At 42.3% G+C, this 57671-nt stretch carries 61 protein-coding genes (2 of these 61 cut by a window edge); 3 read left to right on the top strand and 58 right to left on the bottom strand.

Features of this window, described 5'->3' with window-relative positions; genetic code table 11:
• The 14 genes from D8877_RS06090 to udk form a co-directional block, all read right to left on the bottom strand.
• On the bottom strand, positions 1-551 hold the start of the coding sequence (locus D8877_RS06090) for an AAA family ATPase (RefSeq protein ID WP_125352729.1). 1123 nt of this gene lie to the left of the window's left edge; the window shows 551 of its 1674 coding nt (coding positions 1-551); its start codon is at positions 549-551; the stop codon falls past the left edge of the window.
• A 250-nt stretch (positions 552-801) separates the two neighbouring features.
• Positions 802-1581 carry an L-threonylcarbamoyladenylate synthase gene (locus D8877_RS06095; protein ID WP_002897734.1) on the bottom strand — a complete coding sequence of 260 codons (780 nt, stop codon included), beginning with the start codon at positions 1579-1581 and terminating at the stop codon, positions 802-804.
• A 99-nt stretch (positions 1582-1680) separates the two neighbouring features.
• Positions 1681-2271, bottom strand: coding sequence for a 3-isopropylmalate dehydratase small subunit (gene leuD, locus D8877_RS06100; protein ID WP_125352731.1), 591 nt, complete (start codon positions 2269-2271; stop codon positions 1681-1683).
• A 9-nt stretch (positions 2272-2280) separates the two neighbouring features.
• A complete protein-coding gene (leuC, locus tag D8877_RS06105) occupies positions 2281-3663 on the bottom strand; it encodes a 3-isopropylmalate dehydratase large subunit (RefSeq protein WP_125352733.1) in 1383 nt (460 codons plus the stop codon).
• A 1-nt stretch (position 3664) separates the two neighbouring features.
• On the bottom strand, positions 3665-3931 hold the full coding sequence (locus D8877_RS06110; RefSeq protein WP_002913655.1) for a DUF1294 domain-containing protein: 267 nt from the start codon (positions 3929-3931) through the stop codon (positions 3665-3667).
• The gene (gene leuB / locus D8877_RS06115; protein WP_009660482.1) at positions 3928-4965 is read right to left on the bottom strand and encodes a 3-isopropylmalate dehydrogenase; all 1038 of its coding nucleotides are present in this window, start codon (positions 4963-4965) and stop codon (positions 3928-3930) included. Before leuB ends, D8877_RS06110 begins: the two co-directional genes overlap by 4 nt.
• A gap of 12 nt (positions 4966-4977) precedes the next feature.
• The gene (locus D8877_RS06120) at positions 4978-6546 is read right to left on the bottom strand and encodes a 2-isopropylmalate synthase (protein ID WP_032905798.1); all 1569 of its coding nucleotides are present in this window, start codon (positions 6544-6546) and stop codon (positions 4978-4980) included.
• A 519-nt stretch (positions 6547-7065) separates the two neighbouring features.
• On the bottom strand, positions 7066-7377 hold the full coding sequence (locus tag D8877_RS06125) for a hypothetical protein (protein ID WP_009660319.1): 312 nt from the start codon (positions 7375-7377) through the stop codon (positions 7066-7068).
• A gap of 11 nt (positions 7378-7388) precedes the next feature.
• Complete coding sequence (locus tag D8877_RS06130; protein WP_009660286.1) at positions 7389-7703, bottom strand: hypothetical protein; 315 nt, start codon at positions 7701-7703, stop codon at positions 7389-7391.
• Positions 7684-9399: a cutinase family protein gene (locus D8877_RS06135; protein WP_032905769.1), complete on the bottom strand. Its 1716-nt coding sequence runs from the start codon at positions 9397-9399 to the stop codon at positions 7684-7686. The genes D8877_RS06130 and D8877_RS06135 overlap by 20 nt, the downstream gene beginning before the upstream one ends.
• Positions 9392-9826, bottom strand: a complete 435-nt coding sequence (locus tag D8877_RS06140; protein ID WP_002909948.1) for a hypothetical protein — start codon at positions 9824-9826, stop codon at positions 9392-9394. Before D8877_RS06140 ends, D8877_RS06135 begins: the two co-directional genes overlap by 8 nt.
• Before the next feature lie 139 nt (positions 9827-9965).
• Positions 9966-10406: a hypothetical protein gene (locus D8877_RS06145; protein WP_009660452.1), complete on the bottom strand. Its 441-nt coding sequence runs from the start codon at positions 10404-10406 to the stop codon at positions 9966-9968.
• An 85-nt stretch (positions 10407-10491) separates the two neighbouring features.
• Complete coding sequence (locus tag D8877_RS06150) at positions 10492-11160, bottom strand: YoaK family protein (RefSeq protein ID WP_009660317.1); 669 nt, start codon at positions 11158-11160, stop codon at positions 10492-10494.
• A gap of 164 nt (positions 11161-11324) precedes the next feature.
• Positions 11325-11960 carry a uridine kinase gene (udk, locus tag D8877_RS06155; RefSeq protein ID WP_032909529.1) on the bottom strand — a complete coding sequence of 212 codons (636 nt, stop codon included), beginning with the start codon at positions 11958-11960 and terminating at the stop codon, positions 11325-11327.
• A gap of 79 nt (positions 11961-12039) precedes the next feature.
• Here udk and D8877_RS06160 point away from each other — a divergent pair, with 79 nt between their 5' ends.
• Together D8877_RS06160 and D8877_RS06165 are read left to right on the top strand one after the other, a co-directional pair.
• Positions 12040-13050, top strand: coding sequence for a Gfo/Idh/MocA family protein (locus D8877_RS06160; protein WP_125341319.1), 1011 nt, complete (start codon positions 12040-12042; stop codon positions 13048-13050).
• Entirely contained in the window at positions 13040-14131 is a 1092-nt protein-coding gene (locus D8877_RS06165; protein WP_185760179.1) for a DEAD/DEAH box helicase, read from the top strand. Before D8877_RS06160 ends, D8877_RS06165 begins: the two co-directional genes overlap by 11 nt.
• Positions 14132-14223: 92 nt before the next feature.
• On the opposite strand, the gene D8877_RS06170 is transcribed toward D8877_RS06165, so the two are convergent.
• The 43 genes from D8877_RS06170 to D8877_RS06385 form a co-directional block, all read right to left on the bottom strand.
• On the bottom strand, positions 14224-15621 hold the full coding sequence (locus D8877_RS06170; RefSeq protein WP_125352735.1) for a polysaccharide deacetylase family protein: 1398 nt from the start codon (positions 15619-15621) through the stop codon (positions 14224-14226).
• Between the two features lie 61 nt (positions 15622-15682).
• Positions 15683-16069, bottom strand: a complete 387-nt coding sequence (gene gloA / locus D8877_RS06175; protein WP_002895748.1) for a lactoylglutathione lyase — start codon at positions 16067-16069, stop codon at positions 15683-15685.
• Positions 16070-16228: 159 nt separating this feature from the next.
• Positions 16229-17620 (bottom strand): sensor histidine kinase, encoded by a 1392-nt coding sequence (locus D8877_RS06180; protein ID WP_125351426.1) that lies wholly within the window; start codon positions 17618-17620, stop codon positions 16229-16231.
• The gene (locus D8877_RS06185) at positions 17610-18284 is read right to left on the bottom strand and encodes a response regulator transcription factor (protein ID WP_002897753.1); all 675 of its coding nucleotides are present in this window, start codon (positions 18282-18284) and stop codon (positions 17610-17612) included. The genes D8877_RS06180 and D8877_RS06185 overlap by 11 nt, the downstream gene beginning before the upstream one ends.
• Before the next feature lie 104 nt (positions 18285-18388).
• Positions 18389-18862: a hypothetical protein gene (locus D8877_RS06190; RefSeq protein ID WP_125352737.1), complete on the bottom strand. Its 474-nt coding sequence runs from the start codon at positions 18860-18862 to the stop codon at positions 18389-18391.
• Positions 18863-19043: 181 nt separating this feature from the next.
• On the bottom strand, positions 19044-19859 hold the full coding sequence (locus tag D8877_RS06195; RefSeq protein WP_125352739.1) for an SDR family NAD(P)-dependent oxidoreductase: 816 nt from the start codon (positions 19857-19859) through the stop codon (positions 19044-19046).
• A gap of 3 nt (positions 19860-19862) precedes the next feature.
• Positions 19863-20189 carry a DMT family transporter gene (locus tag D8877_RS06200; RefSeq protein ID WP_049553074.1) on the bottom strand — a complete coding sequence of 109 codons (327 nt, stop codon included), beginning with the start codon at positions 20187-20189 and terminating at the stop codon, positions 19863-19865.
• A 55-nt stretch (positions 20190-20244) separates the two neighbouring features.
• Positions 20245-20529, bottom strand: a complete 285-nt coding sequence (locus D8877_RS06205; protein WP_125341321.1) for a helix-turn-helix domain-containing protein — start codon at positions 20527-20529, stop codon at positions 20245-20247.
• A 267-nt stretch (positions 20530-20796) separates the two neighbouring features.
• Positions 20797-24999, bottom strand: a complete 4203-nt coding sequence (locus tag D8877_RS06210; RefSeq protein ID WP_185760180.1) for an LPXTG cell wall anchor domain-containing protein — start codon at positions 24997-24999, stop codon at positions 20797-20799.
• 151 nt (positions 25000-25150) lie between these two features.
• On the bottom strand, positions 25151-27691 hold the full coding sequence (locus tag D8877_RS06215; RefSeq protein WP_125341323.1) for a M1 family metallopeptidase: 2541 nt from the start codon (positions 27689-27691) through the stop codon (positions 25151-25153).
• Between the two features lie 168 nt (positions 27692-27859).
• Entirely contained in the window at positions 27860-28186 is a 327-nt protein-coding gene (locus D8877_RS06220) for a hypothetical protein (protein ID WP_061588963.1), read from the bottom strand.
• 8 nt (positions 28187-28194) lie between these two features.
• Positions 28195-28491 carry a hypothetical protein gene (locus tag D8877_RS06225; protein ID WP_061588962.1) on the bottom strand — a complete coding sequence of 99 codons (297 nt, stop codon included), beginning with the start codon at positions 28489-28491 and terminating at the stop codon, positions 28195-28197.
• Between the two features lie 10 nt (positions 28492-28501).
• Complete coding sequence (locus D8877_RS06230; RefSeq protein WP_125341324.1) at positions 28502-29821, bottom strand: hypothetical protein; 1320 nt, start codon at positions 29819-29821, stop codon at positions 28502-28504.
• The gene (locus D8877_RS06235) at positions 29812-30444 is read right to left on the bottom strand and encodes a hypothetical protein (protein WP_185760181.1); all 633 of its coding nucleotides are present in this window, start codon (positions 30442-30444) and stop codon (positions 29812-29814) included. The genes D8877_RS06230 and D8877_RS06235 overlap by 10 nt, the downstream gene beginning before the upstream one ends.
• 256 nt (positions 30445-30700) lie before the next feature.
• Positions 30701-31294 carry a hypothetical protein gene (locus D8877_RS06240; protein WP_125341326.1) on the bottom strand — a complete coding sequence of 198 codons (594 nt, stop codon included), beginning with the start codon at positions 31292-31294 and terminating at the stop codon, positions 30701-30703.
• A 148-nt stretch (positions 31295-31442) separates the two neighbouring features.
• Positions 31443-32072 carry a hypothetical protein gene (locus D8877_RS06245; protein WP_185760182.1) on the bottom strand — a complete coding sequence of 210 codons (630 nt, stop codon included), beginning with the start codon at positions 32070-32072 and terminating at the stop codon, positions 31443-31445.
• 158 nt (positions 32073-32230) lie between these two features.
• Positions 32231-32884, bottom strand: coding sequence for a phosphate signaling complex protein PhoU (gene phoU / locus D8877_RS06250; RefSeq protein WP_002900571.1), 654 nt, complete (start codon positions 32882-32884; stop codon positions 32231-32233).
• Positions 32885-32898: 14 nt separating this feature from the next.
• Positions 32899-33657 carry a phosphate ABC transporter ATP-binding protein PstB gene (pstB, locus tag D8877_RS06255; RefSeq protein WP_125341328.1) on the bottom strand — a complete coding sequence of 253 codons (759 nt, stop codon included), beginning with the start codon at positions 33655-33657 and terminating at the stop codon, positions 32899-32901.
• A gap of 75 nt (positions 33658-33732) precedes the next feature.
• On the bottom strand, positions 33733-34536 hold the full coding sequence (gene pstB / locus D8877_RS06260; RefSeq protein WP_002895769.1) for a phosphate ABC transporter ATP-binding protein PstB: 804 nt from the start codon (positions 34534-34536) through the stop codon (positions 33733-33735).
• A gap of 10 nt (positions 34537-34546) precedes the next feature.
• Positions 34547-35431, bottom strand: coding sequence for a phosphate ABC transporter permease PstA (gene pstA, locus D8877_RS06265; protein WP_002895770.1), 885 nt, complete (start codon positions 35429-35431; stop codon positions 34547-34549).
• Positions 35421-36338: a phosphate ABC transporter permease subunit PstC gene (gene pstC, locus D8877_RS06270; RefSeq protein WP_002895771.1), complete on the bottom strand. Its 918-nt coding sequence runs from the start codon at positions 36336-36338 to the stop codon at positions 35421-35423. The genes pstA and pstC overlap by 11 nt, the downstream gene beginning before the upstream one ends.
• A complete protein-coding gene (locus D8877_RS06275) occupies positions 36335-37216 on the bottom strand; it encodes a phosphate ABC transporter substrate-binding protein PstS family protein (RefSeq protein WP_125341329.1) in 882 nt (293 codons plus the stop codon). The genes pstC and D8877_RS06275 overlap by 4 nt, the downstream gene beginning before the upstream one ends.
• Before the next feature lie 130 nt (positions 37217-37346).
• The gene (locus D8877_RS06280; protein ID WP_061588959.1) at positions 37347-38651 is read right to left on the bottom strand and encodes an RsmF rRNA methyltransferase first C-terminal domain-containing protein; all 1305 of its coding nucleotides are present in this window, start codon (positions 38649-38651) and stop codon (positions 37347-37349) included.
• Positions 38652-39422 carry an inositol monophosphatase family protein gene (locus D8877_RS06285; RefSeq protein ID WP_185760183.1) on the bottom strand — a complete coding sequence of 257 codons (771 nt, stop codon included), beginning with the start codon at positions 39420-39422 and terminating at the stop codon, positions 38652-38654.
• Positions 39412-39690 carry a UPF0223 family protein gene (locus tag D8877_RS06290; protein ID WP_125341331.1) on the bottom strand — a complete coding sequence of 93 codons (279 nt, stop codon included), beginning with the start codon at positions 39688-39690 and terminating at the stop codon, positions 39412-39414. The genes D8877_RS06285 and D8877_RS06290 overlap by 11 nt, the downstream gene beginning before the upstream one ends.
• Before the next feature lie 2 nt (positions 39691-39692).
• Positions 39693-40094: a Spx/MgsR family RNA polymerase-binding regulatory protein gene (locus D8877_RS06295; RefSeq protein ID WP_002906786.1), complete on the bottom strand. Its 402-nt coding sequence runs from the start codon at positions 40092-40094 to the stop codon at positions 39693-39695.
• Between the two features lie 111 nt (positions 40095-40205).
• Positions 40206-41135, bottom strand: a complete 930-nt coding sequence (locus D8877_RS06300; protein WP_312023225.1) for a bifunctional riboflavin kinase/FAD synthetase — start codon at positions 41133-41135, stop codon at positions 40206-40208.
• Between the two features lie 247 nt (positions 41136-41382).
• Entirely contained in the window at positions 41383-42261 is an 879-nt protein-coding gene (truB, locus tag D8877_RS06305; protein WP_125341333.1) for a tRNA pseudouridine(55) synthase TruB, read from the bottom strand.
• A gap of 3 nt (positions 42262-42264) precedes the next feature.
• Complete coding sequence (locus D8877_RS06310) at positions 42265-43068, bottom strand: alpha/beta fold hydrolase (protein ID WP_125341334.1); 804 nt, start codon at positions 43066-43068, stop codon at positions 42265-42267.
• A 30-nt stretch (positions 43069-43098) separates the two neighbouring features.
• Complete coding sequence (locus tag D8877_RS06315; RefSeq protein ID WP_004187301.1) at positions 43099-43542, bottom strand: GNAT family N-acetyltransferase; 444 nt, start codon at positions 43540-43542, stop codon at positions 43099-43101.
• A gap of 9 nt (positions 43543-43551) precedes the next feature.
• Positions 43552-44823, bottom strand: coding sequence for a DUF2130 domain-containing protein (locus D8877_RS06320; RefSeq protein ID WP_125341335.1), 1272 nt, complete (start codon positions 44821-44823; stop codon positions 43552-43554).
• 30 nt (positions 44824-44853) lie between these two features.
• Entirely contained in the window at positions 44854-45276 is a 423-nt protein-coding gene (locus D8877_RS06325) for a hypothetical protein (protein WP_125341336.1), read from the bottom strand.
• Positions 45277-45372: 96 nt separating this feature from the next.
• On the bottom strand, positions 45373-47118 hold the full coding sequence (locus tag D8877_RS06330) for an ABC transporter ATP-binding protein (RefSeq protein ID WP_125352745.1): 1746 nt from the start codon (positions 47116-47118) through the stop codon (positions 45373-45375).
• Positions 47111-48877 (bottom strand): ABC transporter ATP-binding protein, encoded by a 1767-nt coding sequence (locus D8877_RS06335; RefSeq protein ID WP_125352747.1) that lies wholly within the window; start codon positions 48875-48877, stop codon positions 47111-47113. Before D8877_RS06335 ends, D8877_RS06330 begins: the two co-directional genes overlap by 8 nt.
• A gap of 18 nt (positions 48878-48895) precedes the next feature.
• Complete coding sequence (locus D8877_RS06340) at positions 48896-49507, bottom strand: TetR/AcrR family transcriptional regulator (RefSeq protein ID WP_002906803.1); 612 nt, start codon at positions 49505-49507, stop codon at positions 48896-48898.
• 330 nt (positions 49508-49837) lie between these two features.
• Positions 49838-50257: a GNAT family N-acetyltransferase gene (locus D8877_RS06350; RefSeq protein WP_125341339.1), complete on the bottom strand. Its 420-nt coding sequence runs from the start codon at positions 50255-50257 to the stop codon at positions 49838-49840.
• Between the two features lie 468 nt (positions 50258-50725).
• Positions 50726-51325, bottom strand: coding sequence for a hypothetical protein (locus tag D8877_RS06355; protein ID WP_142999424.1), 600 nt, complete (start codon positions 51323-51325; stop codon positions 50726-50728).
• Entirely contained in the window at positions 51303-52991 is a 1689-nt protein-coding gene (locus tag D8877_RS06360) for a polymorphic toxin type 44 domain-containing protein (protein WP_125341341.1), read from the bottom strand. Before D8877_RS06360 ends, D8877_RS06355 begins: the two co-directional genes overlap by 23 nt.
• A gap of 28 nt (positions 52992-53019) precedes the next feature.
• Positions 53020-53361, bottom strand: coding sequence for a hypothetical protein (locus tag D8877_RS06365; RefSeq protein ID WP_125352749.1), 342 nt, complete (start codon positions 53359-53361; stop codon positions 53020-53022).
• A 5-nt stretch (positions 53362-53366) separates the two neighbouring features.
• Positions 53367-53645 carry a TIGR04197 family type VII secretion effector gene (locus D8877_RS06370; protein WP_185760184.1) on the bottom strand — a complete coding sequence of 93 codons (279 nt, stop codon included), beginning with the start codon at positions 53643-53645 and terminating at the stop codon, positions 53367-53369.
• A 124-nt stretch (positions 53646-53769) separates the two neighbouring features.
• Positions 53770-54435: an ABC transporter ATP-binding protein gene (locus D8877_RS06375; protein WP_125341344.1), complete on the bottom strand. Its 666-nt coding sequence runs from the start codon at positions 54433-54435 to the stop codon at positions 53770-53772.
• The gene (locus D8877_RS06380) at positions 54436-55497 is read right to left on the bottom strand and encodes an ABC transporter permease (protein ID WP_002900595.1); all 1062 of its coding nucleotides are present in this window, start codon (positions 55495-55497) and stop codon (positions 54436-54438) included.
• Positions 55498-55565: 68 nt separating this feature from the next.
• Positions 55566-56174, bottom strand: coding sequence for a TetR/AcrR family transcriptional regulator (locus D8877_RS06385; protein WP_125341345.1), 609 nt, complete (start codon positions 56172-56174; stop codon positions 55566-55568).
• Between the two features lie 109 nt (positions 56175-56283).
• On the opposite strand from D8877_RS06385, the gene D8877_RS06390 reads away from it, so the two are divergent.
• Positions 56284-57009, top strand: coding sequence for a hypothetical protein (locus D8877_RS06390; RefSeq protein WP_125341346.1), 726 nt, complete (start codon positions 56284-56286; stop codon positions 57007-57009).
• A gap of 90 nt (positions 57010-57099) precedes the next feature.
• On the opposite strand, the gene D8877_RS06395 is transcribed toward D8877_RS06390, so the two are convergent.
• Positions 57100-57671, bottom strand: partial view of a zinc-binding dehydrogenase gene (locus D8877_RS06395; protein ID WP_125352753.1) — the 3' portion only. 466 nt of this gene lie beyond the right edge of the window; 572 of the gene's 1038 nt are visible here — the last part of the coding sequence; its start codon lies beyond the right edge, outside the window; the stop codon is at positions 57100-57102.

Consider the following 57671-nt stretch of genomic DNA (forward strand, 5'->3'; position numbering starts at 1 on the left):
TAGGTTTTTCCCGTACCAGGAGCACCACGGAGGATGAGGTTTTTGGATTTTTCTAGTTTTTCTATGTAATTATTTATATTTTTATTCATAACAGATGTTTCTTTCTTTTTTTCATACGTGCCATTCAAAATAGATTTATATAAATTAATACGCTCGGTAGATCTATCCCAATTTACAGTCTGCCTAGCTCCTTTTTTATTTTGATATCTCCACTCACCATCTGCTTTTAACCAATCAACTCCAATACAATGTCTAAATTTTTGCTTTCTATCATCATAATAATAAGTTTCTACACATCGCCCAATACCAAAAATTCTATCAAATCCAGAAGTTGCAATAATATAATCATTTACCTTTATATCATGAGCAAATTGCCAGATGAACTGATTTTGTCTAGTTCCTTGATTTAAATCTTCTGGACTCGTATAGTCTAAAAGATTTCCTAGATCTGAACTAAAATCAATGCACGCAATCTTCTCTTTTTTAAAAAGCTCCCATAAGCTTCCACCACTTCCGGCTACTATCATCCAGTAATCTACTTTATTTTCCATAAAAAATCCTCCAACTTTTTAACCTAACCTTTAAAATCTTATATTCATTTTCTAATCCTTTGAGTTGCTGCGAAAACAATACAGATAGCGCTCTACATTATGATATAAGAATTAAAAAAACCTAATTTTAAAAGGATAATATAGCTTTTCTTTATCATAGCATAATTATAGGAAAAAGAAAAGAATTTATAAACAAAAAGCGCTCAGTGCGGAAGAAGATCTTCTCTCCTACACTGAGCTTCTTTTTATCTTAGTAATATTCACCCTGACGGTAATCCCATGAGTTGAAAGTATCAGACAAGTGCATCATGATTTTGTCAATGTCTAAGCCTTTGCGGATGACCACTGGTGCTGGTGAGATGGAACGTTGCCCACCTTGTTCTGGAATCAGTTTTCCATCCTTGTCTACCATAGAGACCATAACACCTTGCTCGTAGCGAGTTTCAATGGTCTTATCTGGCTGGATAGAAGCTACATAATCATCTGCTTCAATGACGAGGTCAACAGCATTTTCGATGCGCTCGCCAATTCCTTCGACCTTGCCGCGGTTTCCTTTACCGGATGGGTTGGCTGAGGATGCATAAACCATCTTGCCTTCTTCCCAAAGCTTAGCTGCCAGCTGCTCGCCCGCCTTACCAAACTTAATAACAAAACAGCTAGTGCCACGAACATCTGTCATCAGCTCTTCCCGACCGTCGCCAAATGCCTTGAGCTTTTCAAAAGCTTCTGGCTTCCATGGTAGGATACAGCCCAAGAGGATGTCTTCATCCCAATGCTTTTGATAAAAAGCTTCAATTTCCGGATTCAGCTGAGCCAAAGCACGGAGCTCATCCATACTGCCACAGAGGACAACACCTGGCTTATTACGGTTACGAGCCTTAGCTTCGAACTTACGCTCCAAGCCAGCTTTATCGCTGGTCATGATGATGTAACCCACCTTGGTCGGGCAAACGATACAGCCGCCGTCGCCTTTCAAGATGTCATAACCTTCTTGTGAAAGCTGTCCGTTCCATTGAATGTGTTTTGTCATAAGTTTCTTCCTTTTCTATTAAATTAAGATTTATTTTACCATATATTTTTATCGGATACAAGGTTTTTTCAGAATTTTCTCAATATATCAAAAATAAGGTTACTGCCAATAAGATGGACGATTCTTTTCATATTCTGTAATCAAATCCTCATACTGGAGTGTAATACCGATATCATCCAGACCGTTGAGGAGCTTGTGCTTCCATTCACCATCAATGTCGAAGGAGAATTCTCCCACCGGCGAAAAAATCTTCTGCTGCTCCAAATCCACCGTCACTTGATCCGTCGGCTTCAGATTCGCCAAGGCTTGCCGGACTTCCAGTGGCTGGACGATAGGCAGCATACCGTTATTAAGCTCGTTATTGTAGTGAATATCCCCGAAAGATCCGGCAATAACTACCTTAAAGCCATAGTCAGCCAAGGCCCAGGCAGCGTGCTCCCGAGAGGAACCAGCTCCGAAATTGTCCCCTGTAATCAGAATAGTCGCCTTGCGGTACTCTGGTCTGTTAAAGACGAAATCAGGATCTTCGGTGTACTGATTGTCCAGATAGCGCCAAGCGTACATGAGGTACCTGCCAAAGCCTTTTTTATCAATCAACTTGAGAAACTGCTTGGGTAAAATTTGGTCCGTATCAATATTATCGTTCATGAGGGGCACTGTTGTCCCCGTGTAGATTGTAAATTTTTCCATAAACCTTCCTTACTGGACCTCCGGTAGCTGGCGGACGTCTACAAAGTGCCCGGCAATGGCTGCCGCTGCTGCCATGGCTGGACTACAAAGATGTGTCTTAGCTCCAAATCCCTGCCGATCCTCAAAGTTCCGATTACTAGTAGAGGCACAGTGAACTCCGTCTGGCACCTTGTCTGGATTCATTCCCAGACACATGGAACAGCCCGGATCGCGCCACTCAAAGCCTGCATCCATGAAAATTTTATCCAGTCCCATCTTTTCAGCAGCCCGCTTGACTGGGCGAGAACCTGGCACGACGATAGCTGTTAGATTGGGAGCAATATGCTTGCCAGCGACAAACTTAGCTGCCAGCTGCAAATCGCTGAGTCTGGCATTGGTGCAAGAGCCGATAAAGATATAACCCAGCTCAATATCTTCTGCTTTCTTACCAGGGGAGAGGTCCATGTAATTGTAGGCCCGCTCATCGTTCATATCACGGATTTCAGGGAAAGCCGAGCCGAACTCTACTCCCATAGAAGGATTGGTTCCCCAAGTCACCATAGGTGCCAACTGGGAAACATCAATCTCAATGACTTTATCATAGACAGCATCAGAATCACTGACTAGAGTCTTCCAATCAGCCACCGCCGCCTCAAAGTCCTTAGGAGCGCCCGGCCGCCCTTGAACGTAATCATAGGTCTTCTGGTCGGGATTCATAATGCCCATCTTAGAGCCAAACTCTATGGACATATTGCAGATGGTCATACGCTCTTCCATGGTCAGATGGTCAATCGCATCACCAACATACTCGACCACATGACCGACACCTGCAGCCACACCATATCGGGCAATCAGAGCGAGGATAAAGTCCTTGGAATAGACACCTTTAGGTGGCACTCCGGTAAATTTGACCAGCATTTTCTTAGGCTTGACCTGCCAAATGGTCTGCGTGGCAAAGACGTGCTCTACTTCTGAAGTACCGATTCCAAAAGCAATAGCTCCAAAGGCTCCGTGAGTAGCCGTGTGACTGTCGCCACAGACGATGAATTTGCCCGGCTGCGTCTTGCCCGTTTCGGGTCCAACCATATGAACAATCCCCTGCAGTTCCGATCCGTGAGCTGCATGCTCAATACCAAAATCCTTGACATTCTCAGAAAGTTTATCAATCTGAGCCTTGGAAATCACATCCCGAATATCATAGATATTGACCGTAGGAACATTATGGTCAAAGGTTCCAAAGGTTAAATCCGGCCGTCTAACTTTGCGACCTGCATCTCGAAGGCCCTGAAAAGCCTGAGGGCTGGTCACTTCATGAATATAATGCTGATCCACATACATAAGCTGGGGCTGGCCTTCTTCACCAGTTATCAGATGCCTTTCCCACAGCTTATCAAAAATCGATTTTCCAGCCATACTAGCTTCTCCATATGTAATATAAAATTCCGATTTCCACTATTATTCCGCAAATCCAAGCCAGCCAGAAATACCATTTTCTGGTCTTGTGGTGAAAGAGTCGACCGCCTAATAAAGCGCCCAAACCTCCGGCTGCCAATGCTGACAAGAGCAAAGTCTTCTCTGGAATGCGGTAGTGATTTTTCTTAGCCTTACGCTTATCCCAGCCATAAAGCAGGAAAACGATAAGGTTCCAAAGTAGGCAAATACCTGTTAATATCCATTTCATAAATTATTAATAATTGACTCCGTCATTTGAGCTGTCCCTGACTGACCACCCAAATCTCGGGTTAAGATACCCTGAGCCAAAGTCTTCTCCACCGCTGCTTCAATCGCTTCTGCAGCTTCAACCTCTGCAAAACTATCCCGCAGCATCATGGATACAGAAAGTATCATGCTGATAGGGTTGGCAATGCCCTGCCCCGCAATATCTGGAGCCGAACCATGGATGGGCTCGTAAAGACTTGGTCCAGATGCCGAATGACTGGCCGATGGCATAACTCCCAGCGTCCCTGACAAGACACTGGACTCGTCGGATAGAATATCTCCAAAAAGATTTTCCGTTACCACAACATCAAACTTAGCAGGATTGGTAATCATGAGCATCGCAGCGCTGTCCACCAGCTGGTGCTCCAAGGTCACATCTGGATAATCCTTGGCCACCTCATCTGCTACTCTGCGCCAGAGTTTGGATGTTGCTAGTACATTTTGCTTGTCAATACTGGTCACGCGCTTTCTGCGACCACGCGCAATGTCAAAAGCCTTACGGACAATTCGCTCCACCTCTTCGTAGCTGTAGTCATTGATATCACGCGCAGATCTGTCCTCCAAAATATGCTCGCCAAAGTAAATCCCACCAGTCAGCTCACGCACGACCACGAAATCCACACCAGCAATTCTTTCAGCTTTCAAAGGCGACAAATGCTTAAGAGCATCGAAAATCTTAACTGGACGGATATTGGCATAGAGTTCAAGCTCCTTCCGCAGAGCAAGCAATCCTTGCTCCGGTCGAACTGGGGCATTATCATACTGGGGACTGCCGATAGCTGCTAGGAGAATAGCATCCGCCTCCTTGGCCGCTTCTAGAGTTGACTGAGGGAGAGGATGACCTTCCGCATCAATACCAGCACCCCCAAAAGCTTTCTCCGTGATATGATAAGCAAAACCGAACTTGTCCGCAACAGCAGCCAGTACTTGGAGACCAGCTTCCATGATTTCTGGACCGATACCGTCACCCGCCAGAGCTACAATTTCTTTTGTCATAGTCGCTTCCTTCTAATTACTTGCAGGCAGATCGCGGTAGGATACCTGGTGGCCGATTTCACCCGCATTTTCCTTTTGCACAAAGGTGTTGGCATGGATATAGGCAATGGCGCTGGCCTTAAGAACATCAAAGTCAATACCAGAGGAGTTGAAAATTGTATCTGTATCCGTATTTTCAACAGCTACCAAGACGCGAGCCTGAGAGTCAATACCATCCGTCACCGCCTCGATGTTATAAGATAAAAGCTGAACAGACTGGTTAAAGAATTGGTCAATGGCATTAAAGATAGCTTCAACGCTTCCTTTACCTTCTGCCACACAGCTAACCGTCTCGCCGTCACCATTAACCAGCTGCACATCCGCTGTGATGGTATGGTCGTCATTGGTCGTCAACTGCAGATCATCAAAGTGGAAGCCTTCAGGATTTTCGACAGTCGTTCCGGCAATCAGAGCCCGAATGTCAGCGTCTGTGACTTCATTTTTCTTATCAGCCAAGACCTTAAACTTAGCAAAGAGATCATTAATTTCAGATTCTGCAAAGTCCAGAGCCAATTCTTTGAGTTTTTCGACAAAGGCATGGCGGCCAGACAGCTTGCCAAGCGGTAGTGAATTGCTCTTGACTCCAACCAGCTCAGGTGTGATGATTTCATAGGTCAGTGGATTCTTAAGAACGCCATCCTGATGGATACCGGACTCATGAGAGAAGGCATTGCCACCAACGACTGCCTTGTTCTTAGGCACTGGAATACCTGAGAAGCGGGATACCAGCTCAGAAGTGTTAATAGTTTCATTAAGGACGACATCCGACTCAACCTGATAGTAGTCCTGACGAATTTCTAAGGCAACTGCTACTTCTTCCAATGCTACATTTCCAGCCCGCTCACCGATTCCATTGATAGTTCCCTGAACACGACCAGCACCGTGCTTGATAGCCGTCAAAGTATTGGCTGTTGCCATACCAAGGTCATCATGACAATGAACACCAAATACCACCTTATGATCAGAAGTCACATTTGCCACTAGGTAGTCGAAAATATTTGCAAACTCTTCCGGAGTAGTAAAGCCGACTGTATCTGGAATATTGATATAAGTCGCACCTGCATCAACCGCTGTTTGTACCACCTGAAAAAGGAAATCTAGCTCTGTTCTTGTTGCATCCTCTGGTGAAAACTCGACTATATCGAACTTGGAGCGCGCGTAGGAGACATGCTCTTTCACAGCTTCTAAAATCTCTTCCTTGGACTTTTTCAGCTTGAACTCTCTGTGAATAGGACTGGTCGCAATGAAGACATGAATCTGTGGATGCTTGGCATCCTTGAGCGCCTCGTAGCAGGCATCAATGTCAGATTTAACCGAACGCGCCAGACCAGTGACGGAAGCTTTAGTGATGACTTTAGCAATCTCCTGCACCGCCGCAAAAGAATCTGGACTCGCAGCAGGGAAACCGGCTTCAATGACTGAAATCCCCCACTTCTCTAACTGCTTGGCAATAGCCACCTTTTCCTTGATAGAGAAATTCACTCCTGGTGTCTGCTCGCCATCCCGGAGGCTGGTATCAAAAAACTCAACTTTGCGTGTCATAGACAACTCCTTTTCTAAGATACATAGACCATTTAGGAAAAACTCTTCCCCAACTTCTAGGTCGTGTTCAATGACTGAGACGGTATGAGACAAATTGATTTCAGAAAAATCAAGATGCATTCCCACTCCCGTCGCTCCTTTAGAAACCATTTCTTCCTCATCAGAGCTTGAGGTAAGATAGGTGAAATAAAAAACATCTCACTTGAGGAACAAGCGAGATGTTGATTTACTCCCGCTTGGTAAGCCAAACAGGACTAATGCTTTTGCACTAGCCCGAGTAACGCAACAACAAAGCAAAGTTTGAAGATTGGGTTGACTTCATGTTTGACTAACTCCTTTTTGAGATGGTTTCTTATTGTTTAGTATTTTAACACAGTATCATAAACCTGTCAAGAAAAAGTCGATATTTTCTGAAAATTTTTAATATGCTGGATTATTTTTGAGGAGATTAGCAAAAATAAGAGAAAGAAAAAGAAGCAGGGTAAGTCTCACTTCTTCCAATTTTCTTAGTATTTTGATTCATTTACTCACTTCATCCAGCTTATTCTGAAAGCGTCTGTTCTCCTGATAGCGAGCTTCTAGAACATCGTCTATGCGCCTTTTGTATTGCTGATGGTATTGATCCAGATTATCCTCTATTTGAAAAATATAAGGTTGAACCGCTGTCAAAGGAACCTCTCTACATGCATAAGAAATCGCATCTAAGAGTTTGTTCGTCTCTCTGTCAAACTTATAGTAGTATGTATCTAAGTCTGTCTCTGCTCGATCAAACTCACGCATTTTTAGAGCATGTTCATCTTCCAGTTCCTGAAGCTTCTTTTTATTCAGCATTGCCTCACCTCCTAACCCTTAATCGGGCTATCCAAAGAAGGCATCTGCATCGTCTGAGTTAGATGAGTTTCAGCAGCTTGCGCTGCCTTACCTTCAAATCCACCCTGAATGTTTTTAACATAGTTAGTAGAAGCATAATTTTTCATATCCAAAGCCGCCGCCTGTAGCTGAGTTGCTAACTCCGCTCCTTTAGCAAGAATAAGCTGCTCTTTGGCTGCTATCAAAGCCTTGATAGCTTGCCGCTCCTGCTCTTTCATCTTTTCTTTAAACTGTTTTGCCAACTCCGCTTTAGTTATGAGGGCATCATCATTTACTATCAGAACCATTCTTACCCCTCCATGTTCCTTTTACATCTGCCAAGAGATTATTGAAATCCTCAGCTTGCTGAGTATCGACTGCTGCAAAATCTCCACTAGCTCTAACCAAAGTCATTCCCAACTGTTCAATCTCTGTCATAAAGCCTTTTGCAGATGTCTCTGTGTTGCTTTCAATCGTATCATCCCAAAAACGAGAAACATTAAAATCAGCCAATAAACTCGCTACCTCTGTACCACTCAGATAGGTCACCATTCCCATCGCCTCTGTACTCGTATCCTTTACTGTATTTTGGACAAATTCTTTGGCATCCGACAATAAGGTTTGGACATGCTTAACTTTATCTTCCATTTCAAAGATAGCCAGCTGTGCTGCAGTCTGAAGGAGACGAGCACGAACCAAAATTCTATCTTCTCCTGTAAGATTGCCATTTCCCAACTGTTCCTGATAGCGAGTAATAGCTTCACGATCCCAAGCCATAGATTCCAAGCGAGCAACCCTAATAATTTCCTTGTATTCTGTCTCAAATTGATGATAGAAGGCATACCCCAAAACAGCCCTATCAGGAAGATCTCCTTTCATTAGAGAATTGAATATATTTGAAGCGGTTTCTTCATCAACTCCCAGTTTTCGAAGAGCATCCAGAGTTTTAGCAATTAGACGAGCTAGCTTTTCACCCGCTCTCAGCAGTTCTGGATGATAATCAGCAGAAGCGGTCAAAAAAGAACCTTTACCGTCTCCCTGAAAAACACCAAAATCATGGGCACTCTCAGAATCGAAACTCTGGGTATAGTATAAGGGAACCACAATATTAACTTTACCAACAGGTCCACCTTCACCTCTTACATGATATTGCTCACCGTCCTCAGGTAAATGAGCAATTGTATATTCTCTATTAAGCATACTCACCATGTCAAAGGGATTGACATAATATTCAATTTTTTTACCTATGGCTTTGATTTGATCGGGAGTTAATCCCATTTTTAAAAGGCTTTTGGTAGTATCCGGACCATCAAAGAGGACCACTCTTCCAATCTTATCTAAATCATTACTGCTCAATCCAGCTATTCCTTGAACCGTCACCATGGTCCCTAGCGAATGTGCTGAAAGATCCATTGTTGCATTAGGCGCTTTCTCTCTCATTTCTTGGATACGAGTTTTCATGGCCTCGGTTGCCAAAGGAGCTTGTGGAATATGGATGTGATTAAACGCAAACTGAGCGTCATTATCTATCCAATCATTCAAATTTAGTGCTTTGATGCCCCGCTCAAGTATCTTATCTAAGTTAAAACCATCGCTACCTCGAATAGCCATATAAGTTTTCTTGGTATCTTTTCCCAACGTCGGCGTATCCGTTAAAAAATAAGAATTAAAGCCCGCTTTTTCGTCAGTCATTAACCCCTTTTGATAGCTGTCTACAATACGTGGCTCACGTCTCATACCGTTCGTATCAGGTACTGGTACGGTGGTAATTTTATTGACATCGTGCAAATCAGAATCAGGTTGTAAATAGACCCTGCCATCATAAGGAAGATTCTTACCTCCAGGGGTGATTTCTTCATCATAAATTACTTCTTTTGAGAAATCAAATACTTTTACTTTGGTTGAGTTATTTTTAGGTGGAAAATTATTAGGACGACCAGTATAAGCCGACTGCGCTAAATCTCCATAAAAATTATCAAAAGTTTTTAAATTACTATTACTCATAAATATCCCATACATTGCCTTTCAAGACTCTTATCGGTTGCATTTCAGAAATTCTCTTAATATCAGGAATACTGTTTCTATTATGTTCTAGCGGGAAACCCAGAGTAAATTCAGAATCTTCAATATTATTAATTCTTCCGCTTAAAGTTAGTATATTCCCCCCACCTTGAGGAGTTCCGTTACCTATATCCTCAATTGTCAAACTACCCCAGTCAAACTGAACACTTTTAACTTTAGGATTTCTGGATTTAACAAATTCAGCCATTTCTTCTTCATGCTTTTTTAAATAAGCTAGCTGTTTCTCTTTTGGACTTCTCAAATCGAAAGTCTCATCTGTGAATAAACTTTTGTTTTGAACTGTCATAATCGTCCCTCCTATGACTAGAGTGGTTGCTATCGCAAGAATAGCTAATCTATTTTTTTTCATTATTTATCCTCCAAAGTAAAGAGAAGTTACTATTATTATATCATGAATGCATTAAAAAATAATTTTGAAAAGTATTCCGTAAAATATGAAATTTACAAACTGCGCTAAATTTGCGTAGAAATTATGAAAGTTTTTTAAATTACTCTTCGCCAAATCCTCTTCCTCCTACACGAAGCGGACTCCCACTTCCAATTCCTTCAATAAAATCTTCTTTATTGTTCTTTCCATCTTTTATGTAAACCAAAACACTCCAACTTGAATCTTTGATATGATTAAAACCACCAAAAACTCGAATAACATTACCTTCACCCTGCGGTGTTCCATTTCCTATTTCTTCCCAACGTGTTTCTTCCCAAGCAATTTGAACAGACTCCACTTTAGGATTTAAAGACTTCACAAAATCTTCTATTTCTTTTTTATGCTCCTTCAAATAAGCTAGTTGTTTCTCTCTTGGACTTCTTAAATCGAAAATTCCATCTGTGAATAAACTTTTGTTTTGAACTGTCAGAATCGTCCCTCCTACGACCATAGAAGTGGTTAGCGCTACGATTGATAGAGTAGCCATTTTACTTTTTTTCATCATTTTTTCTTATATTCTACTACTTTCTATGAATTTCACAGTATCACTTCTTAAGTCACTTCGTTTCTAAGAAGAATATACACCCTCATCTCCTCATATATTGAATGCCTCGGAAAAGGAGAAAGGCTGTTAGAATCAGGGAAACAAGCCAGATGGTCTTCAGGAGGTAAAATTGAATCAGATAGGTAGAGATGATGGCTCCAACTACAAAGCTTGCTAATAGGGCTACAAAGAAAAGGCCTTCTTTCAAATCTTTCCCTTTCTTGTTTCGAGCATAGTTGCCAAAAGCTACCATGGTTTTCTTGATATTCCCCGTCATAAAGGAGTTGTTGTAGACAATGCCATCCACCTCGCCAAAAGCGGTCGCAACTAGTCCCATGCAAAAAGCCAGTGGCGGCACGATATAGAGATGAGGCACATTTGCAGGCAAAAATCCAGCAACAGCTGTCGTCAATATCAAAGGAAAAACGCTGGACAGCCTGCGCCAAGAATGTTCAAAATGATGCTGAAAAACAGTCATCAGAAAAATCCCCAGCATAAAGGCCAGCATAGTTGCCAATTTAACTTCGATTCCTCTTGTCTCCTGATTGATAAGCTCAACCGAAAGGAAAACGACGTTTCCTGTCTGACCTGCCACCAAGGTCCCTCCCCGCTCAATGAAGGTATAGGCGTCGATAAATCCTGCACAAAAGGTCAAGAGACAGGCAAAAAATTTTGAACGAGAGTGAAACTCTCTTTTTACAAATTGTTTCATAAACCACCTACAAAATAAGGGAGTGACCAGACTACGAAAATCATAGATTTCAGTCCGTCCACTTCCCCTTGCTAGATTATATTTCAAAAATCTTGTAGCTACTGCGATTCACCAGATTCACAAACTTTTGTTTCCTCAAATGACCGAGCAGAAAGCTACGTGTGCTAGCCCTCTCTGGCTTCCTTAAGGATTTTTTCAATCTTGGTCGTAATCAGGTCAATAGCCACCTTGTTTGAAGCTCCCTCTGGAATGATGACATCCGCATAGCGCTTGGTCGGCTCGATGAACTGATGGTACATAGGCTTAACGACACCCAAATACTGTTCGATAACGCTATCCAAACTGCGGCCGCGCTCTTCCATGTCCCGCTTAATACGACGAATAATCCGAACGTCATCATCTGTGTCCACAAAGATCTTAATATCCATCAAATCTCTCAGGCGCTGGTCCTCTAAGACCAAAATCCCCTCAACGATGAACACATCCTGAGGCTCCTGACGATAGGTCTTTTTGCTGCGGGTATGCTCCGTATAGTCATAAGTGGGAATATCCACTGGTCGACCAGCCAAGAGCTCCTTGATTTGCTCAATCATCAGGTCGGTATCAAAGGCAAAAGGATGGTCATAGTTGGTCTTCACCCGCTCCTCAAAAGTCAGATGCGTCTGATCCTTATAGTAGGAGTCATGCTCAATCATGGCAATATTTTCGTTTGGAAAATTAGCCAAAATTGCTCGAGAAACGCTGGTCTTTCCGCCTCCAGAACCACCAGTTACACCAATAATAATAGGTCTATTTTGCATTATAAGCTCCATCTCTTGTTATCTTATCTATTTTACCGCAATTCATGTTATAATGAAAGAGCTAAAATAAAAAAAGTACATGCTTAAAAATAGAAAAAAGGAGGTTTTTATGCTCAAACTTGGAATCATCGGAACAGGTTCTATTTCTCATGAGTTCATCAAGGCCGCTCACTCAACAGGCGACTATCAACTTGCTGCTGTCTACTCTCGGACTTTAACTTCTGCTGAGCGCTTTGTGCAAAACTATGAAAATACAGCCGTCTATACTGAAATGTTGGACTTTCTGTCGTCCGATATTGATGTCGTTTATATCGCCAGTCCCAACAGCCTGCATTTCAAGCATGCCAAGGTAGCTATTCTGGCTCGTAAACATGCCATTGTTGAAAAGCCTGCGGTTTCTCGTCCCAAAGAATGGCGGGAATTGGTCAAGCTGGCTGACGAGCATCAAGTCTATCTCTTTGAAGCTGCCCGCAACTATCATGAGCAGGCCTTTGATACAATCAGTGATTTTCTCAAGGACAAGACCGTCTTGGGAGCCAACTTCACCTATGCCAAATATTCTTCAAAAATGCAAGCTCTGCTTGCGGGAGAGCAGCCCAATGTTTTCTCAGCTAAGTTTTCTGGCGGCGCTTTGATGGATTTGGGTGTCTATCCCGTCTATGCGGCTATCAGACTTTTCGGCCATCCGCGCTTCGCTCGCTACAGCGCCCAGCAGCTAGCTAATACGATTGATTTAAATGGAGCCGGCTGTCTTATCTATCCAGATTTTCAAGTTCAGATTCAGGCCGGTAAGAATATAAACAGCAATCTGCCTGCAGAGATTTACACAGATCAGGGAACTCTGACTTTAGATGGGATTGAATTTATCAGCTCTGCTATTTTCCAAAATCTGGACGGTCAAGAAGAGGTGCTGCCTATCCAGCGTGCTTCCCATACCATGCTGGAAGAAGCTCAGGCTTTCGCGCGAGTGCTCAAGGGCGGACAGGATGCGGCTTATGAGAAATGGTTGGATGCGGCAGCGGCTGTTCATGAAAGCTTATTTGCCATGCGAAAGGACGCTGGCATTAGATTTGAGGTTGATGATGATTAAGGAACAATTTCCCCCGAGCTGGCAAAATCAGCTGGCTCAGCTAGGCTTTGAAGATTTGACGGCTATTCAAGAGAAGATGTTTGATTCTGTTTCTGCAGGCGATACGGTGCTGGGAATCAGTCCGACTGGTACTGGTAAAACTCTGGCCTATCTCTTTCCCAGTCTGCTCAAACTGACACCTAAAAAAGCCCAACAACTCTTGATTTTAGCTCCTAATACTGAGCTGGCTGGACAAATCTTTGAGGTCTGCAAGACTTGGGCGGAGCCTTTAGGGCTGACAGCCCAGCTCCTGCTCTCCGGTTCCAGTCAGAAGCGACAAATCGAGCGCCTTAAGAAAGGTCCAGAAATTATCATCGGAACGCCTGGACGGATTTTTGAGTTGGCCAAGCTCAAGAAAATCAAGATGATGAATGTCGAAACCATTATTTTGGATGAATTTGACCAGCTGCTCAGCGATTCTCAGTATCACTTTGTCGATAAAATCACCCACTATGCGCCTCGTGACCACCAGCTGGTATATATGAGCGCCACCGCTAAGTTCGACCACGACAAGATTGCTGAAAATACTCTAGAAATCAGCATTGCCGACCAAGTTTTGGATAACATCCAGCATTTTTACATGCAAGTCGAAAAACGTGATAAAGTGGAGTTGCTGCGTAAGTTATCCAATGTTGAAGATTTCCGCGGACTGGTCTTTTTCAACGCTCTGTCAGACCTAGGCAGTGCTGAGGAAAAACTCCAATATCATGAAGCCAATGCCGTTTCTCTTGCCAGCGATGTCAACGTTAAGTTCCGCAAGGTGATTTTGGATAAGTTCAAAGAGCATCAGATTACTCTCCTGCTAGCCACTGACCTAGTTGCTCGCGGCATTGATATTGACTCCCTAGAATGCGTCGTCAATTATGAGCTTCCGCGCGATTTAGAAACCTATACCCACCGCTCTGGACGAACCGGCCGCATGGGCAAGGAAGGCTACGTGATTACCTTCATCAGCCATACAGAAGAGCTGAAAACATTGAAAAAATACGCCACCGTCCGAGAAATTGTATTAAAAAATCAAGAGCTTTATGTAAGGAGTTAAGCTAAAAAAGCTTTGGAAATCTCATGTTTCCAAAGCTTTTTGCTTTTACTCATTGCCAACAAGAATTTCAAAAAACTAACCCCAAGACCGTCTTAGTCTCTGCCGTAATAAATACGATGCGGCTCTAGCTGGCCTTCCAGCAGCTCATCGACCGTTACCAAAGTATAGCCGTTACTCTTCAGATACTCGAGAACACTTGGCAGAGCGTCAATACTGGTCTGGTGAATATCATGCATGAGGATAATCGAGCCTGGCTGGGTTTTGGCAATCTCTTGCATAATGGCTTTAGTATTGCGTGTCTTCCAGTCTAGACTGTCTACATTCCACATGATAAAGGACTGGTCAACCGAATTTTGAATTGTAGCATTAATAGCTCCATAAGGAGGCCGCGTAATCGTTGGCTTGATGCCTATGACATTGTTAATAGCAGTCTGGGTATCAAGGATTTCTTTTTGGGCCGATTCCAGAGGAAGTTTGGTTAAGACTGGATGGTCCCATGTATGAATCCCAATCTGATGACCTTCATTGTGCACGCGCTTGACGATCGCTTCATTACCAGCAATGTTTTGCCCAACCATAAAGAAGGTCGCCTTGGCACCATATTTCTTGAGGATATCCAGAGCCTGCGGTGTTGTCTTAGGATCTGGACCGTCATCAAAGGTCAGAGCAACCATTTTCACATGCTTCTTAGCCTCGAAACTCTGATAAGCTGCCAAGTCATCTCCAGTCAGATAGTTCGCATTGATCTGGTCATAAAAGCTAGACAAAGGAACGTCAATGCTGGTTAAGCCTTGCACTTCCTTACTCAGCTTAATAGAAAAATGGCTGTACTCATAACGGAAGGACCACTGACCCAATTCCGTTCCATTGAGGGTATTGAGAATTTCCGTCTGCACCGCCTCATCGGCCTGTCTAAAGGTCAGCTGGCTGGATATCTCGTTGATGAAGATTTCCTTAGCTACATCGGGATCCTGAAAGAGCTTATCCAGAGTGAAACGGCTGCCGTCTGCACCAAGGTAGCTGTCAGCAACTTCCCGCTCTTCTCCTTTACTGATTTTCATCTCTTTGACATGATAGTCCTTGCGATGCACCAGTACTTCTTTAACATCCTTCAGGCTCGTTTCTTTTTCCTCGGCATAGTAGAAGGTCAATTCCTCAATCTTATCGCCCTTCTTCTGATTATCCTTAATCGTCTGGCTATCTGCGTCCATCTGCTCCTTGACGCTTGCCACGACCTGTCCATCTAGCAGAGGATAAAAGGACTCCACATAGTGGCTGCCAATCATCTTGCTCTGCTTTTCAGTATTTTCAGCGTGGAGGGTCTCTTCTTGGGCAATCAGCACACTAACTTTCTCTTGCAGTTCCTTTTCTTGGAAAATAGCGTAAATTTTTACAGCACCCAGAAATAGAGCAGCAACAAAAGCTAAACCTAGCAAGCTGAGAACAATGAGTGTTTTCTTACCGTGTTTCTTGTTATTTTGTCTTTTCATACACCTGTCCTAAATGAATAAAATTCATCATTTATCTTGCAAAATTAACTGCAGCTAGATGTTAGAGACTCTTCTCACGAATGACTTCCACCTTGTAGCCATCAGGATCTTTTACAAAATAATAATTAGGCGGGTTGCCAGGAAGACCTTTTGGATCTGTCACTTCATAGCCTTTGGCCTTGTGCTCAGCGTGCAGACCTTCCAAGTCTGGCGTGCTAAGTGCCACATGAGCAAAACCGTCCCCAATCACATAAGGACCATGGTCATAGTTATAGGTCAGTTCAAGCTCATAATCATCACCTTCCAAACCTAGATAAACGATAGTAAACTGATAATCTGGAAAATCCTTGCGACGAAGCTCCTTAAAACCAAAAGCCTCTGCATAAAAAGCAATAGACGCTTCCAAATTCTCCACACGCAAACAAGTATGTAACATTTTTGATGCCATAATTTCACCTCATTCTTTCTTGTTTATTATTATACCCTATTTTAGGCAAAACTTATATTAAATTTTTAAAAAAGTAAATGGAAGTCAGGAAAAAGCAAGCCAATAAGGCCTGCTAAGAATTGTTTTTCAAAAAATTTATCAATGAAAATCACTCTCCCGCTATTTTACAGAACGCTTTTTCGTTTCTTTCAGTAGCAGTTTAACTTCAAAGACCGTACCTTTTGGTTTGTTGTCCTTGACATAAATAGAGCCTTTGAAAGCATCGACAATCTGCTTGGCCAGAGAAAGTCCCAGACCAAAGCCACCTTTCTGACGGGTCCGAGCCTTGTCCACCCGATAAAAGCGATCAAAAATCTTCTTCTTATCTTCATCGCTGATACCAGGACCATTGTCCGCCACTCGGAAAATAAGGTAGCGATCTGTCGAAGTAGCCATGACACTGATTACGCCATCATCATCTGTATACTTGATAGCATTGTCAAATAGAATAGTCATCAGCTGTTTGAGAAAAATTTGATCGGTCACAATAGGGTGCTTGATCATATTTTCTGAATGAAAAGCTTTTTTATTCTCCCTTGCGATAATGCAGTAATTAGCAAAGGTCGTATCAAAAAATTCTGGTTCAACTTCACCATATTGAGGCTTAATGCCATCATCGCGACGGGCCAGATTGAGCAGATTGGTCGTCAGCAAGCGCATATTGCGTACTTCATCCAAGCTAGAAGCAATATTTTCACTGCTCTGCATAATTGTAGCTTCAGGCTTACGAAAGAGCGTCTCTAAGCGACTCTGCAATACCGCCAGAGGAGTCCGTAGCTCGTGACTGGCATTTTCCACGAAAGCCTTCTGCTTCTGGATACTTTCCAGCAGAGGCTTGACACTCATCCGAGCAAGGTAAATACTGGCAATCAGGGAAATTCCCCAAAAGCTGACCATGACCATGGCAATCAACTGCTCATGCTTGCTGCTGGTCTGCTCAAGCTGGCTGATACTAGTCATGACCACAGCATACTTGATATCAGGATACTCATTTTTAGGATCAATATCAAAGAGATACGCCCGATAGCTTTCTGTCTGACCAAAGCTGTTGCCAATCACAATTTCCTTGATTTGATTTAGATAGGACTTGTTAAACTCTAATGAATTAAAGTCTAGAAAACCATCGCTCTTGCTGGTGGAAATATTTTTATAATCATCATCCAAAAGCAGGGCAAAAGTATTAGAGCTGACATTTGGCGTAGTTAGATTGTTAGGCTTAGGCTCTTCATCTGAATCACCATCTGGCTCTTTATTGTTTTTGGGACTTTTAGTATTGACCTTATTGCTCGGATCAGACTGCTGACCTGTCGTCCGATAAGCCAAATCAGCAACCGAACTAGGATCATTACTCAGATTCCTCAGATTTTCATCAACTGACGTATAAAGGCTGGAGCGCATAACCTGAATAATAATCAAGGTCATGGCCGAGAAGATTAATGTAAACAACCCAAAATAGCGAATGAAATAAGAGAAATCATCCGCATAAAAGGTCTTCTTGATTTTATTCAGCATCTTTTAAAATGTAGCCGACACTACGAAGAGTATGTAGGTTTTTCGCAAATGCCGTTCCTTTCAGTTTTTTACGAATCTTTGAAACGTACACTTCGACAACGGAAACAGTGGTATCACTGTCAAAGCCCCACAGACGGTCAAAAATTTGAGTCTTAGGCAAGATTACATTTTGATTTTGCAGGAAATAAACCAAGAGGTCGAACTCTTTACCAAGCAACTCTACGTCTTTACCAGCCTTCGTGGTTGAATTTGTAGATAGGTTGACAGTTACATCACCATAAGAAAGAGTATTCTCGTTGAATTTACCAGCGCGTTTCAAGAGCGCTTGGATCCGCATTTTCAGTTCTTCCAAATAGAAAGGTTTTGTCAGATAGTCGTCAGCTCCGAGCTCAAAGCCATGTCCTTTGTCATCCAAGCTTTCCTTAGCTGTCATGATGAGAACAGGTGTTGTGACTCCTTTCGCTCGGAGATCTTTCAGCACTTGGAAACCATCCTTTTCAGGCAGCATGAGATCCAGTAAGATGAGGTCATAAACACCGCTTTCTGCTTCATATAGACCTTCTTCGCCATCAAAAACCTGCATTACATCTGCAAAATCATCTAAAAAATCAAAAACTGAGTTTGACAGTCCAAGGTCATCTTCTACCAATAGAATTTTAATCATTTTTCTTTCCTCCAATAAAACTTTCCAAGATTATGTCTTTTGGTTTTTGTTTTATTTGCTATTCTTATTATATCATGACTTGGGTCAAAATCAGTAAGTTTTTTCTACGACTGCGACGTTTTATTTTCTTTTGTCGACTTATTATTGTTCTTGTCCGATTGTTCGTTTGTGTTCGTTGAAGACTTTTTCTTGTTTTTCTTCCCGTTGTCATTTTGCTGAGCAGAAGAATTCTTGCTCTTGTCATTGTCAGACTGCTGGCCGTCTTGAGGCGGCATTCCTTGGTCTTGACCGTTCTGTCCTGGACCACCATCCTGCGGCGGCATTCCATTACCTGGTCCACCATTTTGACCATTCTGACCTGGTTGTGGTAGCATTCCATTTCCTGCATTCTGCCCCTGCTCCGGTGCTCCAGGCATAGTAGCTGTCTGTTGAATAGCTGATTGCTGATTGTTTGTACCGTGAATAGCTGTCGCAAGGCCATAGCCACCCATAAGTCCGACTGCTAGAGCACCACCCGTCGCAACTGTCAGCCACCATTTGGTGCTTTTTTCTACAACAATCATTTTTTCCATATCCATTTAATACGATTCCTTCTTTCTTTTGTAAATTTTTCAATCTGTTTCTATCAAACAAGAAGCTAATGCAGCTTACAAGTCATCCCATACACATCCTTTCACTTGAATAGCATTATCATATAGATTTTTACTTAAACAGGACTGAATTTTTTCTTAAAAAAGGCTGAAAGATAGGGAAAATGGATTATGCAAAGTGCTTTTTCAATATACGGCTATATTTATCTAATAAAAGAAAATCAGCTAATCTTGAAGACAGAAGATTGAGTTTAGCAAACAAAGATGCCCCTCGCCCCATTAGGATGACTCTTCGATGAGACTTAATACCTTTTAGCAAAGCTAGGCAAACTTCGTCTGTAGTTGAAATCTTAATTCCCATTTCTTTCCAAACAGGATGGTAAGGCTTTTCTGAGGGTGTGTCCGCAGCATTGGGACAAAAATAGGTTAAATACACCTTTTTCTGCTCCTGCTTTAATTCGCGATTCATTGATTCAATAAAAGAAAAAATCCCTGCGCGACTAGCCACATCTACGCTATAGTAAGGGAAAGCGAGCCGCCCATCTGCAAAACCGCCAGAATGCACAATTGTAGCACCTTTTTCATTTGCTAATAAGGGCAGAAAAATCTTGCTAATCAGAATGGCGCCAGATAAATTGATCAATAGTGTCTGCTCTATGTCCTCAAGGGAATGCGCTGACAAAGACTTTCTTACATCAAAACCAGTTGCATTGATAACAATATCTATACATTCCGACCACTCTTGTATCTCTGATACTACATTTTTTAGAGACTCTTCACTTGTTATATCCACTGAGCTTATTGGAATAAAAGACGAAAATTCTTGCACAAATATCTTTAACTTATCTATATCTCTTCCTAAGAGAAATAACCTAGCACCTGCTTGATGAAAAGCTTGTGTATAGACTCTTCCCAAACTACCACTTGCACCAATAATCACAACCTTTTTATTTTTAAAATAATTATCAAACATATAATTCTCCATTCTCTAGTGAGTCTTTTGTGATAAATTCAATAAAACAAGTCCGACAATAACTAGACTTATCCCTAAAAGACTTACAGCTGTTACTTTTTCGTGCCAAAGCAGAATAGATAATATTGTTGTCCCTACTAGACCTATCCCAGACCAAATAGCGTAAGCTAGATTTACCTGAATGCCCTTTAAAGATAGAGATAAAAAGAAAAAGCACAAGCCATAAAACATCAAAGCAAGGCAACCGAAAAATAGTTTCGAAAAACCTTGAGATAGTTTTAAAAGACTTGTGGCGGCAATTTCAAATAGAATTGCGAGAGATAAATAAAAATAGTAAAACATTGTTCTCCTCCTAATATTCTAAATAACTAAAAAGTTAGCAGGAAAATCAATAGAACTATCCGAGAGATGAAACAAAGTAAGTCCAAAGTGTACAGGCATTTGTCAAAATCATTGATTTTATGCTCGAATCTTTGGAGATAGATAAAGCTTTTCGACCACATAGCTCATCTAATGAAATCTGGTAAAAATCGGCTAGACGAATAAGACTTGCACTATCTAGAATCGTCTTATCATTTTCCCAGTTCGAGATGGTCTGCCGAGTCGTTCCTAATGATTCTGCAATCTGAGCTTGGCTATAGCCTCTTTGCTCCCGTATAAACTTCAATTGTTTTCCTAACATTATCTTTTCCTCCTCATCATACTTATTTTTTAGTTGTTTGGCTAGATGAAATTCTTTAACATAGTGATTATTGTAGGTAAAAATTCTTTGACATGGCTATTATAACACGATTTACGTTTATCTTAAAATACTTGCCTATCTAAAACACTTGATACATCTATCAACCATTTGCTCAAAAAATCAGCTGCAAAAAAAGACTGGGACAAAATTGTCTCAGTCTAAATTTATCATGTTCAAAAGCTCCGGATGCAGGAGTTGCTTATTTTTTTATGACTTTTTCTTAGAAAAGCGGAAACCAGCTGAAGCTAGCAAGGCCGCAAAGCCAAGATAGGTGAGAAGAGAGCTCGCATTGCTACCAGTTTTAGGCAATTGACCTTGTGTGGTTTGGTAGCTGACTGATAGCAGCAAGTTACTTGCTTGCTTATTTGCAGAACTTTGATGCTGCAAAGTCTGATTTGACAGAGGCTCAAATTTCTGCGCTGTTTGAATAGTAATTTCTGCAGGAGGTGTCGAAACACTAACCTGATTGGACTCTATCCGGTATTGATTATTAATCAGCAAGCTGAAATGATTGGTATAGGTTCTGCCTGGATACAAGAGTCGGCCAACTGCTGCTGGAGCTAGGGTCTCGGTCGCAGTATTCAAGTCAGCATTGTAGCGTTCAAGTAGACCTGGTGCAGCAACAAAAGTCAAGACTCTGCTGCTCGGATCATAAGAAACCTCGTAACCAGGACTTTTCGCTCTAGTAGCTTCTAGATCCAATTCAAAACCTTCTGGCAGGCGTTCTTCCAATACGAAAGAATGAATTGGTAGGCGATAAGCAGGCAAAGCGTCCGTTACCAGATTAAGGACAGCAAAACTTCCCAGGCTAACCTCTTGTTGATGAATATTCTTCTTGGACTCATCCTCCAACTCTTCTCTGACTTTTAACTGGATAAAGAGCTGGTTATAGTGATAAGTTTGAGTCGGCGCTTGAGGACAGCTTGGCAAAGCTTGATAGCTAGGCTCAGCCGGCTTTTGAGGAAGCTCTTGATAGGTCGGCTGATCTGGCTCCTCCATCAAAGGCAAGTCACTTTCTCTGACAGGTGACTGAGGCTCAGGCTGAAGAACTGGTTCTTGAGGGAGCTGAGGTTCCTGCATATAGCTTGGTTCCTGAGGCAGGTCCTCTAAAGCAATTTCTTCTTCATAAACAGGTGGTTTCGGGCCTTCTCCCGTGCTTGCTTCAGGATCTTTTTGAGGTTTTTTGGGTTCCTTCAAATAAGATGGTCGTTGTGGTTCCTGTGGCAGTGGATTTTCGACCGGAGCTTGCGGAAGGCTCAACAAGGGCTGCTCCTTCTCATAGGTCGGCTCTTCAACTGCAGTCGGCTCTGTCAATAGAGAAGGGGAGCTAGGTTCTTCTGGCACTTCCTGATAAACTGGCTTTTGAGGTTGAAGCGGCTCAGGCAGATAAGTTGGCTCTTGCGGCAGAAGTTCCAAATCTCTTTCCGGTAAAACTACTGGCTCCTCAGGCCGATTGGGAAGGGGAAGAGGTTGAGTTTCTGTCGGCTGTTTAGGAACTTCTTGATAGGTCGGCTGATCTGGCTCTTCTGGCAAAGGTTGATAGACTGGCTGACTCGGAAGAGGCTGCAAGGCCTTGACTTCCTCATAAGCCGGTTCCTTAGGTTGAGCAACTTCTATCGGAGCAACAAGCTTGATTGGAACACCTTTGGCTTTAATATCTGAGTTAAATACAAACCAAGCAGAACCCCGGTTTCGTGAACCAATATCAAAGGAAATGATATCGCCCTGTGCCTTACCGACGATAGCGCCATACCAGTTATAGGGACTGTTCGGCGAGTCCCATTTGTTATACTCAAAGCGAGAGCCTTCCCGCTCAAAGTTAATAGAAATATCAGCGTGAACACTAGTATCTGGGTGAACATTAATGGCAGAGCCTGTAATAGGAATATATTCACCATTAAAATTCTTGATATATTCAATCGCAACTTTATTCGTATTTAAAGACGAGAAGCTGACAAGCGAGCCTGTCATATCAAGCCTTTCTCCTGCCTCATCGAAAAACTCAGCTTGAACATTGACCCGAGAATGGCCATAAAAATCCAAGGTCCAGACAGTCAAGGTCGGATCCTTAACTAAGAAAACTGGAAGCTTATCCTGACTCTTCGTTGATTCTTTCAGAGTATAAGTGTAGACAACTTTAGCGATTTTCTTGCCCTGAATACTGGAATTTTTGATATTAGTATAAGTAGCTACCAGAGGCACATCTTTTTGTAAAATGACTTTAGTCTGATGTTCTTTCCCTTTTAAAACACTGGTCAAAGCAGTTATTCCTTGTTGATCCATTCCCCAAGAACGAACCTCATCAGTCAGCTCATCATTGGTATAGGTTCTAATAGAGGGATCAAGCGTCAAGACAGCCTGGGGCTCAGATTTGAAAACAAAAGGCTGGCTTTCAACCTTACTGAGATAGCCTTCTTCATTTTTCTTAGCTTCAGCTTCCTGCAACTCTCTCTCAAAAGTTACAAGAGCTGCATCATACTTAGTTTTGGCTGTATCATAGGCAGCTTTTGCCTTCTTATATTCTTCTAAGAGCTTATCATAGTCAGCTTTCAAGCGGGCATTTTTTTCCTTAATGCTTGCATTTTCCTGCTCAATCACTGCGTTCTGTGCTGAAATAGAAGCAAGGTTTGCCTCATAGTCTTCTTTTAGTCTTTGATTTTCTGCTTCAATCCTTGCAAGATTTCCTTGGTAGGTCGCCAAGGCTGCCTGATAAGCAGCTAATTTATTCTTGTTTTCTGTCTCAATCCGAGCAGTCGCCTCCTGATAGGTAAGTAAGGCTTTCTCATATGCTTCTCGACTTTTCTGATTGCTCTCGGTGATTCGAGCCACATCCTGCTCATATTGAGCTAATTGATTTTTATAAAGCTCTTGTTTTTCCTGATTTTGCTGACGAATCTGGGCGTTTTCAGCTTCAATGGCAGCATTACGGGCTGTTACTTCTGCTTTTTCTGTCTCATAGGCAGTTTGGCGCTTCTTATTTTCAGCTTGGACACGCTCAAGTTCAGATTGATAGGCAGTCAAAGCTGCTTGATGATCTCTCGCTTTGGCATCATTGGCCGCCTCGATTTCAGAGCGATTCTTTTGATAAGCAGCTAATTTGCTCTCATAGTCTTTCTCTGCCGCTTGTTTTTTTTGACGAATCTCAGCCAATCGCTCTTGATAAGCAGCTAAATCAGCCTGATACTGCTCCTTCAAGGCTGCATTTTTCTGCTGGACTTCTTGATTTTTTGCCTCAATCTCCTTGTTCTGCTCTTGGATTTTAGCCAAGGCTGTCTCATAAGATTGTTTTGCTGCTTGATTGGCTCTTTGAATGCGTTCTACTTCCTGTTGGTAAGCCGTCAATTCTGACTGATACTGCTGCTCTAGCTCAGCATTTTCTTTTTGAACCCGAGCCAGTTCTTTTTCATAGTCAACCAAGGCAGCTTGATAAACAGCTTCTTTTTCCGACTTAACCTGAGCCAGTCTGGATACTTCAGCTTCATACTGCTTGACTGCTTCCTGATAAGCCTTTTCAGCTGCCTGATTTCGTTCTGCTATGGCTGCATTTTCAGCTTGGGCTGCTTTGTTGTGAGCTGAGACCTGAGCAAGCCTTTCTTCATAGCGACGCTTTGCTTGAGCATTCTTCTCCTGAGTAGCTTTCAGCTCTGTAGCATAGCTCTCCATAGCAGTTTGGTAGTCTGCTTTCGCTTGAGCATTTTCTTGTAAAATCCGTGAACGCTCCTCTTGATAAGCTTCTAAAGCTGCTTGATAGGAGGCTTCTTTCTCTTGATTGATTTTTACTATACGGCTCAATTCTGCTTGATAAGCCGTCCGTTTCTGCTCATTGTCTGCCTGAAGCTGAGCATTTTCAGCCTGAATGCGACTGGACTCTTGTTCATAGGAAGCCAGAGCCTTGTCATATTGGTCTTTCAAGGCTTGATTGGCAGACTCTTTCTGACTGAGTTCTTTCTCATAAGTCTTCAGTTGCTCTTGATAAGCTGCTGTGATTTCACGTATTTCCTTGACTTGGGTCGCATAATCTGTTAGCGCTTTCTCCCGTTTACTAGCAGCTTCTTCTGGATCTCTAGCTGTTCCTAAATCAACAGTCGGCTCCTGCTTTAGCTGAACTCCTGCTTTCCCGGCCTCTGCCAAAGCTTGGTCCATTTCCGCATGGGAAACCTCCAAGGGAAGCTTGCCTTGACTTACAGGCTCTGACTGAACAGGCGCAGCAGTTGGCTGGGGTGCTTCGGTTGGCGAAAGTGCAGCTTCAGAAAGGACAGACTGATTTGCTGCTTCAACTGCCTTTTCCTCAGCCTGAACCGACCCAGCAGCTAGCAACAAAGCTGCACCCAAAACAGCTCCGCACAAGCCCTTAGAAAGGCGGCTCTTGCGGAAGCCATAGACTATTTTCTTTTCCATTATAATCTCCATTTCTCCTTTAAACAGTTACCTGTTTATTGTCCATATTGTTCTATTTTATCAAAGCAAAGGCATATTAGCAATGTTTAAATACTCAAAATGATAAATAAAAGCCTGAGATAGGATCATATCTCAGACTTTCTAGTCATTTTAATCAAATCTATCAGATTGCAGCTTGAATTGCTTTTTCCACTGCTTCTTTCTCGCGGTTCACCAATTCAACACGCGCAGCGATTTCCTTGATTCCCATGCTGATATTCCGGCTAATCGCCATATCATCCAACTGAGGCTCAAAGAAGGCTTTGTATTCTGCCAATCTCTCTTCTGTCTTGAAGACCACTGCTGGGCTAATGACAAAGCTATCAAAGCTCATGTCACCACCTAGCGCTGCCTTGATCCAATCCCAATTTTCACGCGCCCAAGTCCACACTGCTTCTTGAGTAAAATCTCGGCTGAGGAAACGGGCATACCAAGCTGACAAATCCTGCGGTTTCACAGTAAATTTATCCTTCCAAGTCGCTAACAGTTCATCCAAGGTTTCCTTGTTCTTCGTATAAGAAAGGGCTGTAGAAAGAGCATTTTTGAAGCTTCCATCATTTGAAGCAACATAGAGGTCCAGATAAAGCTTAGTCAGCTCCTTGCTTTCATGATGCTTGATTTGGTTGACCAGCACCTGCAGGCGAATAGCGGCAGGGAGTTTTTCCAAATTATCACGATAGCGGTCAAAAATCTGGCTAGCTTGAGTTTTAGCTGTCTCATCGTCCGCCTTAATCATATTGCCCACAATGAGCTGACGAACCATCTCATCCTCATCGCTTTCACCTTCCTGTTTTTCAAAACCAAGACGGTCGAAATTATTTTGACTGAGAATTTTCAGCAAGGTTTTGTAATCTTCTTCTGTCTGACTGCCTTCATCCACAAAGCGATTCAACCCTTCCAGCACTTGGGAAACAGCTGAAACTACCATATAAGAAGTTTCGTTCGCCAGCTTGCTGATAACTGGCAGCAGGTCCGCATAGGAAATCTTACCTGACTCTGCCAGAAGTCGGCGCTCCTGCACGATTTGCAGTTTGCTGATATTGTCCAAAGAGCTGAGATTATTCAGAAGAGCATCCAACAACTCACCTTGATAATCTGTAATATAGTGGGCTGTGTTTTCTGTATTGAGACGCAGAGCCCCATCATTTTGCGCTGCCAGGGCTGCATAATTCGGAATTTCCAGTCTTTCTGTCGTCAGAGTATCAGGAAGTCCTTGCCAGTTACTGTTAAGAGGCACTGGCCATAGACGACCTTTGTCTTCGTGCTCTCCAATGAAGAACTGCTTCTGGGTCAAAATCAAGGAGTCATTTTCGACCTTGGCAGTGACAACTGGATAACCCGGCTGCTCCAGCCAAGCATCCATAAAGGCAGCTACATCACGGCCAGAAGCTTGAGAAAGAGCGTCCCAGAGGTCACGACCGATGGTATTTCCATACTGATGCTTCTCAAAATAGGCACCTAGCCCCTTACGAAATGCATCATCTCCCAGCCAACGGCGCAGCATGTGCATGAGACGGCTGCCCTTGGCATAGACGATCGCCCCATCAAAAAGAGTATTGATTTCATCAGGGTGCTTGACCTCTACATGGACCGACTGGACGCCATCTGTCGCGTCACGCTTGAGGGCATAAGGAACTCCGCTGGTCTGGAAATCTTCAAAAATCTTCCAGCTAGGCTCAATCGCATCAACTGAGACATACTCCATCATATTGGCAAAGCTTTCATTGAGCCAAAGGTCGTCCCACCACTTCATGGTCACTAGATTTCCGAACCATTGGTGGGCTAATTCGTGTGCAACAACCAAGGCAACTGTCTGACGGCTCAGAGCTGTTGAATTTTCATCCACCAGCAGATAGATTTCCCGATAGGTCACCAAGCCCCAGTTTTCCATAGCTCCAGCAGAAAAGTCTGGCAGGGCCACATGAAGCGACTGAGGAATAGGATACTTGACTCCATAATATTCTTCGTAAAATTCAATACATCGAACCGCAATGTCCAAAGCAAACTCTAGATTGCTCTCTGGGTGGGCCTTGGTCGCATAAACTCCTACCAAAGTTCCATTCTTGGTTTTAGCAGTAATTCCTTGCATATCACCTACAGCAAAAGCCAAGAGATAGGAAGACATACGTGGAGTCGTTTCAAACTTCCAAACGCCAGTCGCTTTGCGGTTTTCAACATCAATTTCTGGCATATTAGACAGAGCCAACTCACCCTCTGCTTGGTCAAATTTCAAAGCCAAATCAAAAGTTGCCTTAGCCTCTGGCTCATCCACACTCGGAAAGGCTTCACGAGCAAAATGGCTCTCAAACTGTGTAGAAATGATTTCTTTTTTCACACCATCTACCGTGTAGTAGGATGGGTAAATCCCCGTCATATTGTCCGTAATCTTACCAGTATAAGTTATTGTCACCACTACAGACCCAGCTGCTTCCAGCTTGATATAAAGAGCTTCATTGTCCTTATCAAGAGTAAAAGGACGTGCTTGACCAGCCACCTCTACAGCTTCAACTGTCAAATCTTTTTGATGTAGGGAAATCTTACTCGTCTTAGCTTCCCCAGTAATGGCCACCTTGCCTGAAAAAGTCTTGTCAGCACGATTCAAATCCAAAAAGAGATCATAGTGCTCAGGAACAAATGTTTCAATAAAATGTTTAACTGCTTGCATAGGCTTCTCCTCATCTAGCGAACAACATGGCAAGATTACTCCGACACCCTTGTCCGCTTATAATCTGTTATTATTGTATCATATTTAAAGGATTTCAGTGCAGAATAAATGCAAACAAAAAGACAGGGGAATAACCTGTCTTTTTGCTTTATGATAATGGAAGAAAGGTCAAGAGTTCTTCTTTTCTTTCTCAAGCTCCTCTAATTTTTTGTTATAGATTCGATTTTCTTCGTGATAAGTTTTGTTTAGCCGTTCTTCATAACGCTGAATTTTTCTCTCGAAAATTTCTCTATCTTCTTCTATTTGTCTTAATTCATATGAGGGCACGGTATCAGGACTATTGCAACAAAAAGATAATATCCATTCGCTCATTTGCTCTGAAACATTTTTAGCTTCTCGTCTCATATCCTGATAATCCCATTCATACTCACTAACTTTCTTTCGAAACGCTATGTGATCGTCATCGAGACGATCGATCTTTTTCTGAATATCCATAAAGCCTCCTATAAGATAGGGCTGGCTAATTCAGGCTTTGGAACAGCACCTAGTACCTCCTTGATGGAATCTGCTGCTCCACCTGTGAAGGCCCCAGATAAGTCCGCAGGTACTTGAGTAGAGGCAAAAGTTTTCATAGTCTCAGCTTGACTATCTAGCCAACTCTGCAAAGCTTGACTTTCTTCAAGAAGAATGGCTCTTTTAGCTGAAATCAAGCCACGAATAGCTGTGCGTTCCTGAATCTTTAAATATTCTTTTTTTATACGTTCGGCTTCAGCTCGATCTTCTGTATTTGGTTCAATCATGTGTTTCCTCCTATTTTTTTGTGAAAATCTGGGCGCCTTTTTGATCAATCGCTACGATATTATCAGCTGCCTTGTTTAAATTGCCAGCAATACCAGTCATTGTAGTCATATAAGAGTTTGCTGAGGCAAGGGTACTTGCTTCTTTTCCATCATTCCAAGCAGTTGACATGCTCAACTCAGATAATAAGCCCTCTACCTCATCAGCAGAAAGATTGTGGGCTAGGGTATAAGCTGCATCTCTCAGTTCTTTGATATGATTTTCAACACTAGATTTAGCACTTTTTATCTTATCTTTAATCTCTTGCTCATAGACCTCAGCCTGAAGCTGAACGGTTTGCGCACTTGTACGAACAAGCTCCTCTCTCAAACTAATCATTTTTTCGCCAGAACTAGTCTTCAAAGAGGCATGCAACTCATCAATTCGTTTCCTATTTATGGCGATTAAATCCTGCTTAGAAGGCTCAGGAGCAAAAGGTCCGTATTCTAATTCATAGCGTCTAATCAATTCTGGCCTAGCCATTGTTTTATAAGCATTATCAATACTAGATTTGCTTAATATTTTGTCAACAATTTTTTCAACTTGGCTCTTCGTCATTCCTGAACAAAAAAGACCATTTTTTTCATACCACTCAAAATCTGGACTATTACCTTTAATCTTGGGTAAACCGGCATTATGATGTTTACCTTCGACAGTAAACACTTTCCCATATGGAATAATCCCCCCGTGACCATCCATGCTTGTTAAATCTTTCCCTTTGTCACTGTATGAGTGTAAGTGCTTATTAAGATATGCTAATTCTTCATTACTAATCCCCTTGTAATCGGACGAATTCTTGTACAAAGAAGCCCATGCACCCCAGTCCATGAAATTTGTAATCTTCTGGACTTTCATTTCCGCAGCTACTTTAGCAACAGCTGGTCCTGCTTGACTAAATCCAGACATATTACTAATATCAACTTCTTGTCCTGTTCCAGCCATTTTTTTAGCCTTAGATAATGATTGATTATAAAACTCCCGAACGTCCTTTGTCTGTTCTGTTAATTGAACTCTTGCTGTTACTGCATTGAATCCAGATTCTAAAACATGATTATTAATGTCTCCATCAGGAGCTTGAGTTCCGGCAACGACAATAGTCGTTTGAGTGTAATCTGGCTCACCTTCCTTATCAAGAGGCGCAACAGCAAGAGCTTGGGTGGTTTCATTTACTTCATTAATTATTTTGTACCTAATACCAGAACTAGTCTCATAAACTCCACCCTCATCCTTTTTTTTTATAATTTTTAAAATATCTACTTGTAATTCTTGAACATTTTCATCGGTTAACGCCATTCTCTCTCATCCCCTTTTTTTATTTCATCATTATATACCACATCTAAATCAGCGCTTCCTTTTGAATCTTTTTTAACCCCTTCAATCTGTTTATCTTGAATCAAAGCTTCAAGATTCTCATCTACTTTACGACTCACCGTAAGTTTAGCTTCTAGTGGCAGATGTTGAAAACCAGATACATCAATTAACTTTTCATCGCTAGTTCTTAATTCAATGATTTCTTCATCCCAGCCATTAAAATCCATTCTTACATCCCAAACATTATTATAAGTTGGATAAGTAATATCTCCTATTGTTCCACCAAAATATGCCTTATTTTGATTCTTATCATAAACAGAAAAAACAATATTAGCGCTGAACATAGTCTGTCCGTTTCCTCCTTGGACAAAAATTGGTGAAAACTCTATTTTACTGACACCAGAGTAATGCTCTTTAATGTAAGTTGCCAGTTGTTCTTCCAACAAACGAAATCCTCGTTTGTAAAGTTTCACTCCTTTGTCGTCTAAAACGTCACTAACATTATATGGAGAGTTTTTGTGTTCAATCCATTTTGTCATACAATATACTCCTCCTGAAATTAAAACTATAAGAACTGCAATGATCGCAAATTTTTTTTTCTTCATTGTTTACCTACCTCACATCTTTATAAAAACGCTTTTATTTTTAATTATAGTATATCATAATATTTCTAGTCATACCATTATTTCTGGTCTCATTCATTTTTTATAAAAGCGCTCTTAATTATCTGTTTATAATATATGGAGTCTTTTACATAAAGAAGTTTTATTTCAAATCCTATAAATAACTTCGCTTTCATTCTTTACGTCTTTCTTAAGATCTAACTACATTCTTCGAACTTCTTGATCAGACAAAATCATATCATTCTTCTCCTTTGCTTAGCTTAACATTGTAAATGATTTCAGCTTCTGGGCTTCCCTTTTCATCCTTAACAACATCTTTTAGCTGACCGACTTCTACTAACATTTGAATATTTATATCTATACTTTTTGCATCTGTTAATTTAGCTTCTTTAGGTAATTTCTTTGCATTCAAAACATCAATACTATTATCTTCTGAATCTAACAACTCAATTACTTCATTACCACTCCAATCAAAATCAAGAACAAGATCTGCTTCAATCCCAAAACTATTTGGGACATATTTTTTTATTTGCGTACCCAAAGTAGCGTTATCTCCATATTTATCATAAATAGTCGGACGTACATAAGCATTCAGCATAGAAGATCCGTCATCCCCCGTAACATAAACTGGAGAAAATTCAATCTTCTCTATACCTTTATAGTGTTCTTTGATATAGGTTCCAATTTGTTCCTCTAAAAATCGAAAGCCTCGCTGATAGAGCTTGGTTGTTTTGAAACCTAAGTTGGGTTTAGTCAGTTTATTATAGACAAAGATCCCACCAGATACCAAGACAAGAATAAGGACAAGTGTCGTAAAAATTTTTTTCTTCATCAGTCTCTTATGTTCTGTAAAAAATTTGTAATTAGAACGCATATATAAGGATTATAACAACAAGGTAAGATTCATAATGTTTATGACTTAACTTTTTGCAAATTATTAGCCTTGCTAAGCGTTATTTAATATAAACAATGCCATTCTATCAACGCCATTTGAAATGATCTCCTTTTCTAATTTGAGTATTAAATTTCACTTTAGCATTAGGGCTTCCGTTTTCATTCTTTTCTATATCCTTTATATGTCCAGCTTTAATCAAAGCTGATATATTATTATCAATTCGTTTGCTTGTTGATAATTTTGCTTTTTCAGGCAATTTCTCACTATTTGAGATATTGAGATAGCCGTCATCCGACTTTATTTCAATAATTTCATTATCGTGCCCATCAAAGTTAAGTTGAATACTTCCACTACTTGTAAAACGCCCAAAATCTTCTTCTCCAACAAAACGTCCCAAATAAGCCTTGTTACCATGATTATCATAAATGACAGGTACAATTGTTGCACGAAACATGCTCTGCCCATCCCCACCTTGAACAAAAATTGGTGAAAACTCAATTTTACTAACTCCTGAATAGTGTTCTTTGATGTAAGTCGCCAGTTGTTCTTCTAACAAACGAAATCCTCGTTTGTAAAGTTTTACTCCTTTATCGTCTAAAACATCACTAACATTATAGGGTGAGTTTTGGTGTTCAATCCACTTTCTCACACCAAAGATTCCACCTGGAATGAGAAGTACCAGAACTGCCAAGGTGAAAATGATCTTTTTCTTCATAAACATTCTCCATTATGTACTCATATAAAAATATATAAACTTTAACTCTACTCTTGTAGTATAACATAGTTAGTTGTAAGTTAAAACACAAAACAGAATGCTAACCATACTTGAGATTATACAAAAAAGACACGAAATAAATCGTACCTTTTTTATTATTACAACTCAATAATTTTACCTGTTTCAAAGTAGACAACCCATTCACAGATATTCTTGGCATAATCGCCGATTCGTTCCAAGTAAGAGATAACTTGGAAGTAGTCACGGCCAGTTACAATCAGTTCTGGATTTTGTTTGATTTCCTCTGTAGCAAGATCGCGGATATCATCAAAATATTGGTTGATTTTCTCATCCATAGCTGCTACGGCATAAGCTTGGTCTACATTCCCATTGAGGTAGACGTTAAGAGTTTCTTCGACGAAATTCTTAACATCACGCCCCATCTTGCTGATGGCATCCTCTACGGACTCGATGCGGACTTCTCCCTTCATCCGAACAGTCGCTTTGGCGATAGATACGGCATGGTCACCCATGCGTTCCAAGTCACTGCTGGCTTTCAGCACGGTGATAACGGTCCGCAAATCCTGAGACACAGGCTGTTGTAAGGCGATGATTTCCAGAGATTTTTTCTCCAGTTTGACCTCGTAGTCATTGACTTCAGCATCGTCTTCAATGACCTGACGAGCCAGTTCACGGTCATGCGTGACAAAGGCACGTACAGTCCGGTTAATCTGCGATAGAACTTCGTTTCCCATCGCGTAGAATTGATTATGAAGTTTTTCTAAATCTTCTTCAAATTGTACTCTAAGCATAAGATTCCTTTCTGTTATCCGAATTTACCAGTAATATAGTCTTCGGTCTCTTTATGGGCTGGATTGAGGAATATCTTCTTGGTTTCATTAAATTCAATCAAGTCTCCACCAAGGAAGAAGCCTGTTTTTTCAGAAATCCGAGACGCCTGCTGCATGGAGCGAGTGACCAAAAGCATGGTATATTTGTCTTTTAGACTGTAGAGGGTTTCCTCGATTTTCCCAGCTGAGATTGGATCCAAGGCTGATGTCGGCTCGTCCAAGAGAATGATCTTAGGACTAGTAGCTAGCACGCGGGCCACACAAACCCGTTGCTGCTGACCACCAGAAAGACCGATAGCGGAATCATGCAGACGGTCCTTGACCTCGTCCCAGATAGAAGCACCAATAAGGGAGCGCTCTACTGCTTCGTCCAAAACTGCCTTGTCCTTGACACCATTAATCCGAAGTCCATAAACTACATTTTCATAGATAGTCATAGGAAAGGGATTGGGCTGCTGGAAGACCATTCCGATTTCCTTGCGAAGCTCTACCGTATCTGTCCTCGGACCATAGATATTGTGACTGTTATAAATGACCGTTCCTGTAGTCGTTACTTCTGGATTCAGGTCGCCCATTCGGTTGATGGCCTTGAGCAAGGTTGACTTACCTGAGCCTGACGGTCCAATCAAAGCTGTAATCTCATTTGGCATGAAATCAAGTGAAACGCTATTAAGGGCTTTCTTTTTATTATAATAAACCGACAAGTCCTTGACTTGCAAAATAGGTTCTGTCATACGTTTTTCCTTCATTTTATTTTACATTCAACCAAAGACTAAGCTTGTTGAATCGTGATGAATATGGACAGCTGCTTAACCAAAATGACCTGAAACATAGTCATTAGTGGACTGAAGCTTGGCGTTTTGGAAAATATTAGCCGTCTTATCATACTCAATCAAGTCGCCCAGATAGAAGAATCCAGTGTAGTCACTAGCACGGGCAGCCTGCTGCATATTGTGGGTCACAATGATAATGGTATAGTTATTCTTAAGTTCGAACATGGTTTCTTCCAGCTGCATGGTCGCAATCGGATCCAAGGCTGACGCTGGCTCATCCATGAGCAGAATGTTTGGCTTGACCGAGATAGCACGGGCAATGCAGAGCCGCTGCTGCTGACCGCCAGAGAGAGTCAGGGCTGACTTGTGCAAGTCATCTTTGACTTGGTCCCAAAGCGCCGCTTGCTTGAGCGAAGTCTCCACAATTTCATCTAGAACCTTTCTATCTCTGACACCAGCCCGTTCATGAGCAAAAGTGATATTTCGATAGATGGATTTGGCAAAAGGATTTGGCCGTTGGAAAACCATGCCGATATGCTTGCGCATTTCATAAACATTGATTTCAGGGCGGTTGACATCAATCCCCTCATAGAGAATCTCTCCAGTCACATTGGCAATATCAATGGTATCGTTCATGCGGTTGAGGCTGCGAAGATAGGTTGATTTCCCTGATCCTGACGGGCCAATCAAAGCAGTGATTTTATTTTTTTCAAACTGCATATCAATGCCCTTGATGGATTCCTTTTTACCATAGTAAACATGTAAATCCTTGGTTGACAGGGCTACCTTTTCTTCAGGAAAAGTAATGATATGTTTTTCATTCCAATTATATTCTGTCATTTCTTCTCCTTTAAGCAGAGGTTAATTTCTTATGTAGATAGCTGCCCAGTTTGCGGGCTCCCAGATTGAAAATCAAAATGAAGATCAGGAGAACTGCTGCTGAACCAGCAGAAACAGCCGTTCCATCAGGAATTGTTCCCTCGCTATTGACCTTCCAGATATGGACAGCCAAGGTTTCAGCCTGACGGAAGATAGAGATAGGACTAGTGACACTGAAAATATTCCAGTTGGACCAGTCCAGAGCCGGAGCTGACTGACCTGCTGTATAAATCAAGGCTGCAGCCTCACCAAAGATACGACCGGAAGCCAGTACAATCCCTGTTACAATACTAGGCAAAGCTTCTGGGATGACCACATGCAGGACCGTTTCCCAGCGAGAAATTCCCAAGGCCAAACCAGCTTCACGCTGGGTGTGGTGGACATGGCGCAGGCTATCTTCGACGTTCCGCGTCATCTGAGGCAGATTAAAGACTGTCAAAGCCAAGGCACCAGAAATGATTGAAAAGCCATACTCGAACTGGACAACAAAGATCAAATAACCAAAGAGCCCGACTACTACCGAAGGCAGTGAAGACAGAATTTCAATACAGGTGCGGACAAAGTTGGTCACTGGGCCTTTCTTAGCATACTCTGACAGATAAACCCCAGCCCCCATAGAAAGAGGCACAGAGATAATCAGAGTAATTACCAGCAGGAAGAAGGAATTGTATAGCTGAATCCCAATACCACCACCAGCTTGGTAAGAAGAGGATTTCCCTGTCAAGAAAGACCAGGAAACATGTGGCAGACCTCTAACTAAGATATAGAGGATGAGAGAGGCAAGGATGGCAACAATGATACTCGCTATTGTGTAGAGAACACCAGTCGCCAATTTATCTAATTTCTTAGCGTGCATAGTTTTTCTTACCTCTTTCTTTTGTAATTAGTTTAATCACACTGTTAAAGGCTAAGCTCATCATCAAGAGCACCAGAGCCAGAGACCAGAGAACGTTATTATCCACTGTTCCCATAACGGTATTTCCGATTCCCATGGTCAAGACAGAGGTCAGTGTAGCTGCTGGTGTTGTCAAAGAGGTTGGAATCACCGCAGAGTTCCCAACAACCATCTGGATAGCTAGGGCTTCACCGAAGGCACGCGCCATTCCAAAGACTACAGCTGTAAAAATACCTGAGCGAGCAGCCTTGAGTGTTACCCGCCAAATGGTCTGCCAGCGCGTTGCGCCCATAGCCAGACTAGCTTCACGGTAGTGGCGTGGCACAGCACGCAGACTGTCCGTCGTCATAAAGGTTACTGTCGGCAAAATCATGACAAAAAGCACAAAAATACCAGACAAAATCCCAAAACCAGTCCCGCCAAAGACTGTACGGACAAAAGGAACCACGATTTGCAGACCGATAAATCCATAAACAACAGACGGAATACCAACTAAAAGTTCAATCGCCGGTTGCAATATCTTTGCTCCTTTTGGAGACACCTCTGTCATAAAGACAGCTGCACCAATCGCAAAGGGAGTTGCTATCAGGGCTGACAGAATGGTAACGATAAAAGAGCCTAAAATCATTGGCAGGGCACCGAATTCCTTACCAGAAGGATTCCAGACACCACCAAAAAGAAAATCAAAAACATTAACGCCGTTGACAAAGAAAGTAGATAGACCTTTCTGAGCAACGAAGATTAGAATCATAGCCACAATCACCACAATCAGTGACAGACAGGCAAAAGTTAGATAGCGGCCAAACTTCTCCAAGCGAGAATTTTTAGAAGGCGATAACAACTTTTTGGTTAATTCCTCATTTTTCATTTTGAATCTCCTTCTATTGCTGTGACATTCCCATCAGCATCCTTGCTGACTTTCATATCGTTGATTGAGATATAGCCCATGCTAGTAACAACGCCTTTTTGAACATCGTCTGACAGCATGTATTCCAGAAACTCAGCAGCCAGACCAGTCGGCTTGCCCAGTGTATACATATGCTCATAAGACCAGAGCGACCAATTATTAGTAGCAACATTTTCAGCTGTTGGCTCATAGTTATTGAGTTTCAAGGTTTTTACAGACTCATCAACATAGGCAAAGGCTAGGTAAGAAATCGCACCAGGAGTTTGCGAAACGATATTTTTCACCATACCGTTGGAATCCTGTTCCTGACTCTGCACAGCTGATTTCCCATCCATGATGACACTGTCAAAGGTTGCGCGGGACCCAGAGCTAGCCGCACGATTGATAATTGAAATTTCCAAGTCTTTACCACCCAGCTCTTTCCAGTTGGTTATTTCACCAGTGAAAATTTTCTGCAGCTGCTCGGACGTCAGATTATCCACGTTCACTTCTTTATTAACAATCACAGCAATACCGGCCACAGCGACCTTATGGTCCACCAAGTCAGACGCTTTGATTCCTTCCTTCTCTTCAGCGAAAACATCAGAGTTCCCAATTTCAACAGCTCCTGACTGCACTTGAGACAGACCTGTGCCAGATCCCCCCCCCTGAACATTGACAGTTTTACCGATGTTGTTAGAGCCAAAGTCATCAGCTGCTGCTTCAACTAAGGGCTGCAGAGCAGTTGACCCTACTGCTGTCATGGATTCACCACGGTCAATCCAAGATGAGCAAGCTGATAAGGTGAGTCCTAAGCTCAGAGCTGTCAGCGCTAAAGCAAATTTTTTCAATTTGTTCAAAAGATTTCTCCTTTAATAAAATCAAGAGGATGGGAAGTATCTTTAGTATTTCTTACTTAGCAGAAAGAAGCTTTTTTCAATACATTCACATCTTCAACTATATCATATAATACCAGCTTTTCCTAATATTTTATCTAAATCTCAGGCCTTTTGGGAAATAATTTTTCAGGGTTTTTCCAGTGACTTTTGCAAAGCCCAAACCATTACCGCCAAGGACTAGTTGGTACCAGCCGTTTAGCCGCGGTTCTGCCAGTTCAATCGTCTCTCCTGCCGCATATTTCTTGAAGTCCTGATTATTTATTTCAACTCTATTTAGAACTTCGCTGGGCTTTATAGCCAAGCCTAGGGCAAAGCTAGGCTCAAAGCGATTCTTCTTAAACGTTCCTAGATGCAAACCGTTACGGGCAATCTTTAGCTTGGAGAGGTCTGGCAATCCAGCTGGCAACAAATAAAGATTGTCCCCAAAGGTCTGCAAGTCTCCAGTCAAGACTGTTTTTAAATGCTTTGTCTCGAAATCCTGCCAGAGTTTTCTTTGCTCGCTCGTCAAGCGATGCTTAGCTGATTTAATCTTCTTGCAGCTATTCTCATCCGTAAAGCGAAAATGGGCTGCAAACTGACCTTCACCTTTGAAGCGATGCGGATACATCCGAGCTGTCTCAGGAAAGCCAATTCCTTCAGTCATCCCGTTTATCTTAGGAATATCAATCAGTTCAAGAGGAAATTCATCCAGTAACCAGGCAACAATTTCTTCATTTTCTTCAGGAGCCCAAGTACAGGTCGAATAAACTAGGCGACCGTCCTTGGCAAGCATGCTCATAGCAGCTGTTAAAATCTCTCGCTGGAGCTGGGCGCATTGGGCTGGATAATCCGGAGTCCAATACTGAGTAGCATCCGGCTGCTTACGAAACATGCCCTCACCTGAGCAAGGTGCATCTAGCACAATCAAATCAAAATAACCTTCAAAGACCTGAGCCAGTCGGTCAGCAGATTCATTGGTAACAAGCACATTTCTGGCACCAAAGCGCTCAATGTTCTCCACTAAGATTTTTGAGCGTTTGCTGTTGATTTCATTGGAAACCAATAAGCCAGTATTATCTAAAAAAGATAAAAGATGGGTGGACTTGCCACCTGGAGCCGCCGCCAAATCTAGGACCTTCATACCCTTAGATGGTGCTGCTATCTGAGCCACCATCTGAGCTGCTGGCTCCTGCGAATAAACCAGACCAGTCACATGCTCAGCAGACTTGCCAGAAACCTTGCCATAAAAGCCCCAGTCTGTCTGAGGAATGGCATCTGAGAAATTCTGCTGGCCTTCTTTCAGAGGATTGCTGCGAAAGGCCGAAATCGGCTCCTCGTCAAAAGTCGCAAAAAAATCCGCCGCTTCTGCGCCTAAAATCTGCTCATATTTTTCTTTAAAACCTTTAGGAAAGTCCATCTACTGCTTCCCCTTTTCTAAATAAGGCTTCAGAGCCGATAGTTTGCACTTAGGCGCCATCATGACAGGCTGCCGAGTCTGGAAATTTAGCTGACTGCCATCCAAGGTCTGGACGACAAAGCCCAACTTCTCCGCCATAATCGAAGCCGCTGCATAATCCCAGGGCCAGTTGTAGGAGAAATAAGCCAAGAGACCGCCTGACAGCACCTTGCTAAAGCTAATCCCAGCACTGCCATAAACCCGAACCCCTAAACACTCCCGAGCCAAGTCTGACAAGCCCCAATCATTGGCTTGCAGCATACCGGCATTAGAAGCCATGAGAAAATCTTGAAAAGGCCGGTTCTCAAAAGCAGGAAGTTTCCGTTCGTTACAATAGACATCAAAGTCCCCGCCACCATGATAGAGCTGATCTCTAGCCACGTCATAAATCAAGCCAAATCGACCAATTCCCTTTTCAAAATAGGCAATCATGACTGCAAAATCAGCCTTCTGAGTGATAAAATTAGTGGTCCCATCGATCGGATCTATCACCCAGACATTGCCATCAGCAATATTATGTCGGAGTCCATTTTCCTCCGCTAAAATAGCATCCTGGGGATAGCGGGCTAGAATCTTAGCCACCAAATCATCCTGAACCTTCCGGTCCATCTGGGTGACTAAGTCAGTGGCACTGGTCTTTTGTCTCACATCCAAATCATCATAGAGATGTTCTCTCAAAAAAGCACCAGCTTGGTAGATGATTTCTTTAGCAAAATGAAATTTATTTTCCAAGAGAAATGCTTCCTTTACCTTTACTTTTTGCCTCTTGAACAGCACGATAAAGCGAATAACCGCTGACGTTTTCAAACTCTCGGTCGATTCGCTTCTCTTGACCCTTGCTCGGAACAACTTGCTTGAAAGCCGCATAGGACTTCAGGAGCTTTTCCGCTTGGACTTTCTGTTCATAAGCTGCTTCTACATCATTAAAAAAAGAGAGCACCGAAGCAAGCTCTTCAGTGCTCCACGATAAATCTAGTGGGTAACTATAATTTTTGTTCATCTTTACTGAATATCTGCCCGCATGGTTGCGGATCTTAACTCTTCCTTACGATAACTCCGAGGCAGAAAAGCACGAATTTCATCCTCGTTAAAGCCGATTTGCATCCGTTTGCCGTCTAAAATAATTGGGCGTCGCAAAAGACTGGGATTTTCCTCAATCAACTGAATCAAGGTTGAAATGGACAAATCCTCCACATCCAAATCTAATTTCTGAAAAATTTTTGAGCGAGTTGAAATAATGTCGTCTGTACCGTTCTCTGTCAGAGAAAGAATGTGTTGCAATTCGGGAGCTGACAGAGGGCTCGTCATGATATTATGTTCCTGAAAGGGCACTTCATGATTTAGCAGCCAAGCACGCGCCTTACGGCAAGAAGTACAACTCGGCGATAAAAATAATGTAATCATGCGTTTCTCTTCTAATTCTGTATAATAACTACCTCTATTATACTAAATTTTATTTGGCTTGACTATATTTTTTTGAAAATTACTGCCGAATGTCATGAAAATATAAATTTTTCAGCTATTTCGATAAGTAGTCCAACTTCTAGCGATCCGTTCATCGCTCTGCAGCTGAGCAATCAAGCTGTCAATACCATCAAACTTAACCATCTCGCGAATCTTATCCAGCCAGAAAATCCGAATGGTATCGCCATAGATATCCTGAGAAAAATCAAACATATTGACCTCAAAACGGAGTTCATCCCCGTCAAAAGTTACATTTTTCCCAACACTAGCCATACCACGATAGCGCTGACCATTGTGCTCAACATCCGCGACATAGACGCCATCTCCTGGGAGATGGACTCGATCTAAGGGAGCTAGATTGGCTGTTGGATAGCCAATCGTCCGTCCTCTGGCATTGCCATGAACCACGATACCGCGAGTGGACAAAGGATAGCCCAGCAATTCTTGAGTTTTCAGCATATCTCCAGCTGCAATCGTCTCCCGAATCCGAGTGGAAGAAATTTTCCGATTATCCAGATTAACCGAAGGAACGATAACAATCTTACCGTTAAAATAATCTCTCAGCTCATGTGACTCTTTGCGGTCTGAGCCAAAATGATAGTCAAAGCCAGCTACCACGGCTTTGGCACGCAGACGAGATACATACTTCTCAAAAAAGTCCCGAGCTGTATTGCCCGCAAAATGGCTAGTAAAATCAATCAGGTAAAGATAGTCAACACCTAAACTTTCCAGCTGCGCCATCCGGTCTTCAGGACTAGCCAGATGCAGCATGAGTTCAGGCTGATAGCGGACAAAGGCCAGCTTAGGAGACTCTGGGAAGGTTAGTACTGCAATCTTGAGATCTTGCTCCGTTGCAATCTCTCTCGCTTTCTCAAAGAGTGCCTGATGCCCCTTATGCAGTCCATCGAAATAGCCTAGAACAAGGACCGTATCTTCTGTCTGATCAATCCCTTTTTCATCTATAATTCTCTTGGTTATCATCATTCCTCTATTTTACTACGCATTTGCTATTTTTACAATATCCGTTCCGTGCTAAACTGCAAAATATTCAAAAAGATTTGACTGCTCTAGTCAGGGCGTTTGTCAAAATCGAAAAAAAGCAAAACAAAAGGACAGCAGTTGTGCAGTTGCTGTCCTTTTGTGAGGTTTAATGAAATTATTATAACATGCAAGCGCACATTTCATATTACAAAAGAGTAACAATCTTTTGACAATTCTACTGCGGATATTAAAGGAAGACTTTGCGGGGCTTGTAGGCGGCTTCCCGCTTTTCCAAAATGGCTACTAACTTCTCCTTATAAAAGCCAGCTAGATCCGCTTCTTCTGACATCAAGCTGATAAAACGACCGTTTCTCACATCCTCAACCTGCTCGTCTGAGAGCTCAACCTTCAGTAGATCTCCGATTCCTAATTCGAGTGGTTGGAGGAAGGAAAAATCATCTACTGCTACTCGCTCTGCTATTTCATCCAGAGTCAAGGCATCATCTAAGCTCATACCTGCCGAGGAAGTCCGTGTCAGCTGGGACATGTGACTGGCAAAGCCAAGCTTAGCTCCCAAATCAACAGACAGGGTTCGGACATAGGTCCCCTTGCTGCACTTGACTCGAAAACGAAAGCGGGCTTGCTCATCTTCATAGGAAATCGGACTGGTGCGCTCGAAACTATAGATGGTCACCTGCCGCTCTGGCCGCTCCACTTCTTGACCCGCTCTAGCATACTCATAAAGCTTGCGGCCATTGACCTTGACTGCAGAGTACATGGGCGGAATCTGGCGAATCTCACCAGTCATGGACTCCATCGCTTCATCGATAAGGGCTTCTTCTAAAAGCTCTGTCACTGGCGTCCGCTCTAAGATGTCTCCGCTGGCATCCTCTGTCGTCGTTGAGCAGCCTAGAGTAATCTCCCCCTCGTAGACCTTGCCTTCCTCCTGCATAAACTCGACCAAGCGCGTCGCCTTGCCCACAGCAATCGGAAGCACCCCTACTACATCTGGATCCAAGGTTCCCCCATGACCGATTTTCTTGGTTTTTAAAATTTTGCGCAGCTTAAATACCGCATCGTGCGAGGTCATACCCGCTTCTTTTCTTAAGTTGATAATTCCGTTCATTGGTTAACTTTCTAAAAATACTAAAACTCTCTTTTGGAAATCTTTATGCCCTTCATAGAGTGCGTGGCCACAATCTGACAAAATAGTGAGCTGGCTATCTTTGATATGGTGATGCAATTCGAGCGAAGCTTCTACACCTAGAACGTCATCTTCTTCTGCTCCGATGACTAGTGTAGGACAGTTGATCTTTTCCAGGACTGCCATACTATCATGTCTTAAGCAAGATATGGCCTGAATAGCAATCCGATGTTTATCTTTAATGCGACCTAAGATTCCCATTATTCGATAAAGGTATTTAAACTTTCCAAAGGATTTAGGTGTATAAGAGTGACTTGCAATATCCAACATCAGTTCCTTATAGGATCCCGTCTGACTCAACTCAAGCCAGCAAGTAATCCTCTCCCTACCAAGATTATTCAGTTTCGCAGTAGTAACTGTCAAAATCAATTTTTCAACTCTTTCTGGGAAATCTGATGCCAACCATTGGGCAATCATACCGCCTTGGGAAATTCCTAGGACAGCTACCGTTTTCAGACCTAAAACCTCCATAGCTTCAGCAATATCAGTCGCCATATCTCGTGTTGTATAATTTTCTGGCAACTCATTGATTCTGCTAAAAACATAGACCTGGTAAGCTGTTGCGAAGCTCCTATAAGATAGGGCAAGCATTTGCGCCATTCCCTTCACAGTCGCCAAACCATCCCCTAGACCTGGAATGACGAGCAGCGGCTTCTTCCCTTTTCCAAAGGTCACATAATCCATGCTCTTATCGTTAAAATATAAGGTTTTCCCTTTTGTTGAAGACATTACTTCGTTTCCATTACTATTTTATCATGTTTATTCATGTTGACTTTTTAAATGCAGTGCAAAGCCGGCAGTCACTTTTTCAAATCCAACCGCCTGATAAAACTGATGTGCAGCATTTCGTTCAGAAGTTAATCCACTATTTAGAGTCAGTGCCTTAACTCCTTCTTTTACCGCTTGTTTTTTCAATTCATCGATTAGCCTACTAGCAATTCCTTGTCGTCTTGCTTCTTTTGCAACTGACAAAGCTAAAATACGATAGTAAGATCCATCTGCTTCAAAAAAGAATAGCTTTGCATAACCTAAGAAACCTAAAATTTCTCCGTTTCTTTCAGCTAAAAGACAGCCATAATGCGGCTGAGAAAGAATCGTTTCTAAACGTCGAGCCAGCTTAGAAGCGGTCGTTGGATAGCCCAAGTCTTCGTATAAAGACAGTAAGACTTCAGCATCTTTCATGGTTGCTTTTCGTATCTGCATAGGATCCTCCTAGTCACCCTTCAAAGCTTCAAACTTTGCTTTCATGGTAGGATTTTTGCGCGTCAATTTTTTGACAGAGACATCGTCCAGTTTGTTGTTTGCCAAGCGCAGCTGATTTTCAGAGGTCGTCAGGAATTTCTTGATTTCCTCCATCCGGCGGATAGCCTTGTCAATCTCCTCGATAGCTTTGCCAAAGTTGGTCGAAGCAGACTGATAGTTCTTAGCGAAAGCTACTTTAAAAGCATCCAAATCTTCCTCAAAATGCGTAATATCAATGTTCTGCTCCCGCACCAAGGCCAGCTCCTGCTTGTACTGGAGCGAGTTAAGCGCAGCATTACGCAGGAGGGTAATCATGGGCAAAAAGAACTGTGGCCGGATAACATACATCTTCTCATAGGCATAGGACACATCGACAATACCCGAATTGTAGAGCTCGCTATCAGCCTCAAGAAGTGTCACCAAAATGGCATACTCACAGCCTTTCTCCCGCCGGTCCTTATCCAGCTCTTTGAAAAAATGCTCGTTTTTCTTCTTGGTCGCTGTCTCATCGCCTTCATTTTTCATCTCAAACATTATGGAGAGGATTTCTACACCATTTTCATCCACCTCACGGTAAATGTAGTCACCCTTGCTGCCTGTTCTGGCATCATTGTCCTTGCCAAACTCCGCTCGTGGAAACATGGCCATACGGTTCTTGTTAAACTCGTACTCACAGTGCTGTTCCAAACTCTCGCCAATCATCTTAGTGGACTGCTTGGCTTTAAAATCCTTGTAGAACTCTATGGTCTCATCCTTCTGACGCAGCTCTACCTCATAGCGCTCTTTGAGAGAGGTCTGAGCCAGCGCTGCTTCCTTTTCTTGCAAGACTAGCTGATTCTTAACCTCGTCTCGCTCTTTTTTCAGCGCTGACAAGGTTTTTTGAAGTTGATTTTCATGCTCCAAGCGCAGAGTTGTCAACTGACTTTCCAATTGATGAACTTCCTTATCCTTCTCCTGCAATTGAAGACTAGCTGCCTGCTCCGCCTCTTTCTTTGCCAATTCCTGCTGGGTCTCAAACTGAGAAATCTGACTTTGAAGATTGCTAATTTCCTGCTCTTTCTGCGATAGCAAAGCTTGTTGGGCATTCTGGGATTTTTGCTCTGCTAAAGCCAGTTCCTGCTCAATCCGAGCATGAATCTCCTTGTCAAACTCTGCAGTCCGAACCTGCGACAAAAGCTCACTATACTGACTCTCATTGACTGTAAAAACCTCCCCACAGTTGGGGCATTTGATTTCGTTCATGGGGTACCTCTTTCTCTGTAGTTAAACTCTTTATTCTTTTTCTTTTCCGACACGACAGTTCATGCAGCCTTCATACATTATTTGGAGCTGACAAGGAAAAATCTTATTTCCCATTGATAATTCTCCCTGCCAAAGACACTTTTTATCACTGTAATATTCGTGAATAATTGTAATAATAAATTGCGGATATTCTTTTAGAAAATGTTCTAATGGATAGTAAACACCAGTGAATGCCCGATTTTCTTGACTGTCCAAAATGTAGATTTGACAATAATCAAGCTCAACATTTTCAAAGCAAATGCCAGCTTCATAATACTTTTCGCCCTCCTGACTATAATCAATCATATAATCAAACTGAACATGCAAATGATTGCTTTCCAGCCAAATCTTCCGAGTGCTCAAATCATGCAAACTAAAGGCCCGGCCAGGAGGCTGTTTCTCTGCTCTTTCCATCTTTCTCCTACTTCTGCTCGTTAATCTTTATGATTATTATACCATCCTTTCTCGAAATTAAAAACAGCAAGCCAAATAGCTTGCTGTATCATTTTATCACTCCCCCATCTCAATCCGCCAGCTGGCGGCTGTTTTTCTTTCTTGGATAAACTTACTGTAAATGCCTTGTTTGGCTAGTAAGTCTTGGTGTTTGCCTTGCTCGACAATACGACCTTGATCCAGCACCAAAATCTGGTCAGCATGCTCAACCGTCTTGAGTCGGTGGGCAATCATGATAATGGTCTTATCGCGAGTCAGAGCCTGAATAGCCTGCATGAGGGCTTCTTCGTTTTCTGGGTCAACATTGGCTGTTGCTTCATCCAGAATGATAATAGGAGCATCCTTGATAATAGCCTGTGCGATGGAAATGCGCTGACGCTCACCTCCAGAAAGACTGGCACCTCCTTCACCAATCTTGGTGTCATAGCCATCAGGCAGTGAGAGGATAAAGTCATGACAGGCAGCTTTCTTGGCAGCCTCTATTACTTCTTCCTGACTGGCCTCCGGCTTGCCAAAACGAATGTTATTAGCAATGGTATCCTCAAAGAGATAGACGCTTTGGAAGACAAAGCTGAAATTACGAATCAGACTGTCATAGCTGTAATCTCTAACATCGTGTCCGTCCAGACTGATACTTCCTTGGTCCACATCCCAGAAGCGGGCAATGAGGTTGCAGAGCGTTGTTTTGCCTGATCCAGAAGGTCCAACCAGGGCAGTTGTTGTTTTTTCGGGAATGGTGAGGGAAACCTGGTCAATGATTTTCTTATTTCCATAAGAGAAGCTAACATTTCTCAGATCAATCCGGCTACTCTTAAGATCAATATCCTGACCACTGATGTCCATCGGCTGGATAGCTAAGACTTGATTGACCATATCAACCGACAGATCAACAATGCGCAGGAGAGAAGAGAAAGAGCCAACGCCGTCTAGATTTTCATAAATCATAAAACCACTGACAATCATCATAATGGTTACCAGCAGCTCCATACTGCCATTGAGATAAAAATAGATAGAGAAAAGCCCCATAAAGAGACCCGTCAGCTTGGTCACCATGCCCTGGAGGGCAATGTAAGGTGAGGTCACGAGTGTCATTTTAGTATCTAGCTGACTCTTGCCTTCAATAGCCTTGGACAGCTTCTTGGCAGAACGGTTAACCAGATTGTAGTTCTTAACTTCAGCAATCCCTTGGCTGTACTCTAAAACAACGGCTACCAGGTCCATATCCGCCTGATACTTGTCATCAGAAACCTTGCCAACTTGCCAACGCATGAGGGTATTTGGCAGGAGAAAGAGGACGAGACCCACCAAGAGAACCAGTCCAACCCGCCAGTCATAGAGAAAGACCAAAATAGTGATGAGACCAGTCGTCAGAAAGCCCTGCACAGTCATCATAACCACTCGCGTAGCTACATCAGACAACCCTTCCAGCGTATTAGTCGTAACACTGGTAATTTTGCCCAAACTATTTTGATTAAAGTAACCCATGGGCAGATAGCGCATGTGCTCGGCAATTTCAATCCGCTTCTGAGCACAGGTATGATAACCTGCTTCCGTCTGCAGCATGGTAATTTTCAGGGTAATCCAGACGTTTAGCACAGTGGATATCAGCATGATACCCAGAGCTAGCCAGAAGGTCTGCATAGAGAGATTCTTCTCAATCAGTCCCATGACGACTAGACCGATAGCTGGAATACGTAGAGCAATGATAAAGGACTTGACGATGCCCAGATAAATGGATTGATAAAATTTCCTACGGTCCTCTGCCGTACAGAAATCAAAGAATTTCTTCAGTATGTTAAGCATGAGTCAGCCCTCCTTCCATCTCACTATTATCCCTGGTAGCAATATGGGCCCGCCACATGGAAGCATAAAGCGCACTAGCTGCAAGCAATTCTTCATGCCGGCCCCTTGCTTCAATCCGACCATCATTGACCAGAACTATCTGGTCTGCACTCATAATCGTAGACAATCGGTGGGCAATGACAATCAAGGTCCGTCCTTCAATCAGACGAGCCAGACTGGACTGAATCCGTGCTTCATTTTCAGGATCTGTATAAGCAGTCGCTTCATCCAAGATAAGAATCGGCGCATCCTTAAGCATGGCACGGGCGATGGCAATCCGCTGACGCTCCCCACCAGATAGATGACCGCCACCAGAGCCTACCTGAGTCTCAAATCCGTTTTCTAAGTTCATGATAAAGTCATAACAGCCACAACGACGGGCAATTTCGATGACCTCTTCATCAGAAGCTGCTGGATTTCCCATTCGGATATTTTCCATAATGGTCTCATCAAAGAGATAGTTATCTTGGGTCACGTAAGCAATCTGCCGACTGTAATAGTCTAGCGGAAGCTGACGAATATCCAAGCCACCATAGGTAATCTGACCAGAAGTGACATCCCAGAAAGAAGCTAGAAGCTTGGCAATTGTAGACTTACCTGAGCCTGATGGCCCAACTAAAGCATTGATGCTGCCAGCCTTAATATCTAGCGAAATACCATGGAGTACTTCCTCTTCATCTGTATAGCCAAAGCTGACATCCGTCATGACCAGTTCCCTTCCTTTTGGAAGTTCTCTCAGCTCCTGAGGCCTTTCCAAATCAGGCTTTTCCAAAATATCAATGACTTGGCCAAAAATAGTGCCGATTTTCCGTAAATCGTCCATATAGCTAGCCACTAAAATCAGAGGAGTCAGAAGACTGAGCGAAAGAATAATCATCAGAATAAAATTGCTGGCAGTCAAACTGCCTTGCAGATAGAAATAACAGCCAGCCGGTAGTAGAAAGAGCAAGCCTGATGGCAGAAAAGCAGTCACAATCCCCATCTCCAGATTGAACTTGCGCATCCACTCAATAAAGCAGTCTGCTCCTTCTCTAGCAGCTGTCACAAACTTATCATAAGAAAATTTTTCCTTGCCAAAGACCTTGATAACCTCAATCCCATTGATGTATTCGACCGCTGTATCATTGAGCTTTTTGGTCTTGACCAGAGTATTTTGATAGTCCGCTTCGCTATTGGCAGCCATCCGAACATAGGCCAGCACCACAATAGGAATAGTCAGGAGAGACAGCAAGGTCAGCCGCCAATCAATGATCAGCATGGCAATGAGGACAATAATCGGACCAAAAATCCCAGCGGTAAACTCTGGAATCAGGTGAGCCAAGGTCGTTTCGGTCGCATCCACCCGCTCAACGATAATGTTCTTATAACTTCCTGATGACTGACTGAGTACTGTACCTAGAGGCAGCCTCGCTAGCTTGTCTGTCAGGCGATGCCGCATTTCCGCTAGAATCTTAAAAGTAGCCGTATGCGACAGCATGGTGGAAATACCGTGAAATCCCCAGTAGCCAATCCAGGCCAGACCTGCCCACGCTGACTGCTGCAGGTAAAAATCCCAGTTTTTATTGCCAGCCAAGAGCTGATTAATCATTCCACCAATAAAGAAATAAGGCAGAAATCCTGAAATCACAGAGGCAAAGGCAAAGATCAGACTGAGCACAAAATATATCTTATGAAGGGAAACAAAGTCCCAGATCCAAGCAAGGACAGATTTTTTCTTCATAGAATTTCCTTCTTTCTATCAAAAACCTAGCAAACCTCCCCAGTCAAACAAGTCCATGATGGAATGGCAAAATTCCAGCGCCTGCTCTTGGGGCCAGTCTTGAGCCAAGGGCTCAAATACAGCAGTGTAATAAGCTGTCATGCACGATCGCAGAAACTCATGTTTGACCAAATGATTGATCTTACCCTCTTTGTATGCCAGCTCCAAATAGCGATAAGTCTCGTCTGCAGCCAAATGAGGCAGACGCATCCTGAAGTCCGCTTGCGAAGATCCCTGAGATTTAAAGAGCAAGAGCTGCATAATATCCTTATGTTCATAGAGAATCCGCATCAGGGACTGGAGATCCTCCAAGCGATGGGCCCACATATCAGACAGGTGTCCCTCTTCTAGGAAAGCATAGTCACGTCGCTTCTGCTCTTGTCCATACTGGTCTAAGGCTGTCAAAGTAGGCTCAAGCAGGGCAACAAAGAGACTGTCCTTACTCTCATAGCGCTTATAAAGAGCCCCAGTCGTCAAGCCTGCAGCGCGACAAATTCTCCGCAGTGAAGCATTCTGATAGCCATAAGCTAAGAACTCACTCCTCGCGCTTTCCAAGATTTTTTCGTTTAACTCATCTGTTTCTTTTTTCATGGTTTCAATTCGATAACACCGTTATCGCCTTTCTTATTTTATTATAAATTCTGATAATTTAACTGTCAAGGAAAAACAAAAGAGACCGAGAAATATTTTCATCGGTCTAGTTCTACTTCCCTTTTCCTCTTGTGAACATGACAAAAGAGGCTGGGACAAAAGTCCTAGCCTCTCAATTGTCTTTGTATTGTCGAGCAAGACGCAGTGGTTGAGTGGGCTCTACTACGCTGATTTCATCAGCTTTTACAGACCTACTCAACTGTGCGGAGGTGGGACGACGAAATCGAATTCTAACGAATTACCGATTTCTGTCCCACTCTCTCTATAATTTTACTTTTTATCAGGTGCATAAATCATGCCCGTACAGTCGAAATCTTCCTGTCGGCGAAAGCCGAGCTCTCGATAAAACGCTAGATTTTTATCTGACTGCTCCGTTGCCAACTGGATTTGGTAAACATCCTTAAAACTTTCCAACGTCTGCTGAAGAAGACTCCGTCCAATCCCCTGACGCTGGTAGTGTGGATACACCAGCAAATCCTGAATAAAGACAATGGTAAGCCCATCTCCGACCACTCGGATCAAACCAACCAACTCTTCATCGTCATCGTAGGCTGCCATCACAAACAAGGACTGATGGAAGGCTTGCTCTAACCGCCGAGGATGATTGGTGTAATTGCTCCAACCAACCGAAGCATAGAGATCTAGTACAGCAGCAAAATCCAGCTGTGGATTTATTTTATAATGAATCATGGCTATCTCCTTGTTTTTTAACTTCTACTAATACATTAAATCACTTCTATAGAAACTTAATCGATGCCAAGCTGGCCTCCAGTTACTATTTTTCAGCTTTATTATTTGTATCAAAAATAATAAAAAATATGATTTTCTTTTGTTCTAAAAAAATTATTATCCTATCTTAGGTAGTATCCCAGTCGTCCGCCCGACTTCGTTTTGTAATCAAAACTATCATATCGTTCAATTATTTCATGTTCTGTCTTGCCAATAATATACTAGTCATCATATTTACAAGATATTCGATTAGAAAAATAGAAAGAAACTGAAATAACAATCGTTCCAAAGAATAGAAGAAATAATGCAATGTTACCTTTATCACTCGCCATGTGCTTCTTTTTATTATTTTCATAATGTAGGTTTGTGATTCATCATTTCATTAATCATCTTAGCCCCCTTAAATGAAGCTGTACTGTTGATTGCCTTTCACTCAGTTTCATTTTTTTGAAGTACAGCACCTTCTCGATTATCGACGTGGCTTTGAATGACTGTAATACCTTTAGATACATTCTTGATTTTGATCTTGTAAGTTTCTCCTCGTGCGGAAACATCAAACATCCGTTTTCCTTGATATTGCACAATTATACCATCGTCAGCCAAGTAAACTTCATTTCTTTTATCATTAGGGATTATTTTTTCAGTCATTTCATCGCCATAAGATACTAAGTACTTGTTTTTTCTCTTGATGTCATATATAACTGCCTCCTCCGAATCTGAATTAAAGTAGTCCATATAGTCATCATAAGGGTTGCCCCAAACTTCTTGACCAGATAATTTTATTTTGGTCTTATCAAATTTAATTAAATAAAATTGAGAGCTAGCACCTTCTTGATCTGGAGTACTAACAATCACTTGTGTTTCCTGTCCTGGAAAAAGTATTCTAAATCCTGATATTAGATAGACAGTAATAATAGTATACAATCCAATCCCAATCATCACCCAAAGTAATACCCTTTTTTTCTTTTTAAATCTAGTTAGACCATCACTTGCTTGCACCGAATAATTAGTCTGAATGTCTCTTTGCATAATCTTCTGCTCCATCTTGAATCATTTTTGCATCACCAGAATTATCCCCAAATTCGCCTCTATAAAGGCTCATCTCATAATCAATTAACTCCAATCCAACTTTATTAGGAAATGTGGTTAACCATTCCGAATAAGGAATTCCCATTACCCTATAGGATTCTGGGTCTTTTTTTATATCATTATAACTATTTTTGAGATCTGACTGTAACTGTGCTGCACCAGCTGCTGTCTTCAAATAGTTAGCTCGATTCTGTCCTTTACCAACCGGTACATACCCATTCCCAACATATCCATATAGATAATTTCCGGCATAATCCGCCTTAACACCTCCACCCCAGTCTCTAGCCCAAATTGAATACTCAGCACGATCTGTTCCAAGAACTCGACTTTTCAAATCAAGTGGTTTACCAGTCTGAACCATGTTATAGAAATTCAGATGAGAAGCAACCTCATAAGCTCCAGCTTCTCCAATTAGATCCAAATAGTTTAAATTTTTAGATTTTAAAAGTTCTTTCCATCTAGTATTTGCTTTATCGTTTTTATTTACCTCCAGAACATCATCTCCCAAATCTTGAAGAACCTGTTTCATATCAATGCCTGATTTTGACAAAGATTTCTTCAAATTCTTCTCTGCATAAAAAGCTTTCTTTTGTTTACTTGTCCCATTCTTTTTAGGATCCCACTCTTTTCCAATTTCTTTTCTTATTTCGTTATACTTTAAAAAAGCATCCTTGTTATTAGAAAAGTTATAAAGATAATCCTCATAAGCTTTTACAATCGCTTCAGTTTTTTTACCTTCGGAAAGATTGCTCTTTTTGATTTCTTCGACTTTTTTCTTCAAGTTATGCGTCTTAACTAGATTTGTTGTCTCAAGATTTAATTTTCCCTCTACTATTTTAGGCAATTCTTTATTAGGGTATCGTTCTGCATATGCTTGAAGAGCTTTTATATCTTTTTCACTTAACTTCTCACCCTTTTCTAATTTTTTGAGCGCCTTAAGATAACTCTTATTGAGTTCATCTCGTTTTTTGAATTCTTTATTTACCTTATTTACCCACTTCATCTTCCCAGCACTGGGCAGTTTGAAGGTACCATTAAAGCTAGCGAAATTATCCGTCATCAGAGCCAAAGCTTGACTGAGAGCAAATTTGAGACTATCCATACTGTCGAAGATACTAGGAGAGCTAGCATCAAAAGCGATTAGGTTATCCAACTTTTGTCGAAGCTCGTCTCGCTTACTCTGAATAGCATCAATACTAGATTGAATGCTTTCCTTAGTAGTAGCTGATACTCCTTTTTGCTTATTAGCAACATCTAAAACCGCCTGTTGGGCGGCAATCACTTGGTCATAAGCATCAATCTGGCTCTGTAATATATCCTGATCCAGACTCTCTACATCGACTTCAGTGATATAGCGACTAGGAAGATTATTGATAGACTCTGCCACCCCCTCTTCATAGAGGATTGCTACCTGAAAAAGTGGCACAAACATCTCCTTAGCATATGTCCGAGCACTACCATAGGCACGGCCTTTAAGTTCCTGCTCAGAGATAAAACCATAAATAGCTGTTAAAGCTGATTCATAACTTGCAACACGACTTTGCGAAGCAGAAGAAACTGATGATGCTTGGGTATTTGAAGCACTTAAATCCATCTTAATTCCCATCTTTGTAACTCCTTATCTTTCTCTCTTCTTAATTAAGCACTTTATTATATTCTCTCTGAAGATTCTCAAGCCTTTCTTCTAAAGCTCTCTCTTCTTTCTTAAGTTCAATTCTCTTATTTTCTACATCCAAGCTCAGCAGATGATGATTACGCTGCACTGATAAAAGAATGTCTTGAAAATCATAGACATCCAGTCGATTCATGGGTAAATTCTCGATTTGGCTGAGAGAGAAAACAGCATTTCCATACAAACCATCTATTTCCTCCTCAAAACGATTCACTTGTCGAACCTCAATATCAATCTGATTCCAACGCTGAAAGGCTTGCTGCCGTTCTTTCAAAATAGTATCTGAATTTCTTCTACAACTCATTAAGTTTATCCCCCATTGATAGATTGAGCAACCGCTTGATCTACTGCCTCAAAATCCTGAGCAACACTATGTAATAGGTTTATAAAAGTGGACAACTGTTCTGAAATCGTTGTTGCTGTAGTTGCAGAATCATCAATGTAAGTACTAGCCACCTCATTTCCTTGAAGCACACTACTTGAATCTTTGATTACCCCTATTCCTGTTGCAATAGAGCTAGCATTACTACTGAGAGTGCTAGCATGAGTAGAAGCTACGCTAATATCACTTTGAATCTGGTTGCTCATTATCTTCCCCTTTTTAATACATTTCGTTATCATATCTATGATATACAAAAAAAGATAAACCTGTCAACGATAAACAGGTTTCCTATAAATGGTTTAAATTGTTTGCTTAAACCATTCTAACGCTTTATCGAACTTGAGTCAGCACTCCATCTTGCATCTCATAGACCTTGTCAACCTCGTCCAGCAGGCGGGTATCATGTGTAATCATGACCACGCTCTTATGGAATTTCTGGGTCACCTCTTTGAGCAAATGGACCACGCGCTTGGCCCGCTCCGTATCCAGACTAGCTGTCGGCTCATCAGCCAAGATAATATCAGGACTGTTGTAAAGTGCTCGGGCGATAGCAGCTCTCTGCCGTTCTCCGCCAGACAATTCTTTCGGATACTGCTTGAGAGTTCCTTTAAGATCTAGCAACTCAACCAGACTGTCTAGATCCGTCCTTTCCTTTTTAGATAAGCGGTCAATCAGCTGAAACTGGTCTTCGATTTTCAGAAAAGGAATGAGATTGGAAGCCTGCAAAATAAAGCCGAAATCATTGAAACGCAGAGCAGCCCGTTCCTTTTCCTTGAGCTGGGAAGTATCTTTCCCATGCAGGAGAATCTGTCCTTTTGAGGGAGTTTGTAAATGCCCCATCAAGGTCAGAAAGGTTGTTTTACCCGATCCTGATGGCCCAATAATAGCTACAAACTGCCCTGCTTCCAATCGGAAATCAGTTGGTTTCAGGGCTTGAACCAGCGTATGCCCTTGACCATATTCTTTTGTAACCCCTTTTAGTTCTATGATTGACATTTATTCACCTCCAATCGCTGTGATAGGGTCAATTTTCAGAACCCGGTGAATGGACAAAAGTCCGCCAGCCAGTGACATGAAAACAATCAGGACAATCAATCCAGCATAAGCTCGCCAGTCACTGTAAAAAGGCATAGAAGCTGGCAAGACTAGCTGGGTTCCCAAAAGAGCCAAGACAGCTAAGCTGATTCCCAGAGTGGACAGGATGAAAATCTGCCAAAAAATAGAAGCAATAATCTTCCCACTGGCAATCCCTTGGGCGCGCATAATGCCGTAAAGATGCGTCTTTTGGATGGTAATGATGTACATGAAAATTCCCAATACCAAAAATGTAATCAGAACCATGGCACCAATCATAAAGGAAAAAGTCAGTACCTGAGGCTGATAACCAGGGATATTTTCTATAAAATCGCTCATAGAGAGCTGACTAAGTCCAGCTTCTTCAATCTTCTGACCATCCTTGACCACAAGTGCACTGATATTCTTAACCTGACTAGAGCCGTACTTTAATTCCCTGAAATCATCTAGATCCATAAAAATTACAGGTTGCGTAAAGAAGCTATTATCCTCTGTGAAACCAACAACCTGATAGAGGCGCTCACTTCCATTAAGCTGAAGCTGGTCGCCTAGTTTCACACCTTTTTGCTGCAGACGCTTATCCGCAATGACTTCATAAGCAGTCTCAGCAGGACGTCCCTCAATAATGTCAGGCGCTAGAAAACTATCCCAAGAGAGACCAAAAACCTGAGCATTGAGTTTATCAGTCCCATCTTCATAATTGGCCACTGCTGACGTCTGACCTAAAGCCGCAATTGAGTCCCCTTGAAGCAGACGGCTGTATTCCTCTTCCTTGAGAGTCGAAGCTATTAGATTCTTATTGGCATACTCCGACAAGACGATCGACTCAGCCTGCCATTGGTCCAAAGCCAAGCGATTGAGCCTAGCCAAACCGACGGAAAGACTGGATAAAAAGAAAACCATATAGGTAATGAGAAAGACCACAGCAACCACTAAACGATAGCGTCCGCGACTGTAGACAATCTCTTTAAAAGCTAAAAACAAAGCTGTCCTCCTTTGAGATATTCGAGACTATTATACCATACAAGAAGCAAGCTGGAAAAACTATCCTGTCAATCCCCCTGCATATGCTCTCTGACAAAGCCCGCCAGACCGACAGCGGTCACCCTAGCATGAAAATCACTCATTTGCTGAGCCTTATAGCGAGGATGAGCCAGCCAGTAAGTCAGGGTTCCCATAAAGGACGCGGCTTGATGATTCAGGAGCAAGTCCACCTCTACCTCCTCTAAATGTGGATCAGCCAAGGAAATACTCTGCCAGAAAATCTCCCTCAAAGCTTCCTGCAATCGCCGCGAACTAGTTGGACTGCAATTCGGTCCCAAAAGAATGGCTAAGTCTTCCAAGTAAGGCTCAAAAAAATGAAAAAGATTTTGTTTCTCATGGATATAGTCAGCCACCTTAAAATCCTTTTCTAACTTGAACAAGCAAGCAGATTCTCGTGCCTCTTGATAATAGGCCTGCAAATCACCTAGCAAACTGTCTTCTATCTTCTCCAGCAGATCATATTTATCCAAATAATACCGATAAAAAGTACTGCGATTCACCTCCGCCAAGTCAATCAATTGGCGAATGCTGATTGTCTCAAAAGTCTGCTCTTTCATCAACTGCAGCAAGCTAGTCTCTATCCGCTTTTCTGTCTCTCTTCTTTTTTTCTCATACATGCCATTCACCTCAAAATGCAACAGTCTATCTAAAATTGATGCTTGTCTACCATCCAGCTCCCACTATATAATAAATATAAGCAGAAGGCAAGAACAGGAGGATTAAAAGATGAAGATTATGATCAATCAAAAGGAAGTCAGTCAAGAAAGAATTGAGCAATGGCGGAAGCAGAGAATCTACAAAGCAGCTAAGATACTTAATCTACAGCTGCCTAATACTGACAACACGGAGATTATAGACCAAGCCCTACTGGAAGCAAAAATGAAGCTGACATACGAAGTGCTAATCCAGCAAATCGGAACCAAACTCAAATGGAGCCAATATTTGATGAAATGGGCAGCCAAATGGTCCAAGAAACCACGAAAACGAGCTGTTGTAACGATTTTTGCAAGTGGACTGACTGCTGCTTCTTTCAGTATAATGCTAGAAAAGTTGATGTTAGAAAAGTCAGATGTTCATAAACGAGTCAATCTTGGTGCCTGTCCAGACCATTATGCCTTGCAGCCGCACGACAGCAAACTGGAAGTCATTGAAACTGCAGGAAACAGCCCGCTGCCGACACAGTTTTTCCTTGACCTTGGTGGTGAAGCAGAAATAGAGGAGCCTCGTGATGCGTCTTATCCCTTCCAAACTGTCGGTGCCGCCAGTCTAGCGAATGGTTGCAATATCGGTGGTATTCGCCATCAGTTTCGCGACACAGAAAAAGGCCTAGAAGCCCGATTCTGTGTTGAATTCCCCAGCCTTTGTCCAGACAGCCTTATCAAAGAACACCAGCTCCACCTGGCTGCCGAATGGTCAAAGTGGATAGCTTGGTGCAAAGAGCATAAAGAATGAATTTCCTTTCATGAAAAGAACTACCAAGCCATGCAAAAACAGCCCACTGCCATCTTAAAGAGACCGCAGCAAGGCTGTTTTCTTCCTTACCTAATCAAAGACAATCATGGACTTAATGGTCTTGCGTTCATCCATGTCCTTATAAGCTTGGTCAATCTCATCCAGTCTGTACTCACTTGTAAAGACCTTGCCTGGATTAATATCACCATCAAGAACTGCCTTGAGCAAGATTTGCTTGTCGTAAGTCGTGACAGAGGCCGCACCGCCTGCCACTGTAATATTTTGAGCAAAGGTAGAACCGAGCGCTCGGTTATTATAGTGAGGCACACCGACAAAGCCTAAGCGCCCGCCGTTGTGAAGGACTCCCAGAGCTTGATCAACAGCAGCTTCTGTTCCAACACATTCCAAAGCTGCATCTGCCCCACCACCTAGAATCTCACGCACTTTGGCAATTCCTTCTTCGCCACGTTCTGCAACAACAGCTGTCGCACCTGACTCTAAGGCCATTTTTTGTCGATCTTCGTGACGGCTCATGAGAACGATTTGGGAAGCACCACGCATTTTAGCAGCAATCACAGCGCATTGTCCAACGGCTCCGTCACCAATAACGACCACCTTATCACCACGCTTGACATCTGCCACACGTGCAGCATGATAGCCAG

The organism is Streptococcus sanguinis (assembly GCF_003943735.1).
Taxonomy (GTDB): domain Bacteria; phylum Bacillota; class Bacilli; order Lactobacillales; family Streptococcaceae; genus Streptococcus; species Streptococcus sanguinis_E.

Excerpts from the sequence above, each read along its gene's own strand:
- D8877_RS06295 (WP_002906786.1), bottom strand. The coding sequence starts at position 40,094 with ATGATTACATTATTTTTATCGCCGAGTTGTACTTCTTGCCGTAAGGCG.
- D8877_RS06140 (WP_002909948.1), bottom strand. The coding sequence starts at position 9,826 with ATGAAAAAAAATAGATTAGCTATTCTTGCGATAGCAACCACTCTAGTC.
- D8877_RS06145 (WP_009660452.1), bottom strand. The coding sequence starts at position 10,406 with ATGAAAAAAAGTAAAATGGCTACTCTATCAATCGTAGCGCTAACCACT.
- D8877_RS06245 (WP_185760182.1), bottom strand. The coding sequence starts at position 32,072 with ATGAAGAAAAAGATCATTTTCACCTTGGCAGTTCTGGTACTTCTCATT.
- D8877_RS06205 (WP_125341321.1), bottom strand. The coding sequence starts at position 20,529 with ATGTTAGGAAAACAATTGAAGTTTATACGGGAGCAAAGAGGCTATAGC.
- D8877_RS06280 (WP_061588959.1), bottom strand. The coding sequence starts at position 38,651 with ATGGACTTTCCTAAAGGTTTTAAAGAAAAATATGAGCAGATTTTAGGC.
- udk (WP_032909529.1), bottom strand. The coding sequence starts at position 11,960 with ATGCAAAATAGACCTATTATTATTGGTGTAACTGGTGGTTCTGGAGGC.
- D8877_RS06320 (WP_125341335.1), bottom strand. The coding sequence starts at position 44,823 with ATGAACGAAATCAAATGCCCCAACTGTGGGGAGGTTTTTACAGTCAAT.
- leuD (WP_125352731.1), bottom strand. The coding sequence starts at position 2,271 with ATGGAAAAATTTACAATCTACACGGGGACAACAGTGCCCCTCATGAAC.
- D8877_RS06180 (WP_125351426.1), bottom strand. The coding sequence starts at position 17,620 with ATGCTGAATAAAATCAAGAAGACCTTTTATGCGGATGATTTCTCTTAT.
- D8877_RS06200 (WP_049553074.1), bottom strand. The coding sequence starts at position 20,189 with ATGTTTTACTATTTTTATTTATCTCTCGCAATTCTATTTGAAATTGCC.
- pstB (WP_125341328.1), bottom strand. The coding sequence starts at position 33,657 with ATGACAGAACCTATTTTGCAAGTCAAGGACTTGTCGGTTTATTATAAT.
- D8877_RS06330 (WP_125352745.1), bottom strand. The coding sequence starts at position 47,118 with ATGCTTAACATACTGAAGAAATTCTTTGATTTCTGTACGGCAGAGGAC.
- pstA (WP_002895770.1), bottom strand. The coding sequence starts at position 35,431 with ATGCACGCTAAGAAATTAGATAAATTGGCGACTGGTGTTCTCTACACA.
- leuB (WP_009660482.1), bottom strand. The coding sequence starts at position 4,965 with ATGACAAAAGAAATTGTAGCTCTGGCGGGTGACGGTATCGGTCCAGAA.
- phoU (WP_002900571.1), bottom strand. The coding sequence starts at position 32,884 with ATGCTTAGAGTACAATTTGAAGAAGATTTAGAAAAACTTCATAATCAA.
- D8877_RS06235 (WP_185760181.1), bottom strand. The coding sequence starts at position 30,444 with ATGAAGAAAAAAAAATTTGCGATCATTGCAGTTCTTATAGTTTTAATT.
- D8877_RS06230 (WP_125341324.1), bottom strand. The coding sequence starts at position 29,821 with ATGGCGTTAACCGATGAAAATGTTCAAGAATTACAAGTAGATATTTTA.
- D8877_RS06215 (WP_125341323.1), bottom strand. The coding sequence starts at position 27,691 with ATGCAAGCAGTTAAACATTTTATTGAAACATTTGTTCCTGAGCACTAT.
- D8877_RS06095 (WP_002897734.1), bottom strand. The coding sequence starts at position 1,581 with ATGACAAAACACATTCAATGGAACGGACAGCTTTCACAAGAAGGTTAT.
- pstC (WP_002895771.1), bottom strand. The coding sequence starts at position 36,338 with ATGAAAAATGAGGAATTAACCAAAAAGTTGTTATCGCCTTCTAAAAAT.
- D8877_RS06210 (WP_185760180.1), bottom strand. The coding sequence starts at position 24,999 with ATGGAGATTATAATGGAAAAGAAAATAGTCTATGGCTTCCGCAAGAGC.
- D8877_RS06355 (WP_142999424.1), bottom strand. The coding sequence starts at position 51,325 with ATGCAAAGAGACATTCAGACTAATTATTCGGTGCAAGCAAGTGATGGT.
- D8877_RS06160 (WP_125341319.1), top strand. The coding sequence starts at position 12,040 with ATGCTTAAAAATAGAAAAAAGGAGGTTTTTATGCTCAAACTTGGAATC.
- pstB (WP_002895769.1), bottom strand. The coding sequence starts at position 34,536 with ATGACAGAATATAATTGGAATGAAAAACATATCATTACTTTTCCTGAA.
- D8877_RS06325 (WP_125341336.1), bottom strand. The coding sequence starts at position 45,276 with ATGGAAAGAGCAGAGAAACAGCCTCCTGGCCGGGCCTTTAGTTTGCAT.
- D8877_RS06110 (WP_002913655.1), bottom strand. The coding sequence starts at position 3,931 with ATGAAATGGATATTAACAGGTATTTGCCTACTTTGGAACCTTATCGTT.
- D8877_RS06240 (WP_125341326.1), bottom strand. The coding sequence starts at position 31,294 with ATGAAGAAAAAAATTTTTACGACACTTGTCCTTATTCTTGTCTTGGTA.
- D8877_RS06315 (WP_004187301.1), bottom strand. The coding sequence starts at position 43,542 with ATGCAGATACGAAAAGCAACCATGAAAGATGCTGAAGTCTTACTGTCT.
- truB (WP_125341333.1), bottom strand. The coding sequence starts at position 42,261 with ATGAACGGAATTATCAACTTAAGAAAAGAAGCGGGTATGACCTCGCAC.
- D8877_RS06170 (WP_125352735.1), bottom strand. The coding sequence starts at position 15,621 with ATGAAAAGACAAAATAACAAGAAACACGGTAAGAAAACACTCATTGTT.
- D8877_RS06220 (WP_061588963.1), bottom strand. The coding sequence starts at position 28,186 with ATGGATATTCAGAAAAAGATCGATCGTCTCGATGACGATCACATAGCG.
- D8877_RS06135 (WP_032905769.1), bottom strand. The coding sequence starts at position 9,399 with ATGAGTAATAGTAATTTAAAAACTTTTGATAATTTTTATGGAGATTTA.
- D8877_RS06120 (WP_032905798.1), bottom strand. The coding sequence starts at position 6,546 with ATGACACGCAAAGTTGAGTTTTTTGATACCAGCCTCCGGGATGGCGAG.
- D8877_RS06385 (WP_125341345.1), bottom strand. The coding sequence starts at position 56,174 with ATGTATGAGAAAAAAAGAAGAGAGACAGAAAAGCGGATAGAGACTAGC.
- D8877_RS06150 (WP_009660317.1), bottom strand. The coding sequence starts at position 11,160 with ATGAAACAATTTGTAAAAAGAGAGTTTCACTCTCGTTCAAAATTTTTT.
- D8877_RS06340 (WP_002906803.1), bottom strand. The coding sequence starts at position 49,507 with ATGAAAAAAGAAACAGATGAGTTAAACGAAAAAATCTTGGAAAGCGCG.
- leuC (WP_125352733.1), bottom strand. The coding sequence starts at position 3,663 with ATGGCTGGAAAATCGATTTTTGATAAGCTGTGGGAAAGGCATCTGATA.
- D8877_RS06335 (WP_125352747.1), bottom strand. The coding sequence starts at position 48,877 with ATGAAGAAAAAATCTGTCCTTGCTTGGATCTGGGACTTTGTTTCCCTT.
- D8877_RS06390 (WP_125341346.1), top strand. The coding sequence starts at position 56,284 with ATGAAGATTATGATCAATCAAAAGGAAGTCAGTCAAGAAAGAATTGAG.
- D8877_RS06190 (WP_125352737.1), bottom strand. The coding sequence starts at position 18,862 with ATGGATATGGAAAAAATGATTGTTGTAGAAAAAAGCACCAAATGGTGG.
- D8877_RS06360 (WP_125341341.1), bottom strand. The coding sequence starts at position 52,991 with ATGGGAATTAAGATGGATTTAAGTGCTTCAAATACCCAAGCATCATCA.
- D8877_RS06185 (WP_002897753.1), bottom strand. The coding sequence starts at position 18,284 with ATGATTAAAATTCTATTGGTAGAAGATGACCTTGGACTGTCAAACTCA.
- D8877_RS06375 (WP_125341344.1), bottom strand. The coding sequence starts at position 54,435 with ATGTCAATCATAGAACTAAAAGGGGTTACAAAAGAATATGGTCAAGGG.
- D8877_RS06125 (WP_009660319.1), bottom strand. The coding sequence starts at position 7,377 with ATGCTGAATAAAAAGAAGCTTCAGGAACTGGAAGATGAACATGCTCTA.
- D8877_RS06290 (WP_125341331.1), bottom strand. The coding sequence starts at position 39,690 with ATGAACAAAAATTATAGTTACCCACTAGATTTATCGTGGAGCACTGAA.
- D8877_RS06350 (WP_125341339.1), bottom strand. The coding sequence starts at position 50,257 with ATGATTCATTATAAAATAAATCCACAGCTGGATTTTGCTGCTGTACTA.
- gloA (WP_002895748.1), bottom strand. The coding sequence starts at position 16,069 with ATGGCATCAAAAATGTTACATACTTGTTTGCGTGTGGAGAATTTGGAA.
- D8877_RS06165 (WP_185760179.1), top strand. The coding sequence starts at position 13,040 with ATGATGATTAAGGAACAATTTCCCCCGAGCTGGCAAAATCAGCTGGCT.
- D8877_RS06195 (WP_125352739.1), bottom strand. The coding sequence starts at position 19,859 with ATGGAGAATTATATGTTTGATAATTATTTTAAAAATAAAAAGGTTGTG.
- D8877_RS06300 (WP_312023225.1), bottom strand. The coding sequence starts at position 41,135 with ATGATAACCAAGAGAATTATAGATGAAAAAGGGATTGATCAGACAGAA.
- D8877_RS06310 (WP_125341334.1), bottom strand. The coding sequence starts at position 43,068 with ATGTCTTCAACAAAAGGGAAAACCTTATATTTTAACGATAAGAGCATG.
- D8877_RS06225 (WP_061588962.1), bottom strand. The coding sequence starts at position 28,491 with ATGATTGAACCAAATACAGAAGATCGAGCTGAAGCCGAACGTATAAAA.
- D8877_RS06130 (WP_009660286.1), bottom strand. The coding sequence starts at position 7,703 with ATGGTTCTGATAGTAAATGATGATGCCCTCATAACTAAAGCGGAGTTG.
- D8877_RS06370 (WP_185760184.1), bottom strand. The coding sequence starts at position 53,645 with ATGAGCAACCAGATTCAAAGTGATATTAGCGTAGCTTCTACTCATGCT.
- D8877_RS06365 (WP_125352749.1), bottom strand. The coding sequence starts at position 53,361 with ATGAGTTGTAGAAGAAATTCAGATACTATTTTGAAAGAACGGCAGCAA.